46 protein-coding genes and 1 other RNA gene (1 of these 47 cut by a window edge) are annotated in these 45,823 nt (G+C 38.3%); 26 read left to right on the top strand and 21 right to left on the bottom strand.

Going from position 1 to position 45,823, the window contains the following annotated elements; all coding sequences use genetic code 11:
- Positions 1-173: 173 nt before the first annotated feature.
- On the bottom strand, positions 174-1,109 hold the full coding sequence (locus PSF86_RS16185) for a calcium/sodium antiporter (protein WP_277901134.1): 936 nt from the start codon (positions 1,107-1,109) through the stop codon (positions 174-176).
- Between the two features lie 158 nt (positions 1,110-1,267).
- On the opposite strand from PSF86_RS16185, the gene PSF86_RS16180 reads away from it, so the two are divergent.
- The 3 genes from PSF86_RS16180 to PSF86_RS16170 all read left to right on the top strand — a co-directional run bounded on the left by PSF86_RS16180 (position 1,268) and on the right by PSF86_RS16170 (position 3,709).
- Positions 1,268-1,627: a BlaI/MecI/CopY family transcriptional regulator gene (locus PSF86_RS16180; protein WP_277901133.1), complete on the top strand. Its 360-nt coding sequence runs from the start codon at positions 1,268-1,270 to the stop codon at positions 1,625-1,627.
- Complete coding sequence (locus tag PSF86_RS16175; RefSeq protein WP_277901132.1) at positions 1,627-3,309, top strand: M56 family metallopeptidase; 1,683 nt, start codon at positions 1,627-1,629, stop codon at positions 3,307-3,309. The genes PSF86_RS16180 and PSF86_RS16175 overlap by 1 nt, the downstream gene beginning before the upstream one ends.
- Before the next feature lie 247 nt (positions 3,310-3,556).
- Positions 3,557-3,709, top strand: a complete 153-nt coding sequence (locus PSF86_RS16170; protein WP_277901131.1) for an SsrA-binding protein — start codon at positions 3,557-3,559, stop codon at positions 3,707-3,709.
- On the opposite strand, the gene PSF86_RS16165 is transcribed toward PSF86_RS16170, so the two are convergent.
- Positions 3,706-4,218, bottom strand: a complete 513-nt coding sequence (locus PSF86_RS16165; RefSeq protein ID WP_277901130.1) for an adenine phosphoribosyltransferase — start codon at positions 4,216-4,218, stop codon at positions 3,706-3,708. The genes PSF86_RS16170 and PSF86_RS16165 overlap by 4 nt on opposite strands.
- A gap of 145 nt (positions 4,219-4,363) precedes the next feature.
- On the opposite strand from PSF86_RS16165, the gene PSF86_RS16160 reads away from it, so the two are divergent.
- The 6 genes from PSF86_RS16160 (at position 4,364) to PSF86_RS16135 (ending at position 10,669) form a co-directional block, all read left to right on the top strand.
- Positions 4,364-7,114 carry a T9SS type B sorting domain-containing protein gene (locus PSF86_RS16160; RefSeq protein ID WP_277901129.1) on the top strand — a complete coding sequence of 917 codons (2,751 nt, stop codon included), beginning with the start codon at positions 4,364-4,366 and terminating at the stop codon, positions 7,112-7,114.
- 162 nt (positions 7,115-7,276) lie between these two features.
- Positions 7,277-7,966 (top strand): aquaporin Z, encoded by a 690-nt coding sequence (gene aqpZ / locus PSF86_RS16155; RefSeq protein WP_277901138.1) that lies wholly within the window; start codon positions 7,277-7,279, stop codon positions 7,964-7,966.
- Positions 7,967-8,100: 134 nt separating this feature from the next.
- A complete protein-coding gene (locus tag PSF86_RS16150) occupies positions 8,101-8,826 on the top strand; it encodes a DUF2092 domain-containing protein (protein ID WP_277901128.1) in 726 nt (241 codons plus the stop codon).
- A 21-nt stretch (positions 8,827-8,847) separates the two neighbouring features.
- Positions 8,848-9,807, top strand: coding sequence for a DUF6515 family protein (locus PSF86_RS16145; RefSeq protein WP_277901127.1), 960 nt, complete (start codon positions 8,848-8,850; stop codon positions 9,805-9,807).
- A gap of 115 nt (positions 9,808-9,922) precedes the next feature.
- Positions 9,923-10,249 (top strand): DMT family transporter, encoded by a 327-nt coding sequence (locus tag PSF86_RS16140; RefSeq protein WP_277901126.1) that lies wholly within the window; start codon positions 9,923-9,925, stop codon positions 10,247-10,249.
- Positions 10,250-10,288: 39 nt separating this feature from the next.
- Positions 10,289-10,669, top strand: coding sequence for a Dabb family protein (locus PSF86_RS16135; protein ID WP_277901125.1), 381 nt, complete (start codon positions 10,289-10,291; stop codon positions 10,667-10,669).
- Between the two features lie 716 nt (positions 10,670-11,385).
- On the opposite strand, the gene rimO is transcribed toward PSF86_RS16135, so the two are convergent.
- From rimO to recR, 13 genes are all read right to left on the bottom strand, one after another.
- Positions 11,386-12,690, bottom strand: a complete 1,305-nt coding sequence (gene rimO, locus PSF86_RS16130) for a 30S ribosomal protein S12 methylthiotransferase RimO (RefSeq protein ID WP_277901124.1) — start codon at positions 12,688-12,690, stop codon at positions 11,386-11,388.
- Positions 12,691-12,813: 123 nt separating this feature from the next.
- Positions 12,814-13,095, bottom strand: a complete 282-nt coding sequence (locus PSF86_RS16125; protein ID WP_277901123.1) for a hypothetical protein — start codon at positions 13,093-13,095, stop codon at positions 12,814-12,816.
- Positions 13,095-14,048 carry a signal recognition particle-docking protein FtsY gene (gene ftsY, locus PSF86_RS16120; RefSeq protein WP_277901122.1) on the bottom strand — a complete coding sequence of 318 codons (954 nt, stop codon included), beginning with the start codon at positions 14,046-14,048 and terminating at the stop codon, positions 13,095-13,097. Before ftsY ends, PSF86_RS16125 begins: the two co-directional genes overlap by 1 nt.
- 213 nt (positions 14,049-14,261) lie before the next feature.
- Positions 14,262-14,414 (bottom strand): DUF4295 domain-containing protein, encoded by a 153-nt coding sequence (locus PSF86_RS16115; RefSeq protein WP_277901121.1) that lies wholly within the window; start codon positions 14,412-14,414, stop codon positions 14,262-14,264.
- Between the two features lie 10 nt (positions 14,415-14,424).
- On the bottom strand, positions 14,425-14,607 hold the full coding sequence (rpmG, locus tag PSF86_RS16110; RefSeq protein ID WP_277901120.1) for a 50S ribosomal protein L33: 183 nt from the start codon (positions 14,605-14,607) through the stop codon (positions 14,425-14,427).
- A gap of 27 nt (positions 14,608-14,634) precedes the next feature.
- Positions 14,635-14,871: a 50S ribosomal protein L28 gene (gene rpmB / locus PSF86_RS16105; RefSeq protein WP_277901119.1), complete on the bottom strand. Its 237-nt coding sequence runs from the start codon at positions 14,869-14,871 to the stop codon at positions 14,635-14,637.
- 75 nt (positions 14,872-14,946) lie between these two features.
- Positions 14,947-16,194 (bottom strand): competence/damage-inducible protein A, encoded by a 1,248-nt coding sequence (locus PSF86_RS16100; protein WP_277901118.1) that lies wholly within the window; start codon positions 16,192-16,194, stop codon positions 14,947-14,949.
- Positions 16,195-16,197: 3 nt separating this feature from the next.
- Positions 16,198-16,533 (bottom strand): Hpt domain-containing protein, encoded by a 336-nt coding sequence (locus tag PSF86_RS16095; protein WP_277901117.1) that lies wholly within the window; start codon positions 16,531-16,533, stop codon positions 16,198-16,200.
- 71 nt (positions 16,534-16,604) lie between these two features.
- Complete coding sequence (locus PSF86_RS16090; protein WP_277901116.1) at positions 16,605-17,216, bottom strand: fumarylacetoacetate hydrolase family protein; 612 nt, start codon at positions 17,214-17,216, stop codon at positions 16,605-16,607.
- A 23-nt stretch (positions 17,217-17,239) separates the two neighbouring features.
- Positions 17,240-18,190, bottom strand: a complete 951-nt coding sequence (locus PSF86_RS16085; RefSeq protein ID WP_277901115.1) for a carboxypeptidase-like regulatory domain-containing protein — start codon at positions 18,188-18,190, stop codon at positions 17,240-17,242.
- Entirely contained in the window at positions 18,190-18,966 is a 777-nt protein-coding gene (locus PSF86_RS16080; RefSeq protein ID WP_277901114.1) for a 3'-5' exonuclease, read from the bottom strand. Before PSF86_RS16080 ends, PSF86_RS16085 begins: the two co-directional genes overlap by 1 nt.
- Before the next feature lie 72 nt (positions 18,967-19,038).
- Positions 19,039-20,439 (bottom strand): dihydrolipoamide acetyltransferase family protein, encoded by a 1,401-nt coding sequence (locus tag PSF86_RS16075; RefSeq protein WP_277901113.1) that lies wholly within the window; start codon positions 20,437-20,439, stop codon positions 19,039-19,041.
- A gap of 95 nt (positions 20,440-20,534) precedes the next feature.
- Positions 20,535-21,158 carry a recombination mediator RecR gene (gene recR, locus PSF86_RS16070; protein WP_277901112.1) on the bottom strand — a complete coding sequence of 208 codons (624 nt, stop codon included), beginning with the start codon at positions 21,156-21,158 and terminating at the stop codon, positions 20,535-20,537.
- 77 nt (positions 21,159-21,235) lie between these two features.
- Between recR and PSF86_RS16065 the strand changes: the two genes are divergently transcribed.
- The gene (locus PSF86_RS16065; RefSeq protein WP_277901111.1) at positions 21,236-22,702 is read left to right on the top strand and encodes a sodium:solute symporter; all 1,467 of its coding nucleotides are present in this window, start codon (positions 21,236-21,238) and stop codon (positions 22,700-22,702) included.
- On the opposite strand, the gene PSF86_RS16060 is transcribed toward PSF86_RS16065, so the two are convergent.
- Positions 22,699-23,058 carry a CoA-binding protein gene (locus PSF86_RS16060; protein WP_277901110.1) on the bottom strand — a complete coding sequence of 120 codons (360 nt, stop codon included), beginning with the start codon at positions 23,056-23,058 and terminating at the stop codon, positions 22,699-22,701. The two genes, PSF86_RS16065 and PSF86_RS16060, sit on opposite strands and share 4 nt — an antisense overlap.
- 121 nt (positions 23,059-23,179) lie before the next feature.
- Here PSF86_RS16060 and PSF86_RS16055 point away from each other — a divergent pair, with 121 nt between their 5' ends.
- Positions 23,180-25,642, top strand: a complete 2,463-nt coding sequence (locus PSF86_RS16055; protein ID WP_277901109.1) for a TonB-dependent receptor — start codon at positions 23,180-23,182, stop codon at positions 25,640-25,642.
- A 424-nt stretch (positions 25,643-26,066) separates the two neighbouring features.
- Here the strand turns inward: PSF86_RS16055 and nagB are convergent, their stop codons facing one another.
- Together nagB and PSF86_RS16045 are read right to left on the bottom strand one after the other, a co-directional pair.
- Positions 26,067-28,004, bottom strand: a complete 1,938-nt coding sequence (nagB, locus tag PSF86_RS16050) for a glucosamine-6-phosphate deaminase (protein ID WP_277901108.1) — start codon at positions 28,002-28,004, stop codon at positions 26,067-26,069.
- 97 nt (positions 28,005-28,101) lie between these two features.
- A complete protein-coding gene (locus PSF86_RS16045; RefSeq protein ID WP_277901107.1) occupies positions 28,102-28,851 on the bottom strand; it encodes a DeoR/GlpR family DNA-binding transcription regulator in 750 nt (249 codons plus the stop codon).
- 167 nt (positions 28,852-29,018) lie between these two features.
- On the opposite strand from PSF86_RS16045, the gene PSF86_RS16040 reads away from it, so the two are divergent.
- The 4 genes from PSF86_RS16040 to PSF86_RS16025 all read left to right on the top strand — a co-directional run bounded on the left by PSF86_RS16040 (position 29,019) and on the right by PSF86_RS16025 (position 32,722).
- Complete coding sequence (locus PSF86_RS16040) at positions 29,019-29,516, top strand: carboxypeptidase-like regulatory domain-containing protein (RefSeq protein ID WP_277901106.1); 498 nt, start codon at positions 29,019-29,021, stop codon at positions 29,514-29,516.
- Positions 29,517-29,696: 180 nt separating this feature from the next.
- Positions 29,697-31,169 (top strand): sodium:solute symporter, encoded by a 1,473-nt coding sequence (locus PSF86_RS16035; RefSeq protein WP_277901105.1) that lies wholly within the window; start codon positions 29,697-29,699, stop codon positions 31,167-31,169.
- Positions 31,147-31,959, top strand: coding sequence for an N-acetylmuramic acid 6-phosphate etherase (murQ, locus tag PSF86_RS16030; protein WP_277901104.1), 813 nt, complete (start codon positions 31,147-31,149; stop codon positions 31,957-31,959). Before PSF86_RS16035 ends, murQ begins: the two co-directional genes overlap by 23 nt.
- Before the next feature lie 139 nt (positions 31,960-32,098).
- On the top strand, positions 32,099-32,722 hold the full coding sequence (locus PSF86_RS16025) for a hypothetical protein (protein WP_277901103.1): 624 nt from the start codon (positions 32,099-32,101) through the stop codon (positions 32,720-32,722).
- A gap of 123 nt (positions 32,723-32,845) precedes the next feature.
- On the opposite strand, the gene PSF86_RS16020 is transcribed toward PSF86_RS16025, so the two are convergent.
- Both PSF86_RS16020 and PSF86_RS16015 read right to left on the bottom strand, forming a co-directional pair.
- Entirely contained in the window at positions 32,846-33,859 is a 1,014-nt protein-coding gene (locus tag PSF86_RS16020) for a 3-oxoacyl-ACP synthase III family protein (RefSeq protein WP_277901102.1), read from the bottom strand.
- A gap of 157 nt (positions 33,860-34,016) precedes the next feature.
- Positions 34,017-35,222: an NAD(P)-dependent oxidoreductase gene (locus PSF86_RS16015; RefSeq protein WP_277901101.1), complete on the bottom strand. Its 1,206-nt coding sequence runs from the start codon at positions 35,220-35,222 to the stop codon at positions 34,017-34,019.
- A gap of 33 nt (positions 35,223-35,255) precedes the next feature.
- On the opposite strand from PSF86_RS16015, the gene PSF86_RS16010 reads away from it, so the two are divergent.
- Together PSF86_RS16010 and ssrA are read left to right on the top strand one after the other, a co-directional pair.
- Positions 35,256-35,456, top strand: coding sequence for a hypothetical protein (locus tag PSF86_RS16010; protein WP_277901100.1), 201 nt, complete (start codon positions 35,256-35,258; stop codon positions 35,454-35,456).
- Positions 35,439-35,838: a transfer-messenger RNA gene (gene ssrA, locus PSF86_RS16005) on the top strand. The genes PSF86_RS16010 and ssrA overlap by 18 nt, the downstream gene beginning before the upstream one ends.
- Positions 35,839-36,122: 284 nt before the next feature.
- Here the strand turns inward: ssrA and PSF86_RS16000 are convergent.
- Positions 36,123-37,109 carry a GlxA family transcriptional regulator gene (locus PSF86_RS16000; protein ID WP_277901099.1) on the bottom strand — a complete coding sequence of 329 codons (987 nt, stop codon included), beginning with the start codon at positions 37,107-37,109 and terminating at the stop codon, positions 36,123-36,125.
- A gap of 163 nt (positions 37,110-37,272) precedes the next feature.
- Between PSF86_RS16000 and PSF86_RS15995 the strand changes: the two genes are divergently transcribed.
- The 9 genes from PSF86_RS15995 to PSF86_RS15955 form a co-directional block, all read left to right on the top strand.
- Positions 37,273-37,731 (top strand): SRPBCC family protein, encoded by a 459-nt coding sequence (locus tag PSF86_RS15995; RefSeq protein ID WP_277901098.1) that lies wholly within the window; start codon positions 37,273-37,275, stop codon positions 37,729-37,731.
- A 35-nt stretch (positions 37,732-37,766) separates the two neighbouring features.
- A complete protein-coding gene (locus PSF86_RS15990) occupies positions 37,767-38,642 on the top strand; it encodes an SRPBCC domain-containing protein (protein ID WP_277901097.1) in 876 nt (291 codons plus the stop codon).
- A 367-nt stretch (positions 38,643-39,009) separates the two neighbouring features.
- Positions 39,010-39,879: a helix-turn-helix domain-containing protein gene (locus PSF86_RS15985; protein ID WP_277901096.1), complete on the top strand. Its 870-nt coding sequence runs from the start codon at positions 39,010-39,012 to the stop codon at positions 39,877-39,879.
- 213 nt (positions 39,880-40,092) lie between these two features.
- Complete coding sequence (locus PSF86_RS15980; protein ID WP_277901095.1) at positions 40,093-41,058, top strand: alpha/beta fold hydrolase; 966 nt, start codon at positions 40,093-40,095, stop codon at positions 41,056-41,058.
- Positions 41,059-41,128: 70 nt separating this feature from the next.
- The gene (locus tag PSF86_RS15975) at positions 41,129-41,632 is read left to right on the top strand and encodes a hypothetical protein (RefSeq protein ID WP_277901094.1); all 504 of its coding nucleotides are present in this window, start codon (positions 41,129-41,131) and stop codon (positions 41,630-41,632) included.
- Between the two features lie 154 nt (positions 41,633-41,786).
- On the top strand, positions 41,787-42,890 hold the full coding sequence (locus PSF86_RS15970; protein ID WP_277901093.1) for a nickel-binding protein: 1,104 nt from the start codon (positions 41,787-41,789) through the stop codon (positions 42,888-42,890).
- 206 nt (positions 42,891-43,096) lie between these two features.
- Positions 43,097-44,467 carry an FAD-binding oxidoreductase gene (locus tag PSF86_RS15965; protein WP_277901092.1) on the top strand — a complete coding sequence of 457 codons (1,371 nt, stop codon included), beginning with the start codon at positions 43,097-43,099 and terminating at the stop codon, positions 44,465-44,467.
- Positions 44,468-44,593: 126 nt separating this feature from the next.
- Positions 44,594-44,968, top strand: a complete 375-nt coding sequence (locus tag PSF86_RS15960; protein WP_277901091.1) for a cupin domain-containing protein — start codon at positions 44,594-44,596, stop codon at positions 44,966-44,968.
- Between the two features lie 25 nt (positions 44,969-44,993).
- A protein-coding gene (locus PSF86_RS15955; protein ID WP_277901090.1) for a carbon-nitrogen hydrolase family protein crosses the window boundary here: on the top strand, positions 44,994-45,823 show its 5' portion. 187 nt of this gene lie beyond the right edge of the window; the window shows 830 of its 1,017 coding nt (coding positions 1-830); it begins with the start codon at positions 44,994-44,996; the stop codon falls past the right edge of the window.

The raw sequence follows: 45,823 nt of genomic DNA, 5'->3' as shown, positions 1-45,823 counted from the left end.
GAAAATTGGTATTCATACGTCTGGTTATCAGACTATAATTTACGCTAAATACAGGATAAAAACAAGCAAATGCTCCTGTATATTCAATAAAAAAGCTGGCCCGGTTATGAGACAGCTTCTTTTTATTGAGCTGGTTGAAAGCTTTTAGCCAATTGAAAAAAGTTAAAATGAGTTTATTTTAAGGTAAGCCAAACAAAAAGTATATAAATTATTAAAAGCACCACACCATCCCTCCACCCCAAACGCAGACCTTTTGGGATAAAAACCAACGGCAATACCACAAACGAAATGCCCAACATCCAATAAATATCGTTTGTTAGCAATTGCCCGTCGTTGACATGAATTGGTTGAATTATTGCCGTAACGCCCAATACCGCCAAAATATTAAATACATTGGAGCCTATTAAATTCCCCAAGGAAATAGCCTTTTCTTTTTTTAACACCGCAATAATTGAGGCCGCCAACTCGGGAATGCTCGTTCCTACCGACACAACGGTTACTGCAATTACCCTTTTGCTCACCCCGTAAAATTCGGCCATGCCCACTGCACCGCTAATTAATAATTCTGATCCGCCCCATAAAGCGATGCCACCAACGACCATGAAAATCAATATTTTGTATCCCGGCAACACCTCATCCTCGGTTGGGGTATCTTCTACCACTGCTTTAGCTTGAGTGCGCAGTAAATAAACAAGAAATACCACTAAAAAGCACACCAACACAATTCCCTCATAACGTTGCAAAACAGCATCGGTTATTACAAAACCAAACAGCAAACAAGAGGCAATCATCATGACCGGCCAATCGGTTTTATAAAAGCTCCGTTCTACATCAATGGGCATTAAAATAATGGTTATGGCCAGCACCAGACCAAGGTTTGCAACATTTGAACCAACTACGTTCCCCATGGCAAGATCTGGAAAGCCGTTTAAGGCAGCTTTTATGCTCACTATCAACTCGGGGGCCGAAGTCGCCAAAGAAACAACCGTCATCCCAATTACTATTTTTGGAATATGAAGCATTAAAGACATGCCTACGGCCGACTTCAACAACCAGTTTCCGCCTAAAATCAAAAGCGCCAAACCAAGGACAATAAAAAGTAGGTTCATTTATTTTTTTTGAAGGTGAAGATACACAAATTGACATAGATAAAGGAACATGGCCATAGACAAACTACAAAAATAGTTTATTAACTAAAAATACAGTTGTGTAACTAAAAAAATAGTTGTAAGTTTACCCCCACAATCAGTTTCGATACCATTTTATCATGCAAAAATTAACCAATAAAGAAGAAGAAATAATGAAGGTTTTATGGAAGCTCAACAAGGCTTTTGTAAAAGATGTACAGGCAGAAATAAAAGAAGACAAGCCACACTACAATACGCTGTCTACCATTATAAGGAACCTGGAAGAAAAAGGCTATGTTGCCCATAACGCCTATGGAAACACGCATCAATACTACCCGATAGTAAAAAAAGAAGATTACAGAAAACGTTTTGTTACAAATGCCATTGAGGATTATTTTAACAATTCTTACAAAAACCTGGTTTCTTTTTTTGCCGATGAAAAGAAAATAAGTGTGGAGGAGCTTAAAGAAATAATCAACCAAATAGAAAACAACAAATAATGGAAGCCTTTGCCATTTATTTACTAAAAGCCTCGGGATTGTTGGCCGTTTTTTGGCTAATGTATGTGTGCCTGCTGAATAAAACTACATTCTACAAACAGAATAGGTTTTATCTGCTTGGCGGCTTGTTAATTTCTGCATTGCTGCCGTTGGTTGTATATAAAAAAATTGTTTTGGTTGAAGCCATTAACACGTTGGGAAAAAATATTGACCATGTCGCTACCTACACTACTCAAGGGCACGATTACACACAGCAGTTTCTAGTTATATTGGCTATGCTTTATTTAATGGGTGCACTTTTTTTCTTTGGCAGGTTTTGCATACAGTTATACTCCCTGTACCATTTCATGAAAAAGGAAACGCATACCAAAGAAGAAGGTTTTATGCATGTTTCCACAAGCAAGGATATTAGTCCGTTTTCGTTTTTCAAGTTTATTGTTTACAATCCAAAAAAATATACCGAAGAGGAGCTGACAACTATTTTAAGGCATGAAAAGATACATGCATGGCAATTGCATACCATAGACATTCTCTTTGCGCACCTGTATACCGTAGTTTTTTGGTTTAGCCCATTTAGCTGGCTGTATAAAAAAGCCATAGGTGAAAATCTTGAATATTTAACAGATAAAGAAACAACAACAAGCCAGTCTCAAACTAAAAATTACCAATATTTATTACTGAAACAAATTAGCGGAATACCCTATTCTGTCATCAATCCATTTTATTATTCATCAACCAGCCTAACCGCTTTTGGATATACCTTTACTTTTGGTAAACGCAGCGGGCAGGTAAAAAAACGAATCGTTATGTTACAAAAACAAAAAACAAACAAAACAAATTTACTGCGCTACACATTGATAATACCTTTTTTAGCAGGTTTTATGATGCTCTTTAGCTTTAAAACAGAAACCAAGTTGGCCTTGAATACCGAAGTGTCCCAAAACAGTAATTTACCTGAATATGTAATTACAAAAGACTTTTCTGCGGAAGATTTAAAGCAACTCCAGGCAAAAGTTAAAGAAGACGGGGGAAGCTTGACCTATTCCAACATTAAAAGAACGAATACAGGCGAGATTTCCAACATACAGGTAACCTACGAGACCAAAAAAGGGGGAAAAGCCACCGGGACATCGTCTAACAAAGGAAAGGGAATTGAAAATCTCTATTTTGGCATTGGGGAAGGCGGTGGCGTTTATATAATTGTTGGTTCTGCGTACACAAAAAACCAAAGAGGGGTGATTATAGCTGCTACAGACCAACATACTATGGACAAAAAACCACTTATTGTCCTGAACGGGAAAATCATGCCTAAGGATTTTGACACAAAAAGCATCCAGCCCGATGCAATTGAAAGCATTAATGTTTTAAAAGATAAAAATGCCAGTGATAAGTATGACGTGCAAGGAAAGAATGGCGTGATAGAAATTACTTTAAAGAACAAGACCCAATACAATCCGTACAAGGTTACAGGAGCTTCTGAAGCCGGTACCCGTATTAATTTTAAAGGAGAAAAACCCCTTATTTTGGTCGATGGGAAAACCATGCCCGCCGATTTCGACCTGAACAGCATAAGTCCGGACACCATAAAGCAGGTGTCTGTGCTAAAAGATGAAAATGCCATAAAACAATACGGAGAGAAAGGAAAGGATGGGGTAATTTTAATAACCACCAAAAAGGAATAAGCGGGCTTATCAATAATTTTTGTAAGGCCAAGTGCGGTTTCATGCTGTGCTTGGCTTTTTTTTTCAGGTAGGGATTGCAGCGGTTAGCTTTTGGTAAACTTTTATATATGGTTTACCAAAACTAGTAGCGGAAAGCCCGGTTGTGCAGTTTACGGAACAAACCTGCATAATATCAAGAACCAATTAAAGTGTAGCCAAAAACCGTTAGTTATATTTAGTTTTTTTACCTTTATGGGAAAACAAAGGCATGAAAAAAAAGTTTTTTAAGTTACTGGCAAAGCTAAACAGGGCTATATTGCCTTCTTATTCCAAAAAGGGGCTGGATCTGGCCAAGGCCAATAAATTGCAAATGGCCATTATTGGATGGCGCGTTTTTGTTACCAAAAATGCTTTGGGCTAGTATTTAATTATGGTTTGGACATTGTGCCCGCTTAACTTTTTTCTTCCCTCCAGAAAGCTTAGCTCCATTAAAAAATTGCACTGGACCACTTCCCCACCTAGTTTTTCGACCAATTTACAAACGGCCAACGCGGTGCCCCCGGTAGCCAGCACGTCGTCGTGAACAATAACCTTATCTCCTTTTTGTATGGCATCTTTATGGATTTCAAGCGTGTCGTTGCCATATTCCAGGGCATAGGTTTCTGAGACCGTTGCATAAGGCAATTTATTGGGCTTTCTTACGGGCACGAACCCGCAGTTGAGCTTTTGGGCCAGCAAGGTGCCAAAGAAAAAACCCCTGCTTTCTATGCCCACTACCAAGTCTACATTTTTCTTTTCGGTTAGATGGTACAGTTGGGCAACGGCCTGATTTACTGCCTTGGGATCTTTAAGCAACGGGGTAATGTCTTTAAAAACAATGCCCGGCTTGGGAAAATTATTTACATTCCGGATGTAACTGCTTAGGTCCATAATTAATGGTTTTTATACAATATAGAGGTTACAAAGCTAAGAAATGTTGCTTTTCCTCTAAACAATGACATACTTCTTTTGTCTACCCGTTTTTATTATTATTTTTGCTGTTATTCATAATTTACTAATAAACAGGCGTTTTAATTTGAGAATATCCATACGTATCTCAATAGGTTTTATATTACTATGCTGTAACTTTTTGTTTGCTCAAAAAGAATCGGCTAATTGGTATTTTGGAGAAAAGGCAGGTTTAAGCTTTAACACCGAGCCTCCAACTGTAATGACCAATGGCCAGCTTGTTACCAATGAAGGGTGTGCAACCATATCTGACAAAAACGGGAATTTACTATTTTATACAGATGGGGTAAGCGTATGGAACCGAAGGCACCAAAAAATGCCAAACGGTACCGGGCTGTTGGGGCATAGCTCCAGTACGGAATCTGCCATAATAATACCTAAACCGGGAGCTTCCAATTCTTACTACGTTTTTACAATAGACAAGCCCAGTTATTATTTAACAGAAGACGAACCGATAGATGGTATAAATTATTCTGAAATCGATATGACCCTTGACGGAGGTTATGGAGACATTGTTGCAGGCGAAAAAAGCATTCATTTGGTAACTTATGATGCTTCCAGCCCGATACAAAAAGAATATAAATCTTCTGAAAAAATAACTGCCGTTTCCCATAGCAACGGAACTTCCATATGGGTGATTACTTTTTTTATGAATAAATTTTATGCCTTTGAAGTAGATGGGAACGGGGTTAATACCTCTCCAGTTATTTCAACGGTCAACGAGGCTGTTGGCCCACTTATAGATAAAAACAAGATAAACATAAGCGCCATTGGCTATTTAAAGGTTTCGCCCAACGGAAAAAAAATAGCCATCGCGCATAGCTCTACCAGGTTGGGGAACGAAAGGAGCAGCGCTAAAAAATCAGGGAAATTATTGATTTACGATTTTAACAACTCGACCGGAAAGGTTACCAATGAAAAGCTTATACTCAACAACGAATATCCGTACGGACTTGAGTTTTCCCCAAATTCCAAATTGCTATATGCCACTTCCGGGATATACAACAAAAATGACGGCCTGGACAAAAGTTACATCTATCAATATGACTTGGGCAGTTCGAACATTTCGGGGACCAAAAAAATCATTAATGAATCTGATAATGTTCCAGGTGCATTGCAATTGGCCATTAACGGAAAAATATACAGGGCAGGATATAAAGTATCTGCTGATGGAACACATTTATCCGTCATAAACAAACCCAATGAAATAGGAAATGCCAGTATCTATTCCCATAACTCAGTATTTTTAGAGGGAAAATTTGCAACGCTTGGTTTGCCTCCTTTTATTCAGTCCATATTTAAATACACCTTTGATTTTAAAAATCTGTGCTATGGAGATACTACCGAGTTTGAAATTACTACGGAAGACCCATACGACACAGCAGAATGGGATTTTGGAGATGGCTCCACTTCTAATGATGCTTCCCCAACACACCAATATGCAATGCCCGGCAATTATACCGTTACTTTATATCTTTCTACTGCCGGAAGAAATTACGACCCTTTAATTAAGCAGATAACCATTTCTGAGCCGCCACAAGTTATAAATGGCACCTATGAATTATCTCAATGCGATTCGTTTGACAACAATCCAAATGACGGGCAAACCACTTACAACCTCAGTAACGCCAATGCCGATATAACACTGAACACGACCGATTTTATAAATGTTAACTATTATCACTCGATTACCGAAGCAGAAAACGACAGCCTAAACTTAGATTATATAAACCCCATATACAGAAATACCCAACCAAACGAACTATTATATGCAAAAGTATTTGGCATTGTTCCTGAATGTTACAATATCGTACCTATAGAATTGACCACATCTACTTCATCAAACTTAAGTACTTATACACAACAGGCCTGCGATCTGGACGATACTGGTACGGCCATATTCGATCTATCCGAAGTTAGGGCAAACATCATCAGCAATTTAAATTTACCCGGTATTACCGAGGTTTCATTTTATAAAAATCAACAAGACGCCTCTATTGGAACCAATGGAATTGCAGATTTCTATGAATCATCAACTGCTTCATTATATTATAGGGTAGAACACAACAATGAATGTTACGGCGGGGGAATTGTAGAAATATCCACCAAAGCCTTTCCCGTTATACAAGATCAAGAGATAGACATATGTGCCTCTGAATTCCCCATAGAAATCAGCTCGGGATTAAACACCCCTCTTTCCACATTGTATAATTACCAATGGAATACAAACCAAGAGACAAATACAATTACCGTATACCAACCTGGTCTTTATGAGCTAAGGGTTACGGACCCCACATTAGATTGCGAAAAGACAATTCAGGTAAAAGTCAATCAAATAGAGCCTCCCTATATTAACAATATTAAAATAGACGACAGAAATATCGAAGTTATACTTTCCGCCCCTATTGATGGATATGAATTTTCAGTTGATAACCAGTTTGATACTTTTCAAGCAAGCAACCAATTTGAAGGTTTAGAACCTGGAAATCACACACTATTTGTAAGAGACATAAACAATTGCACAACCATTTCTCAGGAATTTTCTATAATTGGTTTTCCACACTTCTTCACCCCAAACAACGACGGGGCCAATGACACATGGAACATATACGGCCTTGATGATACTAATTTTCTTCAAACTATTCATATCTATATATATGACCGGTACGGAAAATTAATCAACTCCTTCAACCCCTTAAATTCTAATGGTTGGAACGGAAAATACCATGGGCAACTTATGCCACCTGACGATTATTGGTACTACCTAAAACTTCCAAATGCTAAAGAATACAAAGGACATTTCTCTCTAAAAATATAGTTTACAAATACTTACAAACATTCAACGATGGTTTAGAATGAAAAAATCATTCGAGAATTAAACTTATTTTATTAACTTTAAAATTATATTCAATATTTAATAGTATTATACTTTAGTATTTAATGGATATAGATATAAACTTTAATTTAAAAACTTAGAATGATGAAAAAACTATTTGCAGAATTTATTGGTACCATGTGGTTGGTGCTTGGTGGATGCGGTAGCGCTGTGCTTGCTGCCGGTTACCCAGAATTGGGTATTGGCTTTGCAGGGGTTGCGCTTGCTTTTGGTTTAACCGTTTTAACCATGGTCTATGCCATTGGGCATATTTCGGGGTGCCATTTAAACCCGGCCGTTTCTGTAGGGCTATGGATTGGTGGCCGTTTTAGCGGCAAAGAACTGTTTCCTTATATTGTTGCTCAAGTATTGGGCGGGATAACCGGGGCAGCAATACTATACCTTATTGCCACCGGAAAAGACGGCGCCTCCATTGGTAATTTTGCGGCAAACGGTTATGGCGAATATTCTCCGGACGGTTATAACATGACAGCCGCTTTGATTACCGAAATTGTAATGACGTTTATGTTTCTTATAATTATACTCGGGGCCACACATAAAAATACACCCAAAGGATTTGCCGGTATAGCCATAGGCCTTGGGCTAACATTAATACATTTAATAAGCATCCCGGTTACCAATACATCGGTTAACCCTGCGCGCAGTACAAGCCAGGCATTGTTTGTTGGCGATTGGGCAATGGGGCAATTATGGCTTTTTTGGGTAGCACCAATAATTGGGGCGGCCATTGCAGGTGTTGTATATAAGGCACTTGCCCCTGCACAGGAAGATTGAATTTAAAAAACATGTTAGAAAAACCTCTTGCACAATAAGAGGTTTTTTTATGCCACTTTTAAAGATTTTTATTATTTTTACTAATATACATACCCTCCCCCTCTCTTATTTAATCAGATATAAATCCATAAGTAATGAAAAATTATTTTCTATCATTGTGCTGTTTGTCAGTATTTTATATGTTCGGACAAAACAGCAAAGTTATCGATAGTGCTGCAATCCACATTCTTGATAAAATGGGGGAATCCATCGGGAAAATCCATTCCTGCAACTTCCAGATTTCCCGGGCACTGGACAACGATGGCATGTTTGGCATGGAAAAACACTTTTATTTTGACGACATTACCATGGTAGGGCCAGATAAAATGCTGGTTAAAACCAGAAGCGCCGACCGTAACAGAAATTATTACTACAACGGGAGCAAGTTTATATACTATTCTCTAGACGAGAACAACTATTGCGTGGTCGATGCCCCAAACACCATTATTAAAATGATCGACAGCCTCCATAAAAAATTTAGCATACGGTTTCCTGCCGCCGATGTTTTTTATCCCAGTTTAACCGATGACCTCTTGGAAGAATTCCCAACCATTGTCTATAACGGAACAGAAACCATAGACGATGTAGAATGCCAGGAAATTCTTGCTTCAAACAATAAAATGAACTTCCAGTTATGGATTACCAACGACGAAAAAGCATTGCCTAAAAAAATAGTCATCATCCATAAGGACGGCGACCGCCAACAATACGAAGCCACATTTAAAAACTGGAAGATAAATACAGATGTAGAAGACACCATTTTTAACTTTTACCCCCCGGAAGGTTCAAAAAACATTAGCATCATGGCCACGTCTAAATAACAAACTTTAAAAGATAGAAAGATGAATCCAACTATAAAAAAACATACCATGCATTACGGCAGCCTGTTACTTTTTGTTCTTTTACTTACGGTCCCCATATCGGTTGAAGCACAAAGGTTTGGGCACGGGTCCAGCATGAGCCGCCCAAATGTATCGCGCCCCTCTACCGGGAGGCAGCCCATAAACGGGGGATTTCAACGGGAGACAAACAGAAGCTTTCCAAGTTCTCATACCGAATACCGCAGGCCAAGTACAAACAACAACATAGGCAACCGAAATACAAATATTGGCAACGATAGGAATATAAACTCGCGCTCCAACAACACCAACGTTAGGACCAATAGAAACATTGACAATTCCACGGTAATAAACAACAGGGGCGGGCACAACAATGTAAACATAAACGTAAACAACCGCAATACCATTGTTCGCCCTGCAATTCGCCCTTATCCCCGCCCCCCGTATTTCTATGGCGGATTTAGCTATTATTCATTCCACCCATATTTCTACCATCCTTTTACCCCATTTTACTGGGGCCCGGTATGGCACCCATGGGGATTCTTTGTGGCCTCGTTGGCCACCACTGCCATTATTGTTAGCATAGAAAACAGCTACCAGCAATATTATTACGATCAAGGAAATTATTACATGAAAGAAAAAGACGGCTATACGGTTGTCCAGGCACCAGTTGGCGCCACCATTAAAGTACTTCCCGATGGCTATCAGGTTGTTGATGCCGGCGGGGACACTACCGTAAACAATTATTATTACGGAGGAACCTATTACGAAAAAGACAGCAACGGCTACACCGTGGTCCCACCAACGGCAGGCACCCTTGTTGAACACTTACCCGAAGGTGGCGAAGAAGTACGCATTGGCGATCAAACCTACGTTAAATACGGAGAAACCTATTATCAACCGGTTCAGGTAAACGGCAAAAACCAGTACGAAGTAGTTGATGTAAAAGAAGGTCAAAACTAAAACCCTTGCCTAAAATATTTCCTTCATTCATAAACTACCGCATAGCTTTTATGGCATGTGGTAGTTTTTATTTTTTATAAATTTGCGCATGCCGTAATTTAACACCAATTTTTTTATGAACTGGTTTCTTTTAATCATCGCAGGGCTGTTTGAAGTCGGGTTTGCCACCTGCCTGGGAAAAGCCAAAGAAGCAACGGGAAATACCGCTACCTATTGGTATATTGGTTTTGTTGTTTGTTTAACCATAAGCATGCTATTGCTTATCAAGGTAACACAATCGCTGCCCATTGGCACTGCTTATGCCGTATGGACGGGCATTGGGGCCATTGGCACCGTTGTTGCCGGCATAGCCCTGTTTAACGAGCCCGTGGATTTTTGGCGCGTGTTTTTTATTTCAACTTTAATAATTTCTGTTGTAGGCCTTAAATTTGTTTCGCATTAACTGCTCTTTTTAGTATCTTCGGAATTAAAATCACAACCTATGAAAATCAACCGAATTATCCTTCTTCTCGTTACCATTGCCCTAATTTCGTTTACAGCATGCAATACCGTTTCTTCTAAAAAAGGAACAATTACCCACACCGTATTCTTTAAACTGAAGCATCCGCAAGGAAGCGAAGCCGAAAAAGTTTTTTTGGAAAAAGCAGTAGCCTTAAAATCCATTTCAACGGTAATGAACATGACCTGCGTAAAAGAAATAGGCAAAAAGAACGATTTCGACTGGGGCTTGACCATGCAATTTAAAAACCAAACCGATTACGACACTTATTCCAACCATCCAGACCACGTGGCATTTGTAGAAAATGTATGGAAAAAAGAAGTAGCCGACTTTATGGAAATAGATTATATAGATGCACCATAAATTAAAGGCAACCAACCACGGCTGTTAATATACCCATCCGTACCCGTTTTTTACTGCTCAGGACACGTACTTAACCTGCCCGAAGCTATTTTTTACCCATCCCGACACGTTAACAAACCATCTGGCGGGGTTATTTACTTGTCCAGATACGTTAGTGGACGTATCCCGAGCTATTTTTTACCTATCCGGAAGGGTTCTAGATATGTTGGTGGACGTATCTCGTGAGGTTCCGGACGTGTCCAGATAGCTATCAAGACTAATTGGGATTTACCACTATTTATTATCTTTAGTTTTTCGGTGGAAAACCCTCGTGGATTTCCCGCAACAAACCATTTCAAACCCATCGGGATCCATACGAAAAACTAACTACACAAAAGATATTTTTCGTAAATTCGTTTAATAAAAGAGTTATAAAATGGATACTCTAACAACAAAATTGGAATTATTAAAAGCTATTTTGGAAAGTGAAAATTCCGAATTTATCAGACACAACGATTGGGTTTTAAAAACAACCAGAAATTGGACAAATTGAAACTAGCTTAAAGCATAGAAAGCATCAATTTAGATATTATTTAGTCTTTAAAAATTATAAAATAGTTTATTGGATAAATTACGATTTCAACAGAATTGAAAGTGCAAATGTGTTCGACACTAGACAAAACCCTGAAAAAATAAACAACATGAAATAAAAAAGCGTATTGCCGTTGTTTAACTAATTAAACCACAGGCTTTCCATAAAGGTCGAAGTCTCCGGCTTCTTCAATAAAGATTTCGGCAAATTCGCCGGTTTTTAAGTAATATTGAGAGGCATCTACCAATACTTCATTATCAACATCGGGAGAATCGAACTCGGTGCGCCCAACAAAATAATTGCCTTCTTTCCGGTCTATTACGCAACGGAACGTCTTCCCTACCTTTTCCTGGTTTAGCTCCCATGAAATCTGCGACTGTATGTCCATAATTTCTGAGGCACGCTGTTGTTTAACTTCTTCTGGTACATTATCTTCTAAATTATAGGCATGCGTGTTTTCTTCATGGCTATAGGTAAAACAGCCCAAACGTTCAAAACGCATTTCCTTGACCCAGTTTTTTAAAATCTGGAAGTCTTCTTCCGTTTCTCCGGGATAACCAACTATCAATGTGGTACGAATGGCCATTTCGGGCACCGCTTTTCTAAAATCACGTAATAAACGTGTGGTTTTTTCGTATGTGGTACCACGACGCATCGATTTTAAAATAGCATCAGAAATATGCTGAAGCGGGATATCTATATAATTACAAATTTTAGGCTCTTGCTTCATTACTTCCAATACGTCCATCGGGAAACCGGTCGGGAATGCATAGTGCAAACGTATCCATTCTATTCCTTCTACTTTAACTAGTTCTTTCAATAGATCGGCCAAAGCACGTTTTTTATAGAGATCGAGTCCGTAATAGGTTAAATCTTGCGCAATAAGCACCAATTCTTTCACCCCGTTATCCGCCAGGTTTTGAGCTTCTTTTACCAAGGCTTCAACGGGCGTGCTTTTATGTTTACCGCGCATTAACGGAATGGCACAAAAACTACACGGACGGTCGCAACCTTCGGCAATTTTTAAATACGCATAGTTTTTAGGGGTTGTTGTAAGCCGTTCGCCTATTAATTCATGTTTATAATCGGCTCCCAAAGCCTTTAATAAACTTGGTAATTCGGTTGTGCCAAAGTATTGGTCCACATCGGGAATCTCTTTTTGCAAATCAGGCTTATAGCGTTCGCTCAAACATCCGGTTACAAAAACTTTATCAACTTCTCCTTGTTCTTTCTTCTGTAGGAATTCAAGAATGGTATTTACACTTTCTTCTTTGGCGTTATTAATAAAGCCGCAGGTATTAATTACCACTACATTTCCATCATCTTCATGTGCCACTTCTTTTCCACTTGCCTTGAGTTGCCCCATTAACACCTCGCTGTCGTATACATTTTTGGAACATCCTAATGTAACTACATTGATTTTATTTTTTTTAAGTGACTTCGTTCTCATACCCGACTATAATTATAAATGATAAATATTGAATTTTATCTATCTCATTTTTAAGCGCTAGAAAGCAGTTTGCAAAATTACAACTTGAAAGTGTATTATACGAAGATTATACCAACAAAATAATTATGAAGCAAAAAGCCCATGCAAATAAGGAATCAGTTTTGGTTCGTAATAGCGGAGCGCCGAAAGCAATACTATGCATATGCCGGCAAAATACCAATTGTATGTTTCTTTTTTGATTACCCGAAACCCAAACCATGCTACAATGCCCAAAAAAACAGCTATAAGCAAATTGGGCCAAAACCACATTCCTTTAACAATGGCGTATATTTTTACGGCTGCATAAAACAAACAGTAGTACGCTATTATTTTGGTAACGGTAATTAAAAACGGGGCTGGTTTCATTATTTAAAAAAGGAATCAACAAATTCGTATTTATTAAAGACTTGCAAGTCCTCAATACCTTCGCCAACGCCTATATATTTTACGGGTATTTGAAACTCATCGGAAATACCGATAACAACACCGCCCTTTGCCGTTCCGTCCAGTTTTGTTACTGCCAAAGAAGTTACTTCGGTGGCTTTTGTAAATTGTTTGGCCTGTTCAAAAGCGTTTTGTCCTGTAGAACCGTCCAGTACCAAAAGTACCTCATGCGGTGCATTATCCACCACTTTTTGCATAACACGCTTAACCTTGGTAAGCTCGTTCATCAGGTTTATTTTATTATGAAGTCTTCCGGCAGTATCGATAATAACAACATCGGCATCTTGAGAAACAGCCGATTTCAAGGCATCGAACGCAACTGATGCAGGATCGCTCCCCATTTGCTGTTTTACTATGGGCACTTCTACACGGTCTGCCCAAACTTGAAGCTGGTCTATTGCCGCAGCCCTAAAAGTATCGGCGGCCCCCAAAACCACTTTTTTCCCTTGTTTTTTAAATTGATAGGCAAGTTTACCGATGGTTGTGGTCTTGCCAACGCCATTTACGCCAACAACCATTAACACATACGGTTTTTTTCCTTCGGGAATAACAAAATCTTTTTCTTCGCCAGAATTAGTCTCAGAAAGTAAGCCTGCAATTTCTTCGCGTAGAATTAAATTGAGCTCGTCGGTCCCTAAATATTTGTCCTTGGCCACACGTTCTTCAATACGCTCAATTACCTTTAGGGTAGTATTCACGCCAACATCGCTCGTTACCAATACTTCTTCAAGGTTGTCAAGCACCTCATCATCTACCTTAGACTTTCCTGCTACGGCTTTCCCCAGTTTGGAGAAAAAACTGTCTTTGGACTTTTCCAGCCCTTTATCTAAAGTTTCTTTTTTTTCTGATGAAAATATTTTTTTAAAAAAACTCATATTTCAATGGGTAATTAATGCCCTTTACGGCATAAAAGTTTATTTAATGAAAAACGCCTGTCAATTTTAATTCTTTCAATCCTTAAACCCCGCACAACAGATGGCACCTATTATGCAAAAAATGGTTTTGCAATTTATGTCAAAGATATAAAAACAAAAAGCTACTTTCTATAGGAAAGTAGCCTTAATATATATTGTAAAGTTGTGAACTTCTTAATTTTCTTTTAACCAGTCGTTAACTGTTTCCGGAGTCATTACAGCTTCTACAAAAGTGTAAGCACCTGTTTTAGGAGACTTGACCATTTTTATAGCTTTGGTCAATCTCTTTGAACTTGTTTGTAAAGTTGCTACTGTCTTCTTTGCCATGGCTTCTTAATTATTTAATTTCTTTATGAACAGTCATTTTCTTAAGGATAGGGTTGAATTTCTTGATTTCAAGTCTATCCGGAGTGTTCTTTTTATTTTTTGTGGTGATGTAACGGGAAGTTCCTGGCTTGCCAGACTCTTTGTGCTCGGTACATTCTAAAATAACCTGTATTCTATTACCTTTTTTTGCCATTTTTATATTGTTTTAACGGATAATTAATTACTTAATAAATCCTTTTTCTTTTGCCTCTTTTAAAACCGCAGAAATACCTTTTTTGTTAATTGTTTTTAACGCAGCGGTAGAAATTTTAAGAGTAACCCAACGGTCTTCTTCTGGTATGAAGAAACGTTTTTTGATTAGGTTAGCATCAAATTTACGTTTGGTTTTGTTCATTGCATGAGAAACGTTGTTTCCCACCATTGCCTTCTTTCCTGTAAGTTCACAAACTCTTGACATTATTCTATACTTTAGTGTTATTTTAAAACAGGGTGCAAATTAACGAATTTTTCACTTGACAGACAAGCAAATGGATTATTTTTTTAAAATTTCTTTCCAGAGCAATTCAAAAGCTTTGTTAACCGCTTTATTAATCACTTTTTCACGGTGATTTCCAAAATTAAACTCCTGTACCTTTACGTCAAAGGGTGTGGCCAAGGCTATAAAGACCGTCCCGATGGCTGCATCAGAATCTCCTTTTGCTGGGCCTGCATTTCCAGTGGTCGCTATTGCATAACTGGTATTGAAAAGCTTTTGGGCATTTAAAGCCATTGCCGTTGCCACTTCGGCACTTACTACCGAATGTTTGTCTATAAGCAATTTATCGATGTTTAAAACCTCTATTTTGGCACTGGTAGCATAACTTACTACGCTGCCCGTAAAATAAGCCGATGAACCGGATACCGAAGTAAAGGTTTCGGCTATTTTGCCCCCCGTGCAGCTTTCGGCCGTGGAAACTGTTTGCCCTCTTTCGCTTAGCAGTTTTCCGGTGAGTATTTCCAGAGCACTGTCTTCTTCAAGGCCGTAATAAATATCTTCAATAAGTGGTTTTAAACTTTGTATCTGTGCTTCAATTTCATCTTCAAGTATATTCATGTCTTCCCCTTTTCCTGAAAGACGGAGCCTAACTTTTCCCAAATTAGGCAAATAAGCCAACCGTATATGCCTTGGAAGGGCTTTTTCCCAATCTTCAATACGTTCTGCCAGCGAGCTTTCTCCTAATCCATAGGTAATCATTGTTTTATGAAGAATGTACGGCCGTTTATATTTTGCCTGTATGCGCGGCATTACCTCGTTTGTAATGAGTCCCTCCATCTCCAACGGGACACCAGGCAAGGAAATTATGGTTTTATTGCCTTTTTCTATCCACATACCGGGCGCTGTGCCGTATTGATTATTTAAAACCGTAGCCTTGGAAAGTACCATGGCCTGAGAACGGTTAAGGTTGGAAATGGGGGCGTTTATGTATTTTTTAAACAAGGCCTCGATGTGCGCCAAAACGGCCGGGTCTTCCACCAGCTTGTCATTAAAATAGTCGCATAATGTATGCTTGGTAACATCGTCTTTGGTGGGCCCCAATCCGCCTGTAATTATAATAATATCTGCTCGTCCTTCCGCTTCCTTAATCGACTGAAGGATATGTTCCCTGTCGTCTTGTACTGAAGTAATTTGATATACCGAAACTCCAATATTATTCAATTGTTTCGCTATAAAGGCTGAATTTGTATCTACTATTTGGCCAATAAGTATCTCATCTCCAATAGTAATTATCTCTGCAAACATTTATTATTTTAAATAGTTTCTATATGCATCAAAGGCTGCTTGTAGTTCTGTTTCGGCCTCTAAATAGGTTTTTTCTATGGCGTCAATGTTTTTATCGCCCCTTGCATGACCTTCTATGGCCAGCATATGTTCCCTTACCTGGTCTATCCCAAGCAGGTCTGCATTGGGCTTTATTTTATGAGCAAATTGATAGATATGGTCAAACTCTTTATTGGCTATCGCTTTCTTTAGGTTTTCTATATCATCGGGTGTTTCGCTTATAAAGGTCTGAATTACGGAGGTGTTAAATTCTTTGTCCCCGCCAGAGAGTTCGTTTAGTTTATTTAGGCTATATTTCATCTTGATATGTTTTTTTAGGTTCTATGGTGTTTTGGGTCTAACTTAAGGTTGTTTTTTATATAAATCTTTTTCTATTTTACTTTTACATCAAACATTTTTGCATTGTTCATAAATCCTTCTAGGCAATCACCGGCCTTTACCTTTCCAACGCCCGCTGGTGTTCCGGTAAATAGTATATCTCCTGTCTTTAATGTAAAATAAGCTGAAATATACGAAATTAACTCATCTATTTTCCATAGCATTAACGAAGTGTTTGCCTTTTGCGCAACTTTTCCGTTCAACAGCAGGCTAAAGTCTAATTCATTAATGTTTGGAATTTCTTCTTTGCAAACCCACGAACCAACCACGGCCGAGTTGTCAAAGGCTTTGGCCTTTTCCCACGGAAGCCCTTTTTCTTTTAATTTATTTTGAAGATCCCTCGCCGTAAAATCGATTCCCAGCCCTACTTCATCATAATATTTATGGGCATATTTTGCGTCTATATGCTTTCCTACTTTGTTGATTTTTACCAAAACCTCTGTTTCGTAGTGCACGTCCTTTGAAAAATCCGGAATATAAAAATTGTCATTACTCTTTAACAAAGCCGTATCGGGTTTCATAAAAATAACGGGGTCGGCAGGTTTTTCGTTTTCCAATTCTTTAATATGATCGGTATAATTTCTACCAATACAAATAATCTTCATTGCTGTTATTTTAAGTTTGCAAATTAATAAACTACTTTCACTTTAAACGCAGGGGAAGCAATTTTCCCCTCTTTAAACATACTCCCATATTGAGGAATATTTAGCTCTTTCATGGATTTCCACCCTTTGTTGGACATGTAATAGGAGTTTGACACGTCTTTATCTTCTTCTACCCCTTTAAAAATAGGTCCGTAACGTATGGTCCCAACATTTTTATAAATAGAATCGTTTAGCCGTACATCTATTTTTTCTTCATAAGAATTTTCTTTAATAAACAAATGTTCAACCGCTATAAAAAATCCATTATCGGGTACTTTTATGGAATAGCCCGATAGGTCTACCTGTATTTTTCTGTCGTATTTATAAGAAGTTATTATGAGATTGCCCCGAATTAAATCTTCCCCCGGAGACAACGAGTCGGTTGCACTTAACACACGCAGCCTGAATTTTGAGTTTCCTACATAATGCTCATCAAAAAAAATAGTCACTTCATCCATATAAGCTGGATTGGGCAACTGCATATTGTTTGGGTAATACCTGGCCAAAACCGAGGGGTACAAGCCCCCACTAAAATTGCCCAAGCCTATTCTTCTTTTGTTTTTAAAAGGGTTTAAATTTTTTTTGTGATGGTACGCGCTATTATTTACCAGCACAACTTCGCCCAATTCTTCCACGCGTTTCTTTAAGGAAATTGTGGCATTGCCCAATTGATTGGCAGGAATTACTTTGTCTTGATAACCAATACATGAAATACGCACATTTTTTACCAATAATTCTTTAGGGATATTTAAAAAAAAGCGACCGTTTTTATTAGACGTAGTTCCAATGGCAACATCGGTAAATATTAAATGTGCATAAGGTATTTTTTCTTTTGAACCTTGATCCACCAGTTCCCCTTTCAATATTACCTGTTGTGCGCTTACGCCATGTACGGCAATTAGCAATATGGCACCTATTAATAAGCGCCCGAGCATTAGTTAAGCTTATTATTCAACTTGCGTAGTTTTATGGCCGTAAGCACCTTTTTGGTATACAGGGGGAAATCTGCATTCAACAGCCACCCAAAATATCCCGGTTCCTGCTCCATGACATCTTCTACTCTTTTTCCTTTGTGCTTTCCAAACGAAAAAACTTCTTCTTCGTCTTCATTAAAAATAATAAATCCTGCAAAGTCGGCAGTTTGTTTTCTAGTAGTAAACTCCCCTAAAAACTTCATATTGTTTTCCAGTTCCCCATACCGGTCCAGTTGCGATTTAAGCACTTCGTATGTGGCGTTGGTATCGGCTTCGGCAGAATGAGCGTCGTCCAGGTTTTTCCCGCAATAAAATTTGTATGCCGCCGAAAGTGTACGTTGTTCCATTTTATGAAATATGGTCTGTACATCAACAGACACCCTGTTGCCCATGTCAAAATCTATTCCCGCCCTTAAAAGCTCTTCGGCCAATACAGGAATGTCGAACCTATCAGAATTATATCCGCCCAAATCGCTGTCTTTTATCATGTTATAAATGGTTTTGGACAGTTCTTTAAAAGTGGGCTCATTGGCTACTTTTTCATCGGTTATACCGTGAATTGCCGAAGACTGCGGTGGAATGGGCATTTCTGGGTTTACCAACCAAGTATGGCTTTCCTTGTTTCCGTTCGGGAAAACTTTTAAAATTGATATTTCTACTACCCTGTCCCGGGCCACGTCGATTCCAGTGGTTTCCAAGTCGAAAAAGCAAATGGGTTTAGATAAGTTTAATTCCATTGTATTGTTTTGAAACTATAAAATTAGGTATTGAAAAATAAAAACCCTGAAAATTTCAGGGCTTATTTGTAATTATATTTCTTTGTTAGGATCCCATGCCTCGATATACTCGGCCACCCGCTGTATAAACTGACCTCCAAGGGCACCGTTTACAACCCTGTGATCGTAACTGTGCGACAAGAACATTTTATGGCGTATACCAATAAAATCGCCTTCCGGGGTTTCTATAACCGCAGGCACTTTTCTAATGGCGCCCAATGCCAGAATGGCCACTTGGGGCTGATTGATAATTGGGGTACCCATGACACTCCCAAATGTCCCCACATTGGTTACAGTATAGGTTCCGCCTTGTATTTCGTCTGGCTTCAACTTGTTTTCCCTTGCCCTTCCGGCAAGATCGTTTACCCGTTTTGCCATCCCTACCAAATTAAGCTGGTCGGCATTTTTAATAACCGGGACAATAAGGTTGCCATCGGGCAGCGCGGCCGCCATTCCAAGATTGATGTTTTTCCTTTTGATTATTTTATCCCCATCAACAGAAATGTTTATTAACGGGAAGTCTTTTATCGTCTTGGCAATAATCTTCATGAAAATGGGCGTAAAGGTAAGCTTCTCCCCTTCGCGGTTTTGAAACTCATGTTTCACCTTGTTCCTCCAGTTCCAGATATTGGTAACATCTACCTCTATGAAGCTTTGTACGTGCGCCGATGTTTGCACGCTTTGCGACATATGATGAGCTATTAATTTACCCATTCTGGTCATTTCTACAATTTCATCCTGCCCATTTACCGATACCGGAGTTGCCTGTGTGGCAGCCTGTTGCTTATTAACAACTTGAGGCGGCTGTGTTTTAACGGGTTCTTCGTTGGTTGCCGCCTGGGGAGCCTCTTTGGTTTCAGGCTTTGTTTCGGTTTCTGTACTTATTGTGGGTTTTCCACTTCTCTTTTCCAGGTACCCTAAAATATCGTCTTTGGTTACACGACCGTCCTTACCGGTCCCGGCTATGCCCTCTAATTCCTCCAAACCGATGTTTTCTTCCTTTGCAATATTTTTCACTAAGGGCGAAAAGAATTTTTCTGAAGTTGAAAAATCTGCAACCGGTGCTGCAACCGTTTCTTTAACCGTATTGATATCTTCTTGAATTGAAGCAACAGCCTCTTCAGCTGCTTCTTCATCTACTTCTTCTACTTGAGTATGGTTAAGGGTTTCTTCTTCATTGCCATCTTCATCGCCATCGGTTTCAATAATAGCAAGCACATCGCCTACTTTTGCAACATCGTCTACCTCAAAAAACTTTTCAATTAGCACCCCGTCCACTTCGCTTGGAACTTCAGAGTCTACCTTGTCGGTAGCTATCTCCAGTATGGCCTCATCGGCTTCGATAGTATCTCCAATTTCTTTTAACCACGAAGTAACCGTTGCTTCTGCAACACTTTCACCCATTTGGGGTAGTTTTAATTCTATTTTTGCCATATCGGTAAATTGTAGCTGTTTATAGATATATATTTTGCGAAAATAATAAAAAAATAGGCTTTATGTTATTAATTTTCGTTTCTAGTTTAAATTTATCATTGTTCACTTTTCAATGAATTTTCAAACGGTATCCTGTTTAAAATACTTCTACCCAAAGTTACTTCGTCTGCATATTCCAATTCGTCCCCTACTGCAATCCCCCTGGCTATTGTAGAGGTAATAACCGCATAAGGTTCCAACTGTTTAAAGATATAAAAATTGGTGGTATCTCCTTCCATTGTTGAGCTCAATGCAAAAATTATCTCTTTTATCTCCCCCGCCTTTGCTTTTTCTATCAATGTAGCTATGTTAAGGTCGGAAGGCCCAATGCCATCCATGGGCGAAATTTTTCCGCCTAAAACATGGTATACGCCCCGGTATTGGCCTGTATTTTCAATGGCCATTACGTCCCGTATGTCCTCGACAACACAAACCAATGAAGTCTCCCTTTTAGGGTTTGCGCATATTTCGCACAACTCTGTATCTGATATGTTATGGCATTTTTTACAGAACTTAATTTCACTACGCAAGTTCTGCAAAGCCAGGGCCAAGTTTTTGGTTTGTGCTTCGGGCTGCCTTAATAAATGCAACACCAACCGCAAAGCTGTACGTTTGCCGATACCCGGAAGTTGAGAAACTTCGTACACAGCATTTTCTAATAACTTTGATGAGAATTCCATTATTGCGAAATTACAATTTTAAGGCGCATAAATGAATTTTATGCCATAGTTTTGTGATTACATTTACAAAAAACCATATGAAGCCAATTTATATTCTTCTAATTATTGCTGCTTATTTTGGAATTTTAATCCTTATTTCTTTCCTGACCAGTAAAGACGAAGAAAGTAACGATACTTTCTTTAAGGCCAAAAGACAATCGCCGTGGTATGTTGTTGCCTTTGGAATGATCGGGGCTTCTTTAAGCGGGGTAACCTTTATATCGGTACCTGGCTGGGTGGAAGCTTCCAAGTTTAGCTATATGCAGGTTGTTTTTGGGTATATTTTGGGTTATTTTATTATTGGTGCTGTACTTCTGCCCCTCTATTACAGATTAAACTTAACATCTATCTACACCTATTTGGAACAAAGGTTTGGGCCACATAGTTATAAAACCGGTGCCTCTTTCTTTTTATTGTCCAGGGTTGTAGGGGCCAGTTTTCGTTTGTTTCTTGTGGCCAATGTTTTACAGGTAATTATTTTTAATGAAATGGGCGTTCCCTTCTGGGCGACGGTCACGCTTACCATACTGCTTATCTGGCTCTACACGTTTAAAAGTGGTATTAAAACCATAGTGTGGACAGACACCTTGCAAACTTTGTTTATGCTTATTGCGCTGGGCGTTACTATTGTTACAGTTTACAATGATATGAATATTTCTGAAGGGATTACCAATTATGTAGCTTCCAGCGATCTCTCCAAAATGTTTTTCTTTGACAATATAAAAAGCGCCGATTACTTTTGGAAGCAGTTTATTTCGGGAGCTTTTATCGCCGTGGTAATGACAGGCCTCGATCAAGATATGATGCAGAAAAACCTTACTTGCCGCTCCTTAAAAGACGCCCAGAAAAACGTATTTTGGTTTACTATTGTACTCACCATCGTTAATTTTATCTTTCTTTGCCTTGGCCTCTTGTTAACGGTATATGCACAGCAAAATGGGATCGATGCCCATAAAGACGATCTTTTTGCGGTTTTGGCAAAAGATTACCTCGGCATTGCGGTTTTTATTTTCTTTTTAATAGGCCTTATAGCCGCAGCGTACAGCAGTGCCGACAGTGCTTTAACAGCGCTTACAACATCGTTTAGCGTGGATATTTTAAATATTGAAAATAAATATGGAGAGAAAAAGCAAATAGCCGTAAGAAAGCGCATCCATATATTGTTTTCCCTTTTGCTTATTTTAGTGATTATTGCCTTTAAATACATCATTAAAAATGAAAGCGTTATTGCAAAACTATTTGTATTTACAGGTTATACATATGGCCCATTGCTTGGAATGTATAGCTTTGGCCTCTTTACAAAGCTTAAGGCAAACGATAAATTTATTCCGTTTATAGCTATAATCTCGCCAATATTATCGTATGTTATTAGTTTTTACAGCAATAAGAAATTTAATTTCGATTTCGGATTTTTTGTTCTTATTTTAAACGGTGCCCTCACTTTTATAGGGCTACTTATTGCCAGCTCTTTTAAACAGGAAAGAGATTTAAAACCAGCCCATTAATATTGGTTTGTTGCCAATAAAACCAAAGTGCAGGCAACAACAACTTCAATGTTATTGGGTTTTAGCAGCTCGAAAAACTCACGGTTTTCTGTACCGGGGTTAAAAATAACGCGATTGGGCTTCAACTCGATTATGTATTGATAAAATTCCTGCTGATTTCTGGCATTCATATACAGTGTAACGGTATCTATATCGATATAATTTTTTAGTTCCGTATCTATTTCCACACCTGCCACATTGCCAGCTTTTAAGCCATAAGCCACAACCTCTTTACCACTAGAAACCAACCTATTAACTGCTATGTTGCTATATCTTGAAGGCTTTAATGAGGCGCCCATAACCAATGTCTTTCCCATATGTTAAACTTTGTTAAAGGTTATAAATTATTGTAACAGCTTTCCATAAAGATCGTCAATTAGGTAACAACTCGAAAAGAGTTTAAGTTAAAATCATCAATCAAAAAAAATCAACTAATCAATGAAACATTTCATTCTTTTATGTACGGCATTCTTTTCGTTCCTTACATATTCTCAAAACAGTACCCCGAATAACGAACTGGCAAAAACAGGAAGCGTTACCGGTATTGTCATCGATCAAAGCTTACAACAACCAATACCTTACGCAACAGTTGTCCTTAAACAAAACGGGGAGAATATTGTTGGTGGAATTACAGCAGACAATGGTAGCTTTGAACTTACCAAAATTGAAGAAGGAACCTACACATTCGAAATTCAATTTATTGGGTACCAAACTTATAGTAAAGAAATAAGCGTTACCGGCAATAAAACCAACTTAGGAACCATTACGCTGGTAGAAAACGTTACCGAGCTTGAAGGTGTGGACGTGGTTGCCGAGCGCTCTACAATTGAACAGAAAATAGACCGGAAGGTAATCAATGTAGGGAAAGACCTTACCACACAAGGGGCTACGGCATCAGATATCATGAACAATATACCTTCGGTAAATGTCGACCAGCAAACGGGCCAGTTAAGCATGCGCGGAAATTCAAACGTGCGTGTTATGGTAGACGGGAAACTATCGAACGTCCCCGTTGCTCAATTACTTAAACAAATTCCTTCCACTTCAATTAAAAAGATTGAATTGATTACAAATCCATCAGCAAAATACAACCCCGAAGGGATGAGCGGTATTATCAATATCGTTTTGTATAAAGATGCCAACATAGGTTTTAATGGAAATATAAATCTCGGACTTGCATATCAAGACGAAGCAAAATTTAATAGCTCCGGGGATTTAAACTACCGCAACGGAAAATTTAATGTCTATGGAAGTTATGGCAACAACATTGGTAAATACGTAAATGATGGTGTTGTAGAACGTATGGACGATGAAAATACAACCGATTTTAACGAAAATCAATTTCAATACTTTTCGTTTTTAAACAATAACAAATCGCACCTTTACAAAGCGGGAATCGATTTTTACCTCAACGAAAAAAACACCATTTCCGTTTTTACCAACCAAAACATATTTGATGGAAAAGGTCGCGGAGACACACAAATTGTAAACATGGATCCTTCTGTTGATAACTCCCGGCAGGTTTTTACCAATGAAAACTCCAACCATAACGAGCAATACAACTTTGACTACAAAAGAGATTTTGAGAAAGAAGGACATAATATAGAATTTGAAATTGATTACAACAATTTTAAAGACGAAGAGGATGCCGATTTTAACTACATTGGAGCCTCTACACAACCCGATTACCAAGATTTTGTAGACACCAGAAGGCAACAGACTATTGCCAATTTAGATTATGTAAATCCGCTTTCTGAAAAGTCAAAATTAGAATTAGGTCTGGAATACAGGACTTTTGAAACCGATGTTGATTATTCTTCTACAGGATTTACCTTTAATTCCGGTGGCGTGCTTATTCCAACACCCGATACCGATTTTATTTACGGTATGGACATTTATTCGGCATATACTACCTTTGGGCAAAATTTTGAAAAATGGAGCTACCAGGTCGGTGCCCGTTTTGAAGATGTGAGCGTAAAGGCAGACACCAACAGCGTAAGAAGTTTTACGGACGATTATAAACAAATATACCCTTCGGCTTTTGTTACGTACAATCCATCAGAAAAAAATCAATTTCAAGTAAGTTTCAGTCGCCGCGTAGACCGTCCCGGGCTTGGACAGGTAAACCCAATAAGGGAATGGAGCACCCCTCAAATTTCTTCGTATGGAAATGATGAATTGCTTCCACAATTTACCAACTCCTACGAAACAAATTATACCCGAAGATTGGAGCATGGAAGCATTACTTTTGGAGTCTATTACCGCTCCATTGAAGACGAGATTAACCAAGTTTTATATGTAGACAGGCTGGACTTAACCAAACAAATTCTTACTTACGACAATTTTGACAACACCAACGCTTACGGTTTTGAAATATCTACCAACTACAAACCGTTAGATTGGTGGAGTATTAATGGTAGTATAGATATGTATGCACAAAAACAACGCGGTTTAACCGAACAATTAATTCCCGACGATAACGATGTAACCGTTGACGATATTATTACCGAAGAAGTTGAAGTTAACAACGTAGCTTTTAACGCCCGGCTAAACAACAACTTTACAGTTACCAAAAACCTTACCCTTTCCTTATTTGGTTATTATAGGGGGAAAAACAAAGGATTGCAAATGGATGCCAAGCCCATGTATTTTGTAAACACAGGCGCTCGCTACAGTTTTGCCGGCGGAAAAGGAACTTTCAGTCTTAATTTTAACGACATTTTCAACACCATGCAATTTAGTTTTGAAGGACAGCGTCCATACGAACAAAACGGTACATTTAATTGGGAAAGCCGCACCATTTTTGCAGGTTTATCTTATCGTTTCGGAAGCGGCAAAAACCGAAAGGTACAACGCAAACAAAGAGACAGCAACACCAAAGAAGGCGGCGGAATTATGTAAAAAATTAGTAATAATGCAACATTCTCATATAGTTGATGGTTAGTGTAAAAGGTTGCATGTTATTAATAAAAAACCCGGGAGCAGTAATACTTCCGGGTTTTAACATTTTATAATTATTGAACTCAATTTATACTTTTTTCAGGAGCTGTTTCCCGCTGTCTAAAGAGCCCTATGTAAACTTGTTTTGTCAGTCTGAGCTTGTCGAAGACTTGTTGGCATTCAGTGAACTATGCTTCGACAGGCTCAGCATGACATCAGGATTTACAGCTTTTTAGACAGTCTCTAATTCAACCAACTATTTTAAATGCGCCCTTGGCTTTTTAATGCAGATCTTCAAAATCAAAAAAAAATCCCGCTGCCATGAGCGGGATTAATTCAACCAGCTATTTTAAATGCGCCCTTGGCTTTTTAAAATAGGGTTTCATTAATAATCAAAACGCTTAAAGGCTTCAATGGCGGCATAATCTGCTAGGCCAAGATCGCGGTAATGCTGTGCCGTTTTTTTATTTCTGTCTTCGGCACGTACCCAAAACTCCCTTAAATCTTCTCCTTGAAACAGCACGCCATCTTTTTGTGTTTGATGGAAGAAAATAGCTTTTCGTTTTCTAAGCACCTGGTCGGGGCTCATTGGTACGGCCATGTCAATTTCGTGGATTTCCCATTCGTGCCATGCCCCTCTGTACAACCACAGCCAACAATCGTTCATAAACGGTTCCGATTTTAGTTCGGCCATGGCCTTGAACACAGCGTCCAAACATACTTTATGCGTTCCATGCGGATCTGCCAAATCTCCGGCAGCATACACCTGATGTGGTTTTACACTTGCAATTAAATCTCTCACAATCTGGATATCATCAGGTCCTAACGGATGCTTCTTCACAGTTCCCGTTTCGTAAAAAGGTAAATTCAAAAAGTGAACCTGCGTATCCGGCACGTTAAAATACCGCGTAGCAGCAATAGATTCCCGCTTACGTATCAGGCCTTTTAATTCCCTAACGGAAATTGCATCGGTTTCATTTTCTTTTTTCTTGTTAATTCCGGTAACCACCTCTTTTATCTTTTCCAGTTCCTCACCTTCCGGAAGAAAATCCATAGCCACTTCAGCATATTTTAAAGCATCGGCATTAGACACAGCAATATTTCCAGATGTTTGGTATGCAATATGTACTTCATGTCCTTGTTCTACCAGCCTATCAAAAGTGCCTCCCATTGAAATTACATCGTCATCCGGGTGCGGACTGAAAATAATAACGCGTTTCTTCTCTGGTGATTTTCTTTCGGGCCGGTTGGTATCGTCGGCATTTGGCTTACCGCCCGGCCAACCGGTAATGGTATGCTGTAGTTTGTTAAACATTTCTATGTTCAGTTCGTACGACGATCCTTTTTCCGTAATTAATGAGGCCAATCCATGTTCGTTATAATCCTTATCGGTTAAACGAAGGATGGACTTTTCTACTTTATCGCACAGCCATACCACGGCCCTTTTGGTCATGGCATCGGTCCATGTAACTTCGCCAACCAACCACGGCGATTCAAATCTGGTTAGTAACGAAGCCGCCTCTGTATCGAGCACAAATGTGGTATTGTTGTGTTCTTGCAGGTATGTTGCGGGTATTTGCGGACTTATTTCGCCTTCAATGGTTTCCTTTAAAACACTTGCTTTTTTGTGTCCCCAAGCCAACAATACAATTCTTTTGGCACTAAATACGGTGCCCACTCCCATCGTTATGGCCTTTTTGGGCACATTTTCTATTCCTAAAAAAGACGGTGCCGCGTCTTCCCGTGTTAACTGGTCCAGGGTAATGCTCCTTGTAATAGAATTGTAATGGGATCCCGGTTCGTTAAAACCAATATGTCCCGTTCTACCAATACCCAACAACTGAAAATCGAGTCCGCCGTATTTGGCTATTTTTTCTTCGTATGCCTTGCAATAGGAAGCTATTTCATCTTGATCGATGGTACCGTTGGGAATGTTAATTTGATCTTTTGGAATATCTATATGATTGAACAAATGCTCGTTCATAAAATAGTGGTAACTATGAATACTTTCGGCGTTCATCGGGTAATATTCGTCCAAATTGAAAGTTACTACATTCTTAAAGCTCAGCCCTTCGTTTTTATGCATCTTGACCAACTCATCATAAACACGTATGGGCGACGATCCCGTGGCCAAGCCCAATACACAGGTTTCCCCCTTTTTATTTTTTTCACGAATTAAATCGGCAATCTCTTTTGCCACCAAATACGATGCTTTTGAAGATTTTTCAAAAACTACGTTATGAATCTTCTCATAACGGTTATGCTCATGGGTTCCTGCCTTTTCATACTTTATAGTATTCTGTGCATCGATATGTACCTTCATTTGTGTATGTTAAATCGGTTAATCATTAAAGTTACTATTTTCAAACAATTTCAGCAACTATACGCTTGCATCTTGCCGTTTTTATGCATGTTTTACATTAGATTGTTTGCACGTTTTGCAATAAATAGTTGCGCAATTTATTATCATTTGGATTCAACTCGGTTATCAAAGTGTTAATTTCGTTTAAACTGCACACGTTGTAGTTTTGCCTTACATTCAATTTATTTGAAGTTGCCAAAACCACTATTTTGTCTGAGGCCGTAATCATGGCCCTTTTTACAAGGGAAACTTCGTAACCTTCATCCGTTAGGCCATTTGCAATATTTATACTGCTGACACCAATAAAGCAGATATCCGCAACAACTTCGGAAAGCGACTGAACCACGTCGATACCAACGGTAACCATTGACTTTTTATTAATTTTTCCGCCTATAAAAATTACTTCTACCGATGGATGTTCAGAGAGTTGCATTGCAATGGGCAAACTATAGGTATACACAGTTGCCTTTAGATCTTTAGGGAGCTGTCTTGCCAACATTAAATTGGTAGTCCCCCCACTAATAATTACCACCATGCCATCTTCTATCAATGAAACTGCTTTTATGGCAATAATGTTCTTTCCTTCTTTATTAAACACAACATCTTCATTGTAGTGATATAGCTTCTGGATGGTAGATACGGCCCCTCCATGAACCTTCATGATCAATCCCTTTTTATCAAGTTCATTGAGGTCCCGCCTAATGGTATCTTCAGAAACTTTTAATTTTTCAGCTAAGTAATTGGACGATACATTCCTGTTTACCCTTACCTCATCTACAATTATATCTTGTCTTTCTTTTTTTTGCATGGTTTTGCCTGCATATTATTTAATACATGCATGAAATATAAAACATTAATGCTGTAAAAAGCAAATATTAATTAAAATATGCAAAAATAATGCATTTTTATACATTTTTCTTGCACATGTATAGAAAAAATACTAACTTCATTTCCACTTAAAAATTTTTGTTTACAATGAAAAAGCAATATTTTACTATGCTAGCAGCTCTTTTCCTATTGGTAAATTATGCGTTAGCTCAAGAAAGATCGATTAATGGCACAGTTACTTCAGAAGATGATAATCAACCCCTCCCGGGGGCCAATCTTATAATTAAGGGAACAACTACAGGTGCTGTTACAGATTTTGATGGAAAATTTTCAATTACTATCCCAGACGAAAAAAGTGTAATGATTATTAGCTATATTGCCAAAGAAGTTACGGTTCCTTCCGGCCAAAACAGCATCTCCATTTTTTTAAAAAGCGACGTAAATGCTTTAGAAGAAGTCGTGGTGATGGGATCGAGCGTATCGCAATCCAGAAAGAAAATCGGTAATGCCATTACCACTTTAAAATCTGAGGACATTACAAAAGCACCTACCCCAAGCGTTACGCGACTATTCAGGGGAAAATTCCCGGTGCCCAGATTACACAAAATTCTGGAGACCCGGCCGGTGGATTCTCGATTCGGTTAAGGAGGCCAAGTACAATTAGCGGTTCATCAGAACCTTTATATGTTATCGATGGCGTTATAACCAGTAACCTAACGACCAATGTTACCAATTTGAATGTCGATGCAGGATTTGGAAAGTTTTGAAGACCTCCACGAATACAATATACAGATCAAACCAATTTTACAGTATAAATAACCTCATATGAATACTACGCTCTTTTTAGCCGTTTTTCTTGGATATTTTATCATTTTAGTAGGCATTTCATACCTCGTTTCCAAAAAGTCGGGAGCCGATGCTTATTATACCGGCGACAGGCAATCCCCATGGCCGTTGGTAGCCTACGGAATGATTGGCGCCGCCATGTCGGGAGTTACATTTGTTTCTATTCCCGGGATGGTTTCCAACAACTATTTGTACTATTTTCAGTTTGTAATCGGGAACGTTATTGGTTATAGTTTTATCGTTTTTGTACTTATTCCCATTTACTACAAATTCAAATTGATCTCCATTTACACCTATTTATCCAATCGTTTTGGGTTTTATTCCTACAAAACCGGTTCGCTGTTTTTCATCATATCACAATCCTTTGGTGCGTCTTTACGCCTTTTATTGGCTGTAAAAGTACTCGATTATGCCATGTTTGCCCCCTTGGGTGTTCCATTTCCTGTAACGGTTGTTATTATTTTAGCACTAATTTGGGTCTATACAAACAAATCGGGAATAAAAACCATTGTTTGGACAGATACTTTGCAGACCACCTTTTTAATTGTTGCGGCCGTCGTTTCTATTTTTGCCATTAAAAACGCCCTTAACTTTTCATTTTCTGAAACCATTGACGCAGTTACGTCCCACAAATACTTTCAGGTCTTTGATTGGGACCCAAAATCGGGAAATAACTTCTTCAAACAGATTATTTCTGGTGTTTTAATAGCCATTGCCATGATGGGGCTCGATCAAAATATCATGCAAAAAACCCTCACATGCAAATCGAAAGGCGAAGCACAAAAAAATGCGTTGGTTTTCAGTTTCATTTTAGCCATCACTCAATTTCTGTTTTTAGGGCTAGGGGTGCTCCTATATATTTATGCAGAAAAACAGGGTGTTTCCCTTCCTGTAAATGAAAACGGTACTTTTATCAACACCGATGATCTTTTCCCTAAATTGTCGCTTAATTATTTTGGTATTGCAGCAGCCATTACATTCATTTTAGGAATTACCGCTGCGGCATTTTCCAGTGTAGATTCTGCCTTAACTGCTTTAACAACTTCATTTACCCACGACTTTTTAAACATGGAAAAGAAAACACCATCAAAAAAAAAGAAGGCAAAAAATATAACGCTGTTCGGGTTTAACATTATCGTTTTTGCAATTATCATGGCTTTTGCAAATAGCACGGGAGATATTATTACCAATATATTTAAAGTAGCTGGGTATACGTATGGCCCATTACTTGGGCTCTTCATTTTAGGGATTTTCACCAAAATAAACATTACCGATAAACTCGTGCCCGTTATTTGCATTCTTGCCCCTGTTTTAACGTATATTTTAAATGGAGCCCTGATACAGTACTTCCGTTTCGACCTCGGTTTTATGAACATTTTTATAAATGCCCTTATTGCCATATCCTTCTTAATCATAATCAAAAAAAATCATGAGCCAACAACTAACCACTGAAAATGCTTCGCATTATAATAATCTAGAAAAAATGAGCACGCAAGAACTGCTCTACAATATAAATACCGAAGACAAAACGGTGCCGAATGCTATTGAAAAAGCACTTCCCAAAATAGAAAAACTCGTTGATGCTGTATATGAAAAAATGAAAGACGGCGGACGGTTATTTTATCTTGGAGCTGGTACAAGTGGACGATTAGGAGTTCTCGATGCATCAGAACTTCCACCTACGTATGGGGTCTCTAAAGAATTGGTTATTGCACTTATAGCCGGTGGAGATACTGCCTTGCGAAATGCCGTTGAAAATGAAGAAGACAATACCGAGAAAGCATGGCTGGACATGCAGGAACATTTAATTTCTGATAAAGATGCCGTTATTGGCATTGCAGCATCGGGGACTACTCCTTATGTTATTGGCGGTGTAAAAAAAGCAAAAGAGAACAATATTGTTACCGGGTGCATTACCTGCAACAAAAACAGTCCGCTAGCTACCAATGTAGCCTATCCTATTGAAGTCGTGGTGGGGCCTGAATTTGTTACTGGAAGCACTCGCATGAAAGCCGGAACTGCCCAAAAATTAATCTTGAATATGATTTCTACTTCCTTAATGATAAAAATGGGGAAAGTAAAGGGGAATAAAATGATTAATATGCAGCTTTCCAATAAAAAATTGGTGAAACGAGGTGTAAAAATGTTGATGGATGAACTGCATATAGAAAAAGAAGAAGCCCAAAAGCTGTTAATGGAACACCAAAGTGTTAAAAAAGCAATTACCTTTTTTAAAGGGTAATTGTTTTCTATTTTTACTCGGGAATAATACTCAAGGGATGCGCTACACTAAAGATAATTTTCCTGAAAAATCAACCGTTATTAATCATTCATTGACATGGGCGTGCAAAATTTTGCTCATATTAATAATTTGTTTTTTTATGGCGACGTTTTATGGGTTGCCCATATTATTTGCAAGTGAAATTAATTTGGAAGTCTCATCCATTATCTATTTTTTTCTTATATACTATTTGCTTCTCCTTTTTGGCACTTATAAATTGGTTAAATACATCAAATCAGTAAAAGGGGAATCAATAAAAAAAGTAACTATCAATAAAGAAGGGGTGCATTACCTAAAACTTAATGGTAAAAGGGAAAGCATTTTGTTTTCAGAATTGAACAAATCGCCGTCTCCTTTCTCCGATGATGTTTTTATCAAAACAGTTGGTGTTACACCCTATTCATCTACCCGATTAATGATATTTTATCAAGGAAATGAGAAACATATTACTTTTTCCAATACCGATGTTATGTATACGGGAGCTATAGGAAATTGGCGAGAATTGAGAGGGCATTTTATACAAGGAATAACATTATTTTGCCCCCATTTAACCATTTCGGAATCTGTTTATTCAGATTTTTTTATTCACCCCGAAACTTTTGAGTTTGACACTAAAGAATTTAAAAAAACTTTTTTGATCGTAGCAATTTTCATCCTAATAATACTTCTCGGTATTGATTTGTACACAAAGTATCGTTTTGGTTATTCACTTATTTTTGATTAAGATTTCACCAATAATATGAAGCAAAAAAGAACATTGAGTGAAATTTATTAAAATCCCTCTTAATGCCCTTATATTACTGAATATTTTATGCCAGCTTATTAACGGCTAATAAATAACGTTAAATTACCATTTTATAATGGCACTTGCCCAAGTAAATCCACTACCAAAGGCGGCCAGCACCACTGTATCGTCTTTTTTAACCTTACCTTGCTCCCAAGCTTCGGTTAAAGCAATAGGTATGGATGCTGCCGTGGTATTTCCGTATTTCATAATGTTGTTGAATACCTGATCATCATTCAATTTAAATTTCTGCTGAATAAACTGCGAAATTCTCAAATTTGCCTGATGCGGCACCAACAAATCGATATCTGAAGCCGTTAAGCCATTTGCCTGCAAGCCTTCGTTAATTACCTCGCTAAAGCGAACCACGGCATTTTTAAATACAAATTGACCGTTCATGTGCGGAAAATAAGAAGTGTCTTCTTCTGGATTGTCTTCGGATAAAATATCGGTTACCCAGCGTTTTCCCATTCCCGGGGCTATTAATGCCAACTCTTCGGCGTGCTCTCCTTCAGAATGTAAATGTGTGGAAAGTATGCCCTTTGTTGTATCTTCTTCCCTACTCAATACGGCAGCTCCGGCTCCATCGCCAAAAATAACCGAAACCCCACGCCCGCGCGTAGTCATATCCAATCCGGTAGAATGCAACTCTGAACCTATTACCAGCACATTTTTGTACATCCCGGTTTTAATAAACTGATCGGCCACCGAAATGGCATACACAAAACCCGAACATTGGTTACGAACATCCAGTGCTCCAACGGTTTTCAAACCTAAATCGCGTTGTACCAATACTCCCGGGCCCGGAAAATAATAATCGGGACTCAAGGTGGCAAAAACCACAAAATCGATTTCATCTTTGTCCAAACCAGAACGTTCTATGGCAATTTTTGCGGCCTTTACGCCCATTGTGGTGGTGGTATCGCCATCTCCCTTTACTACATGGCGGCGCTCTTTAATACCAGTCCGCTCCTGTATCCAGGCATCATTCGTGTCCATCAACTTAGATAGATCGTCGTTGGTTACCACATTTTCGGGAACATAATACCCTAATCCTGTTATCTTTGAATTGTACATCTTTTTTATCCTTCCTTTTATAAAAAATAAAACAATCGTCTTTTATAATACGATTTCATTAAAAATTAGCGCCGCAAGTTACACAATATCAACAAATGTATAAAAAGACGGTAGACAAAAGGTAATGAATTTACTTTGAATGTATTAGGTTATTTTATTATTCTTTTTCATCCACATAATCTTGCAAATAGGCATAGCGTTTGGTTAACTGCCCATTTGAAGTCATTTTGGCCCGTTCTAAAATGCCATCCTTGTCATTATTAAAAAAGGATGGGATTACATATTTAACAAAACTTTCGCCAAAGCCTTCGCTGGCATTTGCGGGAAGCTCGCATGGCAGGTTATCGACCGCCATTACCGCAATGGCCCCTTTATTTTTAAAATTGGTTTCTTCTTCGCTTTCTGGATTGTAGCCATAAATAGGGCTGGCTATGGTTGAAGGGCGAATGGTGGTGGCTACCGGCCCATCTATATCGCAGCTGACATCTGCTACCACTTGTATGTTGAACTTTTCTGATTTTACATCCTCACGGGTGTATAAATAAGGAGCCCCATCGCCATAAAAATGCCCTGCAATATAAAAGTTGGTTACCTTGGCAAAGCGCATAAAATTGGATTCGTATGCTGATGGATTTTGATAAAAATCGGTTACATCAGCATCCTTTCCGTCTTTTCTTTTGTTATAATCAAGCACATCTATTTGGCAATAGACCGGCTTATTAAAATTGTTTGTTAAATAGTCTTCTACAGAGACTTCTTTTAATTTCATGGCATCCAGGATTTCTTTGGCGCCACTGCCAACACGGCCTTTCCCGGTGAGCAAAATTTTAATAGCGGGTAAATGGATGCGCTGCAAAGCATCGATAAGTGCCTGCATATTAGGTAAGTGTTCTGCTTTGGGGAGCTCGAAAAGCTCAAATTTAAGTCCGTATGCACGTATGCCGTTGTATGCACCCACTATGCCTGCGTAACGGCCAAAGGCTACCAAACGTTGCCCGTTTGTGTTGGTAATTACTTCATGGTCGTACAGTTCTATATTTTTGGCCAAAACAGCTTGTAACAATTTTTTGTTATAAGGTTGCTTTTTTATGGTGTGCGAAAAGAAAAAATATTTTTTATTTGGAATAAGAGCTTCGATAGGCACTTCTTTTACTCCCAATAAAACATCGCATTGTTGCATGTTTTCTGAAAGTTCGAACCCGGCCGATGCATAGTCTTCATCTTTAAATATCCTGATATTGGACGGTTCTACAATAATTGCTGCGGATGGATATTTTTTCTTGACAGTTTGACAGGCCTGGGGTGTCAACACCACTCTTCTATCGGGCGGATTTTTCCGCTCTTTGATAATTCCGAACTTCATATCACTCTGGTATAAATTTTGTTCTAAAAATACATGCTTGGTTGTAAATGTGCAAGTTTAGAAGAATTTGTATTACATTTGCACCCCGCATTAGGGATAGCAGCGGCATCCCCCGACGAAACTTTGTTTGTCGAGGATATAGCGGATAGCCCGACCCTGGCCCGACCGCAGGGAGGGAGCAGGAAATGCCCAAAAAACGTTCTTTATAAATATATTGGGGTCGACTGGTTTTGACAGCGAGTCTAATTGAGGTGTAAGCATGCAGAGCGCTGGGATACAGCTCTTAAATCTCATATTTCACACTTTTTAAATGGCGAGAATAACTACGCTCTTGCTGCCTAATCTGAAGTTATAGTAAGATTTCGGCCACGTTCCCGCAAGGCGGGAAGGCGAGATGTCTCTGGGTAGCCCTTGTTGATGGCGACCCGTTTTGAGGCACCATAAAAGTCAACATAGAAACGGTGTAGCTCCGGCACGGTTTTAAATTTTAAGGAGCTAAGCAAATAGTGGGCGGTTTTCGGTCAGCTATTTGTCGACAATTAAACGGAAACTAAGCATGTAGAAAGCATTTTGGTTGCTTGTTTGGACGGGAGTTCGAATCTCCCCGACTCCACGATAAAGGGTTTTCTTGAGAAAGCCCTTTTTTTTCTTAAATCCTATACTGATAACCTAATAGAGGGAAGCAATTTCCATTCAATTTTACTATGTAAAAATAGTGTTCGGCAGATTAAAAATTACAAACATCTAAAAAAACATAATATGGTTATTTTCTGTAATTTAAATTTTTAATGTTGCAAGGGAGCTTACATCATTTTCTTTCCTTCAACCTGAATGGTTTCCATGTCAATTAAAGCAGGGCTGATTTTCCTTATCAAATTAAATCTTTAGGCATAGCCAATATTAATTTTGGCTTATCAATTCTTTATTGTAACGTTCTTTGTATTCCCATGGGCTTAACCCTGTAATTTTTCGGAAGACCTCTCGAAAAGCCTTTTCATCTGAATACCCTACTTCGTACATTACCTCGTTGATCGTTTTTCGGGTGGTTTCCAGCGATTTTTTGGCAACCTCTACTTTTACTCGTTGTATATATTCCATTGGGGTGTTTCCGGTGGCTTTAATGAACCGTCGGTCGAACTGTCGTCTACTAACTGGAAATTTAGAAGATAATTCCATAATGGAAATTTTTTGATGGGATGCACTTTCGATATATGCCTGAGCTTCTTTTACCATTTCATCACCGTGCATTTTCTGCCCCTTAAAGATAATAAATGAAGATTGGCTTTGACGATCCATTTCAATCTGGAAAACTTTAGAACAATATACTGCCGTCTGGCGGTCGTAGTATTTTTCTACAAGGTAAACCATTAAGTTCAGAAAAGAATAGGCTCCACCATTGGTATAGATTCCATTTTCATCTGTAATTAGCTTGTCCGTTTGCAGGTTTACGTTGGGGAATCTTTTCCTGAAATTTTCTGAAGCTGCCCAATGTGTGGAACAAGTCCTGTTATTCAACAAGCCTGCTGCGGCCAGCAGAAATGCTCCTGTACAGATACTCGCTATTTCCGCCCCGCTTTTGTACTGTGTTTTAATCCATTCTATAAGTAACCGATTACCATTTAGAGCTTTTTCATAATTATGGTTAAGCGATGGAATGACAATCAAATCGGTCTTTTTTATAACCGATATATCGGTTTGCGGTCTAACACAAAATAACCCGTCATAAAAGTCCACTTCTGGAGAAATGCCTGCCAAGTTTATATCAAATATCCGCTTCCCGCCTTTTTCTCTCCAGTAATCGTTAGCCTTATTAAATATTTTATAGGGGCCAACAATACTGCTCAGGTTGTTTTGACCTTCTGGCACTAATATGGTTAATTGTTTCATATCTTTTTTTACAAAGATAAAAACATTAAATGTCTAAATCAACCCGTCATAAAGTCTATATTACAACCTATTAATCTTATTTTTAGACACTACATTTGGATAATCGTTATTAACGAAGATTATAAAAAAAGTAAATAAATTTTTAACTCATAAAAAAACAGAAATGGTAAACATTATTCATCGTGTAGGAATTAAAGCTTCTATATCAGAAGTTTATAAAGTATTATCGTCAGTCCAAGGTATTGGTAAATGGTGGACCCAAAACACTTCCGGCACATCTGAAATAGGTAAGACAATAGCCCTGCGATTTCATTCACAAGAAGGAAATGAGGTTGGCAGTATGCAAATGCTTGTCAAAGCACTTGTACCCAATAAAAAAGTTCACTGGCACTTTACAGCAGGCCCTGAAGAGTGGCTCGGCACCGATGTAGTCTTCAACTTACATGAGGAAGAAGGGCTAACCATTATCCTCTTTGAACATAAAAACTGGAGTGAAGCAATAGAGTTTACAGCACATTGCAGTATGAAATGGGCCATATTCCTACTTAGCCTCAAAGAACTTATGGAAACAGGAAGGGGCAGGCCCTCTCCCCATGACATCAAAATCGATAACTGGAATTAAACATTATTATCAGTATTTATAAATTAATTCACCTCATGGAAAAAAATAGCTTCAAAACTAATATAGCGGTAGATAAAAGTCTAAACGAAGTCTTTATGAGTATCAATAATGTACGCGGATGGTGGTCAAAGAATCTAATAGGCAAAACAGATGATCTTAACGCAACGTTTACCCATCGTGACAGATATCTTAACGTAACGTTCAAGATTGCCGAACTCTCGAAACAAAAAATCGTTTGGGAAATCGTATCAAGTTATAATAATATGTTTGCAGATAATCTGCATGAATGGGAAAATACTACGATAATATTTAAAATCACAGAAACAGAGGGTACAACACATATCGATTTTACACATGATGGGCTTACGCCTCATTTTGAATGCTATAATGTATGCTCAAAGGCCTGGGATTTTTTTGTAAACAATAGTTTAAAAGGTTTTATAGAAACCGGTAAGGGCGACCCTATCTCCGGCAACTATGCCTCTTTTACTACTTCTTTTACCGTAAATAAAACTGCTGAAGAAGTATACGAAGCGGTCAATAATGTACGTGATTGGTGGCTTGAAGATATTCAGGGCAGCACAGGGAAGCTCAATGGAGAATTCAAGTTTTTTGTTGATGGAAAACTTCAATTCCATTTTAGGATTATTGAAATGCTGCCGTTTGAACGGGTTGTATGGCTGGTAGTAGATCAAAATTTCGCAAACACCGAAAAGCAAGAATGGAAAGGCACCACATTGCTTTTTGAAATATCGGAACAAGGTGGACAAACCCAACTTCGTTTTACACATCAAGGACTTGTCCCCCCTTTTGATTGCTACAAAACCTGCCAGAATGCTTGGCAAAACTATATCAATATCAGTTTGCATAACTTAATCGTTGAAGGCAAGGGGCAACCAAATCAGTGGTGATTCAAAATCAAGGATAATTCCGACCTAAATAAGAGTGAAAAAACAGCAAATAAAAGGTCAGGTACAATAGCAAGGCGAAACCATTATGTATAACCGTATAAAGTTTTAAGTACTTGCTTTTGAAGTTCCAGATTAACCGCTTAAAAGGTTAGACTCGGTTATACGGTAATCATTCATAGTATACTGTTGCCAATTCCCGCTTACCAGTTGCGCTCTTAAAATTTACCCATCCCATTGCCATAAAAAAGATTTACTCTTTTAAAGATTATATCTTATAACTTCAATAGTTTATCTATATTTTTTACTTTTATATAATTAAATTACCTAATAATCAGCTATTTAAAATTTAAATCAACCAACTAGACAAGTGAACAAGAATACCAAAAATACTACTCCTGCACTGCCATTTGACATCAGCATTGGGACAAAAGGTATTAAAGATTATAACTTGCATTATACCTTGATTGAATTTAATCTAAAAGAAGCGTTTTTAAATATATTCCCACGAATCGGTTTTTTAGTTTGTAATTTATTTATTGGTGATACGTTAAACTGTAGATTTTTAAACTATACCAAAGATGCATTTTATAGCAACCGACTTTACATAACCGGCCTGTTATCAAAAGGTTCTTTATTTTTCTCAATGAATAATAAAGGAAAGGGTTATGCTTTTAAGTTACACCCGGTAATAGGTTATCATCTTTTAAAAACCCCCATGGACGAACTCTCTGATAAACAGGTCATGGTAAGTAATGTGCTTGATGTAAGCGGACATTTACTAAAGAGGTTGGAAAGGAATGAAGATATCGGTTCTATTAATAACGAATGCCTTACCCGTTTCTTATGGAAGGTTCTTCCCGATAAAGCCTCTTTTTTAAACGATCCGATATATCTTGCTGTTAACTATGTTATAGAAAACAAAGGAAAGGTAAGTATCAAACAATTGGCAGAAAAATTTTGTATCAGTCAGCGTACTCTACAAAGACAATTCCTCGTCAAAATAGGCCTCACCCCTAAAGCTTATTCAAGTATATGGAAAGTACAGAACGCTATAGGGCTTATTGGAAGTAACCCCAAAATGAGTCTTGCAGAGGTAGCCTTTCGGGCAGGGTATTACGATGTTGCCCATCTTGCCCATGACTTTAAGAGCAGGATTGAACTTCCTCCTTCTATATTAAGGAATAAGTTAAACCCACTCACACGAACTTACCTCGAAAATAAGGTGATTTTTGAATAATGTCCATTTTTTACAGCACACAAACATCAGCAATCACCTAATTTTATGATAGTTATAGTTTTATTTTACCTATGTAATGAAGAGGAAAAAGATTTTGCACCAATAATTAAACAACTATAGTAAGCTCTTATTACATTGAAAATCCAGGTATTAATATAGGTTCCCTTATATAAGCCGTAGCATATTGTAACCAATCTTTAAACAATATAAATTATGAAATTACTTGTAAAAGTAACTCTTTTAGGGGTGTTCTTATTATTAATGGCATGTCACCAATCTTCTAAAACAAAAAGCATGGCTAGTAAAGAAATGGATAAACAACCCGTTGAAAGAGAGTTAAAACCAAGAATAATAAAAGTTAATGGGGTTAATCTTCATTATGTAGAAAAAGGTAAAGGAAATCCCGTAGTTTTTGTCCATGGGGCTTTTGGTGATTATCGGACCTTTCATAATCAAATGGGAGACTTTTCCCACAAATATAGAGCCATTTCTTATAGTCGGAGATATTATCACCCCAATAATATACCAATCGATTCAATTTCTGACTTTAGCAAGGTAAATATAGATGACCTTGCCTCTTTTATTCAATCCCTAAGTACGGTGCCCGTACATTTGGTAGGCCATTCTTCTGGCGCATGGATTGCATTGCAGACTACAATTCAGCATCCTGAACTAATCAAAACTTTAACTTTAGGCGAACCACCAGCTTTTGAATTACTTATTGGAGACCCTAAGCGCGATTCAATAATGAATATATTTCAAACGGATTACCAACGAGCAATAAAGGCATACAGCCAAAATGAAGATAAAAAGGGGACTAAACTTTTTCTAGAAATGGCTACTGGTGACGCACATTTTTTTGACAATCTCCCTGTTTTTGACCAAAAGATTATTATGGATAATATTGCTGAACGAAAAGCCTCATTACTTGCACAAAGCCGCAAGGCCGATCCGGTCCCACTTCATTGTAGCGATATTAAAAACATTCGTGTGCCTGTATTGCTCGTAGGAGGGGGAGAATCTCCGGGATGGGTTGGCTACATTATGGACAAATTGGAGGCTTGTATAGAAAACAAGAACCGAGTAATATTACCAAATACAACCCATGGACTGGAATATCAAAACCCGGAAGCCTTTAATAGAGCTGTTTTGCAATTTATAGGAGAACATGAAAAGTAGAAAAAAACAAACATTCACCTCTTACACAATATAGCCTCAGTAATCTACTGAAAAGAAATACATTAAAATTATGGAAAACAACAAAAATCGCATCGCTATTATTGTTGCAGTAATCGGTTTAATCGGATCATTGGGAGCGGTTATTATTGATAAAACATTATCAAAAGACAGTCAAAACTCTAATATGGACATAGGTCCGCATGCCCCCAAAATTGAGATTAACCAAATATATACCATATGGGGCGAAAAATTAATGCAATTTTATTTAAAACCAGGTAAGTCAAAAACCATTAAGGCCAATGAATTGTATGAATATATAGCTACCTATCCAGAACCTTCCTGTGCAGGGCCTGGATTTGTGGTGTATACTTGGCAGATAAGGCAACCGTACCCAAAAGGAGGCGACCTGGAAATAAGAAGAACTCTACAAGGAGGAATGACAGAACAGGTAAGTATGGGATCTATAGGCAAAGAAACAATGGGGTACTGCCAAGAGCATGTTTTTAAAAATAATGGAGGGGAGAAAATCTATGTGGAAATTAGATATGCATCTGCAGCCAATCTCAATAATTAATATTGAAACGATACTAAAAAGTAGAAAATATAAAACCTAAACTACATTCATTGGGGTTATTCCCCGATAAAAAAGACCATTTATATTAGATTTTAAAAGAACTCCAAAGTTTTTGTTAACTTTAATAGCATAAATTTTAGTAAAATGTAAAGTCATGCCACTTTATATGGACTTCCATATTATTCCGGACGTAACAATTGAAGATGTTAAAATGGCCCATATTGCAGATAAGGCCGTTCAGGATAGGTTTGGGGTAAAATACCATCAATTTTGGGTAAATGAAGATGCAGGCACTGTTTTTTGTCTTATGGAAGGCCCCAATAAAGAAGCATGTGCCGCAACCCATAGAGAAGCTCACGGAAATATTGCCTGTAAAATTGAAGAAGTAGCGGTTGGTTTTTATCAATCTTTTATGGAACATAACTCAAAACTGGATGGTGGAGTTGTGCTTAACAAAGATGGAACTGCTGATAGAGGTTATCGATTGGTACTGGGCATCAATATTTATGGCAATACCAAGATTACTTCTAACCGGGATTATAAAAAATTACGGCATCCCGATAAGCCGAAAAAATTTGTTGCCGAAATAATAACCAAATATCAAGGAAAACAAATCAGGCCCTTTGTAGACGATAGCATCATGGCGGCCTTTAAGAGTCCAGAGAATGTCCTTAACTGTGCACATCAAATCCATAGAGAGTTGAGTAAGCGGAGACATGAACATGAAAATTCCGAATGGAACATTACCTATAAAATGGGAATTGGGTGCAGTCAGCCCCTTAACGAAAATCAAGGCTTTTTTGAACAGGCAATTAAATTAGCAGAAAGGTTGAGTTTAATAGCCGGTAAGCAAGAAATTCTTGTCTCGAATACTGTAAAACGGCTATGCAATAATAATATATTGAATAACTGCCCAGTGTTCCTTAGAATTTTAGAGGCATCAGAAGAAAAATTCCTAAACAATCTTTTTAATGCAGCTGAAGAAAAACTTTCTAACGACTGCTTTTCCATAAGTAGCCTTGGGCGGGATATTGGTATAAGCAGGCCACAACTCTATCGCAAAGTACAATCCATAATAAAAGATACTCCAAACGGGTTTATCCGCAATCTTAAAATGCACAAAGCCCTTTTACTCCTTAAAGAACAAGAATTAAATATTTCTCAAATTGCACTGGAAGTTGGTTATAACAACCCTTCTTATTTTGCAAAATGTTTTAAGGAAACTTATGGTGTTTCCCCTTCACAGGTCCTTAACTAGCATTAAAATACCATTATTATACTGTAAATGAGACACCTGTAGCCGATTTTGAGAAAAATCGAGTAGCCCCCCTTTCTTATAACCCTTAGTTTTGTTGATGTAAAATATATTACTTCCCTCATCCTTTTACATAGATTGGTCTGCCATTTATTACATGGCAATAATCAACTGTATTATAAAATTAAAAAACCAATAAACGCAAGTCAATGGAACCAACTATCAAAGAACTAAAACACAAAATAGAAGGAAACGTAATACTGCCTATAGATGATAATTATGATGAAGCCCGAAAAATCCACAATGCCATGATAGATAAAAGGCCAAGTATTATTATAAAATGTCGAAATAACAATGACGTTATACAGGCAATTAATTATGCCAAGGAAAACAGTCTTGAGATTTCTATCCGTAGTGGCGGTCATAACGGACCCGGGCTTGCTCTGTGTAATAATGGCCTTGTTATTGACCTTTCATGCATGAAAGAAATAAAGGTGAATGCCAAAGCACAAACCGCTAAAGTACAATCTGGCTGCACATGGGGTGAAGTAGATGCAGCTACACAAAAATATGGATTGGCTACCGTAAGCGGAATCATTTCTACTACGGGAGTGGGGGGCCTAACTTTGGGGGGCGGACATGGATATTTAACCCGCAAATATGGACTTACCATAGATAATCTGTTGGAAGCGGAGGTAGTTCTAGCCAATGGCCATATAGTTAAAGCCAGCAAAGAACAGCACCCCGATTTATTTTGGGCCCTTCGCGGCGGTGGCGGGAATTTTGGAGTAGTAACTTCTTTTACGTATAAATTACACCCCGTAGATTCTGTTATTGCCGGACCTATGTTTTGGACAATCGACAAATTGGAACCCACCTTAAAATGGTACCGGGAATGGTTGCCCAATGCCCCAGAGGAGATAGGTACTTTTTACCTCATAGCCGAAGTACCTTCGGCCGATCCATTTCCAGAAGCTATCCGGGGAGAAAAAGTTTGTGGATTGATGTGGAGCTTTATTGGAACAGAGCAAGCATTTAACCCTATTATCCAAGAAGCCAGGAACATAGCCGAACCGCTATTCGAGTTTACTGGCCCCATACCATATACTACTTTACAGAGTATGTTTGATGGATTATATCCAAAGGGACATCAGCAATATTGGAAAGGTGATTTCGTCCATGAATTATCGGATAAAGCTATCCATGAACATCTTAATTTTTCACAGGTTCCAACTTCTCAATCGTGCATGCACTTATATCCTATCGATGGTGCCGTGCACCGGGTTGGAAAGAATGAAACAGCCTGGAATATGCGGGATGCCAACTGGTCTATGGTAATTTTTGGCGTAGATCCCGACCCGGCCAATAAAGAAAAAATTACTGATTGGGCACGAGCTTATTGGGAAGCGCTTCATCCTTTTCATCAAAATGGGGCTTATGTAAATTTCATGATGGAAGAAGGTGAAAACCGGGTAAAAGCTACTTATGGTGATAACTATGACCGACTACAAAAAGTGAAGGCTACATACGATCCTGATAATTTTTTTCATGTAAATCAAAATATCAAGCCTAAAGAATAAAACGATGAGGCTTCAAGAGAACCAAAATGCTTTATTAATAATTTTATTATAGAATACTGAAAGCCCACACACTTACGCATATCCAACAAACCAAATTAAATAAAAAATCCCATTAAAATAATAGATATGAAAATCAATAAGAATAATATTCCAATAGCAATGGAAGGTCCGGGAACCGTCATGCGGACTCAGAACAACTTTGGGAAAATGACAGTATCCTTTAACGAATTACCTAAAGGAACAGATTTTTCACCCCTATTAAACGGACTTGACAACAACAGTTGTCATTGCCCCCATTGGGGATACGTATTAAGCGGCTCTTTGCTTGTAAAATACGATAATGGAAGCGAAGAAATCCTTACCGAGGGAGATGTTTACTTTCTTCCAAATGGCCATACAGCCATTGTACAAGAAGATATCATGTTAATAGAGTTCAGTCCTTCTAAAGAATTTAGTGAAGTAATGACCCATGTTGGAAAGAAAATGGCTGAATTGGGTTGAAAAACATAATTAAAATTCAAAAATCATGAAACATAAAACAAATTATTCAGTTGCAATACTTGTATTATTTTTTTTCGGTTGCTTCATTATGTTAAATACCGTCCATAGCCAATCAGAAAGTAAAAAGAACAGTACTAAATTTAAAGTTGCAGCAGCACAATTGACACCTGTTTATATGGATCGGGAAAAATCGCTAGAAAAAGCCTGTAAAGCCATTATAGAAGCAGGTAAAAATGGGGCAAAACTAGTAGTTTTTCCCGAAGCTTTCATTCCCGGATATCCAGAATGGGTGTGGCATACCATGCCAAGCGATTGGGAACAGAACAGCGAAATGTATGTAAAACTCGTCAACAATGCTGTAGCTATCCCCAGCCCTACTACCAATAAGCTATGCGAAGCCGCAAGGCAGGCCAATATAAATGTAGTTATTGGAATAGACGAACTCAACACAGAATCCAGCAATGCAACCATATACAATACCATATTATTTATTAGTGATAAGGGTGTACTGCTCGGTAAACATCGCAAATTGGTACCCACCGGAGCAGAAAAAATGGTTTGGGCAAGAGGTGATGCCAACACACTCCAAACATATAATACCTCAGTAGGTAAACTTTCTGGCTTGATCTGTTATGAAAATAAAATGCCTTTGGCCAGGATGGCCTTGTATAATCTTGGCACACAAATAATGGCCTCGCCTACAGCAGACGACACCGACTCTTGGTTGGCTACAGTAAGAAGTAATGCTTCTGAAGGCGGAATGTATGTTATAAATGTATGTTCCCCGGGAAACAGAGATTGGATTCCCGATGCATACGAATTTAAAAAGAATATGCCCAAGGATTGGTCCAAAAA

It is taken from the genome of Galbibacter pacificus (genome assembly GCF_029603165.1).
Lineage (GTDB): Bacteria > Bacteroidota > Bacteroidia > Flavobacteriales > Flavobacteriaceae > Galbibacter > Galbibacter pacificus.
Note: the sequence above shows the minus strand (reverse complement) of the source record. Positions and strands in the feature narration are given on the sequence as shown.

Coding starts and splice junctions, on each gene's coding strand:
- nagB (WP_277901108.1), bottom strand. CDS start 28,004: ATGAAGGTACATATCGATGCACAGAATACTATAAAGTATGAAAAGGCA.
- rpmG (WP_277901120.1), bottom strand. CDS start 14,607: ATGGCAAAAAAAGGTAATAGAATACAGGTTATTTTAGAATGTACCGAG.
- rimO (WP_277901124.1), bottom strand. CDS start 12,690: ATGAGAACGAAGTCACTTAAAAAAAATAAAATCAATGTAGTTACATTA.
- PSF86_RS16100 (WP_277901118.1), bottom strand. CDS start 16,194: ATGTTTGCAGAGATAATTACTATTGGAGATGAGATACTTATTGGCCAA.
- PSF86_RS15990 (WP_277901097.1), top strand. CDS start 37,767: ATGGAAAAAAATAGCTTCAAAACTAATATAGCGGTAGATAAAAGTCTA.
- recR (WP_277901112.1), bottom strand. CDS start 21,158: ATGGAATTCTCATCAAAGTTATTAGAAAATGCTGTGTACGAAGTTTCT.
- PSF86_RS16020 (WP_277901102.1), bottom strand. CDS start 33,859: ATGTACAATTCAAAGATAACAGGATTAGGGTATTATGTTCCCGAAAAT.
- PSF86_RS16025 (WP_277901103.1), top strand. CDS start 32,099: ATGGCGACGTTTTATGGGTTGCCCATATTATTTGCAAGTGAAATTAAT.
- PSF86_RS16115 (WP_277901121.1), bottom strand. CDS start 14,414: ATGGCAAAGAAGACAGTAGCAACTTTACAAACAAGTTCAAAGAGATTG.
- PSF86_RS16135 (WP_277901125.1), top strand. CDS start 10,289: ATGAAAATCAACCGAATTATCCTTCTTCTCGTTACCATTGCCCTAATT.
- PSF86_RS16145 (WP_277901127.1), top strand. CDS start 8,848: ATGAATCCAACTATAAAAAAACATACCATGCATTACGGCAGCCTGTTA.
- PSF86_RS16165 (WP_277901130.1), bottom strand. CDS start 4,218: ATGGACCTAAGCAGTTACATCCGGAATGTAAATAATTTTCCCAAGCCG.
- PSF86_RS15995 (WP_277901098.1), top strand. CDS start 37,273: ATGGTAAACATTATTCATCGTGTAGGAATTAAAGCTTCTATATCAGAA.
- ftsY (WP_277901122.1), bottom strand. CDS start 14,048: ATGAGTTTTTTTAAAAAAATATTTTCATCAGAAAAAAAAGAAACTTTA.
- PSF86_RS15965 (WP_277901092.1), top strand. CDS start 43,097: ATGGAACCAACTATCAAAGAACTAAAACACAAAATAGAAGGAAACGTA.
- PSF86_RS16175 (WP_277901132.1), top strand. CDS start 1,627: ATGGAAGCCTTTGCCATTTATTTACTAAAAGCCTCGGGATTGTTGGCC.
- PSF86_RS16045 (WP_277901107.1), bottom strand. CDS start 28,851: ATGCAAAAAAAAGAAAGACAAGATATAATTGTAGATGAGGTAAGGGTA.
- PSF86_RS16080 (WP_277901114.1), bottom strand. CDS start 18,966: ATGGAATTAAACTTATCTAAACCCATTTGCTTTTTCGACTTGGAAACC.
- PSF86_RS15980 (WP_277901095.1), top strand. CDS start 40,093: ATGAAATTACTTGTAAAAGTAACTCTTTTAGGGGTGTTCTTATTATTA.
- PSF86_RS16035 (WP_277901105.1), top strand. CDS start 29,697: ATGAATACTACGCTCTTTTTAGCCGTTTTTCTTGGATATTTTATCATT.
- PSF86_RS16170 (WP_277901131.1), top strand. CDS start 3,557: ATGAAAAAAAAGTTTTTTAAGTTACTGGCAAAGCTAAACAGGGCTATA.
- aqpZ (WP_277901138.1), top strand. CDS start 7,277: ATGAAAAAACTATTTGCAGAATTTATTGGTACCATGTGGTTGGTGCTT.
- PSF86_RS16010 (WP_277901100.1), top strand. CDS start 35,256: ATGCTTGGTTGTAAATGTGCAAGTTTAGAAGAATTTGTATTACATTTG.
- PSF86_RS16000 (WP_277901099.1), bottom strand. CDS start 37,109: ATGAAACAATTAACCATATTAGTGCCAGAAGGTCAAAACAACCTGAGC.
- PSF86_RS16055 (WP_277901109.1), top strand. CDS start 23,180: ATGAAACATTTCATTCTTTTATGTACGGCATTCTTTTCGTTCCTTACA.
- PSF86_RS15970 (WP_277901093.1), top strand. CDS start 41,787: ATGCCACTTTATATGGACTTCCATATTATTCCGGACGTAACAATTGAA.
- PSF86_RS16180 (WP_277901133.1), top strand. CDS start 1,268: ATGCAAAAATTAACCAATAAAGAAGAAGAAATAATGAAGGTTTTATGG.
- PSF86_RS16185 (WP_277901134.1), bottom strand. CDS start 1,109: ATGAACCTACTTTTTATTGTCCTTGGTTTGGCGCTTTTGATTTTAGGC.
- rpmB (WP_277901119.1), bottom strand. CDS start 14,871: ATGTCAAGAGTTTGTGAACTTACAGGAAAGAAGGCAATGGTGGGAAAC.
- PSF86_RS16015 (WP_277901101.1), bottom strand. CDS start 35,222: ATGAAGTTCGGAATTATCAAAGAGCGGAAAAATCCGCCCGATAGAAGA.
- murQ (WP_277901104.1), top strand. CDS start 31,147: ATGAGCCAACAACTAACCACTGAAAATGCTTCGCATTATAATAATCTA.
- PSF86_RS16040 (WP_277901106.1), top strand. CDS start 29,019: ATGAAAAAGCAATATTTTACTATGCTAGCAGCTCTTTTCCTATTGGTA.
- PSF86_RS16065 (WP_277901111.1), top strand. CDS start 21,236: ATGAAGCCAATTTATATTCTTCTAATTATTGCTGCTTATTTTGGAATT.
- PSF86_RS16095 (WP_277901117.1), bottom strand. CDS start 16,533: ATGAAATATAGCCTAAATAAACTAAACGAACTCTCTGGCGGGGACAAA.
- PSF86_RS16060 (WP_277901110.1), bottom strand. CDS start 23,058: ATGGGAAAGACATTGGTTATGGGCGCCTCATTAAAGCCTTCAAGATAT.
- PSF86_RS16075 (WP_277901113.1), bottom strand. CDS start 20,439: ATGGCAAAAATAGAATTAAAACTACCCCAAATGGGTGAAAGTGTTGCA.
- PSF86_RS16090 (WP_277901116.1), bottom strand. CDS start 17,216: ATGAAGATTATTTGTATTGGTAGAAATTATACCGATCATATTAAAGAA.
- PSF86_RS16140 (WP_277901126.1), top strand. CDS start 9,923: ATGAACTGGTTTCTTTTAATCATCGCAGGGCTGTTTGAAGTCGGGTTT.
- PSF86_RS15960 (WP_277901091.1), top strand. CDS start 44,594: ATGAAAATCAATAAGAATAATATTCCAATAGCAATGGAAGGTCCGGGA.
- PSF86_RS16125 (WP_277901123.1), bottom strand. CDS start 13,095: ATGAAACCAGCCCCGTTTTTAATTACCGTTACCAAAATAATAGCGTAC.
- PSF86_RS16150 (WP_277901128.1), top strand. CDS start 8,101: ATGAAAAATTATTTTCTATCATTGTGCTGTTTGTCAGTATTTTATATG.
- PSF86_RS16085 (WP_277901115.1), bottom strand. CDS start 18,190: ATGCTCGGGCGCTTATTAATAGGTGCCATATTGCTAATTGCCGTACAT.
- PSF86_RS15975 (WP_277901094.1), top strand. CDS start 41,129: ATGGAAAACAACAAAAATCGCATCGCTATTATTGTTGCAGTAATCGGT.